This is a genomic window from Halosimplex marinum (genome assembly GCF_051414075.1).
Classification (GTDB): Archaea; Halobacteriota; Halobacteria; order Halobacteriales; family Haloarculaceae; genus Halosimplex; species Halosimplex marinum.
Window position 1 is genome coordinate 280,741 of record NZ_JBLKNY010000004.1, and the last position, 55,759, is coordinate 336,499.

The following is a 55,759-nucleotide window of genomic DNA, read 5'->3' on the forward strand; positions in this document are numbered from 1 at the left end:
CCGCTCGACGATCTCGTAGGTGAGCTCGCGGTTGGTGTCGTCGTGGGTGTGACCGTAGTTGTCGAAGTCGATGTCGAACTTCGGGAACGTCTCCTCGTACTGTTCGTGCCACTCCAGGGCGAACTCCTCGGGGTCGACGCCGTCCTCGATGGCCTGGACGGCGATGGGGGTGCCGTGCATATCGGACCCGGAGACGAACGCGGTCTGCTGGCCGAGCGTCTCCAGCGCCCGCGAGAGCACGTCGCCGCCGACGTACGTCCGCAGGTGGCCGATGTGCAGGTCGCCGTTGGCGTAGGGCAACCCGCAGGTGACGACGGCGGGGTTGTCCGTGGGGAACTCCTCGTGGCTCATACTATGCGATACCTCCAGTCGACTCTTTAACTCGGTGGTTCGCTGTCATCGTCGGTTGCTGTCGTCGGGGTCCGCTCGCTGGTCGGCCTGTGCTCGATCGGATGCCGGCCTTCCCCGCCGTCGACCGGCCAGGCCGGCCGACCTGGCTTGGGGTATGAGCCCGCGGCGGTGCGGTGGGTCCACCCGGCGCTAGAAGGAGCCGCGCATACGCATACGGCGGGTGGACGGGACTGTCATCACGTCGGAGTGAGATCCCCCGGGACAAAAAGGTTGCCACCGTCCGCCGGCGGTCGCCGTCGCGGCGACCCGGCCCGCGGGCGCCGGTCCCGGACCCGTACGCGCTCTCAGTCCTGGACTGCGACTCCGCCGAACAGCGCGAACCCGGTGACGACCAGGTCGACCTCGTCGTGTTCCGCCTCGCGGCGGGGGCGTTCGTCCTCGGCGCCGGCTAGGATGGGGAGTACGTCCACGCGGACGTTCCACTCGCGGGGGACGACGACTTCCACGGCGCCGAACAGGGCGTTGGCGTTGATCGTCGCGGGCGGGTGTTCGACGACGGCGTCCCGGAGGTCGAGTTCGACCCCGCCGAACGCGGCGGTGAGGTCGGCGCCGTGGAACGTCTTCGAGGTCGACCGCTCGGCGCGGCCGCCGAAGACGGCCACCGACGTGAGGAAATCGGACTCGCGGGCGACGGCGCGGGCGCGGTACTGGCCGAGGATGAGCGAGAGGCCGAACAGGACGATCAGGACCGGCCACAGCGAGAACACGGTCTCGGCGGCGAGGTAGTCCAGCGCGACGAGTTGCCACCCGCCGGCGACCAGCACCACCATCAGCGGGCCGACGAGGTTCCTGAACCCGCTCGCGACGATGGCGAACAGGCCGACAAGCACGAACAGCGACGGGACGTAGACGAGCAGTCGGTCGGCGTCGTAGAGGCCGGTCGTCTCGGCGAGCAGGACGACGCCCAGCAGCACCACGACAGCGCCGACGAGGATCTGGGAAGTGACGCGACGGTACTCCATACGACCATTTCGCTCGGTGACACGATAAACACCGCCGATAGCGTGGCTATTACGCAACTACGTCGTCGGTTCGCGGCGAGGACGCGGCAACCGGGGCGGGACCGCGGTCACTCCCAGGTGATCTTCACGAGGAAGGCGAGCGCGAGCAGTTCGAGGACGTTCAGCGCCATCATGCCCCGTTGAGCGACGGGGGCGGCCGAGTAGACCCAGCCGTGGAAGGTGCGGTGGAAGTAGAGGAGATAGACCGCCAGCAGGTTCTCCGCGAGGAGGAAGGCGCCGAAGACGAGCAGGCCCAGGGTGTGTTTCGCGCCGTGGGCCCGGTAGTTGCGCGCCCAGACCGCGGTCAGGCCGACCAGCAGGGCGACGTTGGCGACCACGGCGAGCCGGGCGGCCTCGAACCACAGCGTCATTGCTGACTCCCCCCTTTGCGACGCTCGGGCAAATAGCCTGTCCAAATTGTCTCCCGACTCCGCTGCTCCGCGGGTCGTCGCTTCGCTCGCTGGCTCGCGGCCGGCGGTCGGTCGCTCGGCGGCTCGTCGCTCGACGGGTCGGTCGGTCGGCGGTCTGGTCGGTAGGTCATGAATCGTCCTCCAGGACGGTCGCGAGGACCTCCTCGACGGTGTCCCAGTTGGCGCGACACTGGTCGGTGGGGAGGTAGACGGCGCCGTAGTCGTCGCCGCTGGCCTCGACCACGTTGTTCTCCGCCAGCACGTCGAGGTGGTGGCGGACGGTGGTGTAGTCCAGCTCCAGGTCCTCGGCGAGCTGGTTGGCGTTGCGCGGCCGCTCGTCTATCGCACGGAGGATGCGCGCCCGGTTGTCGCCCCCGCGGGTGCTGGCGAACACGTACCACAGCACCCCTTCCATTACCCCGAACAGTGAGCCGGCCCCCTTGTAAGCGCACCGACGGCGGCGAGGTGCGACGGCGGCCGATTCCGGGGGGACGGCGCCCTCGGTCGTATGCGAACTGCGACGCCGGCCCCGGCCTCACAGGTTCGCGACGGCGCCGCGGAAGAAGAGGATCCAGACGAGGAAGCGACCGACGCTACCGACGAAGGTCGCGGCGGCGAACTTGACGTAGTCGTCTTCGAGCACGGAGAAAGCGTACACGGAGAGGGTGTCGGGGAACGCGGGGACCGACAGCGCCAGCGCGAGGCCGGCGTAGCCGTACTTCTTCGAGAGCTGGACGACCTTCGACTGGGACCACTCGATGACGTCGAACCGCGACCGGCGGAGCCACCGGATGACCGGCCCCGACTCCTTGGCCTCCTGGCCGATGTGGAACGCGAAGACGCTCCCGGCCGCCTTGCCGACGCTGGCGACGAGGACGACGATCGCGAGGTTGGCCCACAGCGGCAGGCCGAGCCGGAGCTGGTCGGCCAGCGGGAGGACGATCTCCGAGGGCAGCGGGAGGATGAACGTGATCAGAAAGGAGTAAACGAGAACGATGAGCAGACCGACGGGGCCCGTCGCGGTACAGACGGCGGTGACGACCGCGCCGCCGGGGTCGCTACAGGAGCTGCCCAGCAGGAGCGCGGGGACCTCGACGGGGAGCACGACCGGCGGTAACGCGCGGGGTGTCGTAAACTTTCATATTTGCCCTACGCAGTTCATACGGATCATTGCAAGACATTCGGGGATCGACCGCACGACTGCGTGCGGTCGACCCGGTAAACGCTTGCAGTAATCCGTATCAGTACCAGTCGAGGTCGGCGACGAACGAGCGGAGCATCGAGCGGGTGACGTGGGGCATACAGACGACGCGCATCTCGTCGGCGCCCGTCTTCGAGACGCGCCAGCCCCGCGAGCGCAGCTCCTCGGTCATCGGCACCGACAGGTCGGCGGCGACCAGCGGCAGGTCCGGCTCGACAACGTCGTGGCCCCGAGCGGCGAGCTGGTCGGCCAGCCACTCGGCGTTGTCCATCGACCGCTCGTACTGCTCGCGGTAGCCCTCGGGCCACAGCGCCTCCATCGCCGCGACGGCGCTGGCGACGCCCGCGCCGCTGCGGGTCCCGGTCAGCGTCACCTGCGACGTGGACTCCAGGTAGGGGGTCCTGATGGCGAGTTCGTCGAGCAGCTCGCGGTCGCGGACCACCAGCCCGCCGGCGGGGATGGCGGCCTGACCCATCTTGTGGGGGTCGATGGTCAGCGTGTCCACCGCGGCGTCGTCGAAGCCCCACGCGTGGTCGGTGAAGGGGAGGACGAACCCGCCCCAGGCGGCGTCGACGTGACAGAGCGCGTCGGCCCCGTGAGCGAGGTCGGCGATCTCGGGAACCGGGTCGACGTAGCCGTACTCGGTCGAGCCGGCGACGGCGACGACGCAGACGGTGTCCCCGTCGACGAGTTCGGCCATCGCCGCGGGGTCGGCGCGGTGGTCGGTCGTCGGCGCGGTGCGGTACTCCACGTCGAGGATGTCGGCGGCCTTGGTAAAGGAGAAGTGGGCGCTCGTCGGGGCGACGACGTTGGGGTCGTCGGTGTCGGCGCGGTTGCGGGCGATCCGGACGGCCTGGATGTTGGCCTCCGTCCCGCCGCTGGCGACGTAGCCCTCGGGGTCGGGGTGGCCGGTCACCTCGCCCAGCAGGTCGACCGCCCGCCCTTCGAGGGCGGCGACGCTCTCGTAGGTGCCGGGGTCGCCGGGGTTGGTCGCGAGGAACCGCTCGGCCGCCTCCCGAGCCGCGGGGTGGGGTTCGGTACACATCGACGACAGGACGCGCTCGAAGTCCTGCGGCTCGGCCAGCTGCATACCCACAGGCAGGGGGGCGACTCGTTTAGCTCCTGTGGTGTCGGATCCCGCGGTTCACGGGGCCGAGGCGGCCACGCCGTCCAGATACGCCGTCACCTCGTCGACCACTGCCGGGTCGTAGGTCACCACGCCGGCGTAGGTCCCCGGGCGCTCCTCCTCGGCGATCAGCGCGGACTTGGCGCCGTCGTCGCCGTCGCCGTCGAAGGCGACGACCCAGAAGTCGCTTACTTCGCCGGTTTCGTCGCGATGGACGGCGACGCCGTCGACGGCGGGCGGCTCCCAGTCGGGCTCGCCGAAGACCGTGACGGCCAGGTCGGTCGTCCCCGCCAGCTGTTCGTACACCGGGACCTGCGCCCGGAAGGCCGATAGCGACTGGAAGGTCACGTAGAGGGCCCCGCGCCCGGTCCGCCAGGCGCGGTCCTCGACCTCGCGGGCGGTCGCCACCAGCCGGCCCCTGTCGTCCATCTCGAAGGACGTTCCCGAGAGTAGCCCGACCAGCTCGCGGTACGCGGCGGCTTCGCCGGTCGCGTCCCAGGGCGCGCCCGCCGACGGGTCGCGCAGTTCGTCGAACGCGGCCGCCGAGACGGCTCCGAGGTACTCCTCGCCGCGCCTGACGACGAGGTAGCCCGACTCCTCGGGGACCGGTAGCGACTCGTGGCGCAGGTCGGCGTCGAACCGGTCGAGGACGGGCCGCAGGTCGTCGTACGGCTCCGGGCCGAAGGTCGTGACCGTCTTCGGCGGTCCCGTCGCCCGCTCGCGGAGCGCGCGGAGCGGCGACTCGTCGTCAGCTACCATCCTCCGCCCCCGCGTCGCCGGCCGCGGCGAGCAGGCCTTCGAGGTCGACCCCCGAGTCGGTCGTGTCCGCGGCCAGCGCCGCGTCGAGGACCCGCTCGCCGGCCGCCGAGACCCCCTCGAACGTGACCGTTCCCGCGTCCGCGTCGTACGCGACCAGCCCGGCGGCGTCGAGCGCCGGCAGGTGGACGTGGTGCAGGCCGACCCGCACGTCCCCGTGGTCGACCGACTCGTTCGGTCCCGGCCCGGCCTCGACCCAGCCGGTCACCAGGTCGGCGAGCGTCCCGACCGACGCCGACCCGTGCTCCCGCAGGTAGTAGCAGACGAGCCGCCTGTCCCGGTCGGACAGCCCCCCGAACAGACGAGATAGCTCTCCCCCCTCGTCGCTGGACATGGTTCGAACGTGTACCGCTGCAGTCAAGAATCTATCGGGAACGGCGTTCTCAGCCCGTATCGGGGCTCCGTCTGGCGGTCTCGGAACGGTAGTTCGGCGCTACCGCACCACCGCGCGCGTGTGGGACCGCCCCACCCGACTACCGACACTTATAGCGACGGCCGCCCTACCCCGTGGTATGTCCACCGAGCAGTCACTGGCGGGCGACGCGGCGATCGTGACCGGCGCGAGCTCCGGCATCGGCGAGGCGACGGCCCACGCGCTGGCCGAGGACGGTGCCGACGTGGCGCTGGCCGCCCGCCGCGAGGAACGGCTCGAATCGATCGCCGGCGACCTGGAGGACGCCTACGGCGTCGAGACGCTGGTCGTGCCGACGAACGTCCGTAGCGAGGACGCCGTCGACGCGCTCGTCGAGAAGACTGTCACCGAGTTCGGCGGACTCGACCTGCTCGTCAACAACGTCGGCGTCGTCGCCGGCGACGGCGTCGACGACCTCTCGACGGAGGACTACCGCACGATGATGGAGGTCAACGTCGACGGCTACTTCTTCGCGACGCGCGCGGCGCTGCCCCACCTCCGGGAGTCGTCGGGCACCGTCGTGTTCATCGGCAGTTTCGCCGGCCAGTACCCCCGGCCGTTCAACCCGGTCTACGCGGCGACGAAGTGGTGGGTCCGCGGGTTCGCCAAGAGCGTCTCCGCCGACGCCGGCGAGGACGACGTGGCCGTCACGACCATCAATCCCGCCGAGGTCCGCAGCGAGTTCGCCAGCGAGAGCGGCGAGTCCTTCGAGGACCGCTTCGACGAGGGGGAGGTCTCCGAGCCCACCGAGATCGCCGACGCCGTCCGCTTCGCCGCGAAGCAGGACCCCTCGATGGTCTCCGAGCTGGACCTGTACCGCCGGGACAAGCTGACGTTCTTCTGAACGGTCGGTGTCTACTACCGAAATTTAAATGCGAACGGGCCACATCTCGGACCGACTCTATGGGTTTGCGCGGGCTACTCGGTTCCGACGAGGCGGAGGAACACTCTGAGTCCAGAAGCGAGTGGAACGAGAACAGTTTCCCGGCGTGGGATTCCGAGGAGGACGCGTTGAACGTTGCACGAACCGATGCACGGCAGTCGCTCGATCAGACGATTCACACGATCCGCGACATCGACGAAACCGCGATGTCGACGCTCAGAATCGATCTCATCATCATCGGATTGGTACTGACTGCGGTTACGTCCGTCCCGGCCACGCTTCGACTGGGTAACGTCGTTTCGATACTCGGGTTCGTGTCGATCCTCGGTTCGGCATTCCTCGCACTTGTCACGAACATCGGTTCGAACTATCCGACCGGGGTCAGCGCGGACTATCTCAGGGAGTTCCGGGCGTCGTCCTGGAGCGAACGCGAGTGGACCGAGTGGATGATCAGAGAGTACGAGTCCTGGCTCGCCGACGCGAGTCAGATGGCCGACGGTGACGCTCGGGCGCTGTTCTACACGCAGCTGACGCTCGCTCTGGGTATCGTGCTTCTGGTTGCCGGCATCCTCCTCGGTGTGACCGGGCGACCACCGATCGATCCGCTCGTCGAGGTCGGAAACCGAAGCGTACGGGCGACTGGATCAACTTTTTATGTTGGACCACAGTACGTACCGGTATGAGCGAGTCTCCGAAGACTGGCCGAGAGGTCGAAGAACAACGCGTCCGTCGGGGACCCAAGTTCATCTCGGATTTCGTCCGGTCGCTAGCGAAATCGGATGATACCGACCAGTCGTAGCTCTTCTTTCTCGCGTCGAGAATCCGCTGCCCGCCGGTTCGACGAGTAGTTCCGGAACGTCGATGCCGGGAGAAACGACCGACGGAGTCGGAGCGGTCTCGGCTCAGCGCACGTCGTCGAGCAGCAGTTTCTGCTCGACGCGCTTGACCTCGTGTTGCACGTCGCGGACGGCGTCGATGTTCGCGGAGATGGAGGTGACCCCCTCGTTGACGAGGTGGTCGACCATCTCGGGTTTCGAGGCGGCCTGGCCGCAGATGCTCGTGGCGACGCCTTCCTCGCGGCAGGTCTCGATGGTCTCGCTGATGAGCTTGAGGACGGAGGGGTGTAGCTCGTCGAAGCGGTCGGCGACCCGTCCGTTGTTGCGGTCGACCGCCAGCGTGTACTGGGTGAGGTCGTTCGTGCCGAACGAGACGAAGTCGATGCCGGCGTCGGCCATCGCCTCGACGCCGAGCGCGGCGGCCGGCGTCTCGATCATCACGCCCCAGTCCTGCTTGTCGGGGTCGATGCCCTCCTGTTCCATGAGCCGGCGGGCGCGCAGCACGTCCTCGGCGTCGTTAACGAGGGGGAACATGATCTCGACGTTGTCGTAGCCCAGTTCGAACAGCCGGCGGAACGCGGCCAGTTCGTGGGCGAACAGATCGGGCCGGTCGAGGCTGCGGCGGATGCCGCGGTAGCCCAGCATCGGGTTGTGCTCGGCGGGCTCGTCGGCGCCCCCCTCCAGCTGGCGGAACTCGTCGGTGGGCGCGTCGAGCGTGCGCACGCGGACGGGCCGGGGGTAGAACTCCTCGGCGACGCCGCGGACGCCGTCGACGATCTCGTCGACGTACTCGTCGGCGCCGTGGTCCTCGATGTAGCGCTCGGGCGTCTTGTTCGTCGAGAGGATCATGTGCTCCATCCGCAGGAGGCCGACGCCGTCGGCGCCGGTCGCCGCGGCGCGCTCGGCCGCGTCGGGGATGGAGACGTTGACCTTGACCTCCGTGGCCGTCATCGGCTTGACGGGCGCCTGCGGGCGGACCTCCTCGACGGGTTCCCGCTCCTCGCCGCCGGTGGCGTCGCCCTGTTCGACGGTGCCCTTCTCGCCGTCGATGGTGACGACCTGACCGTCGTGCAGCGTCTCCGAGCCCTGCTCGGTACCGACGATGGCCGGGACGCCGAGTTCGCGGGAGACGATGGCGGCGTGGCTGGTCATGCCGCCCTCGTCGGTGATGATGCCGGCCGCGCGTTTCATCGCCGGTACCATGTCGGGGGTGGTCATCTCGGCGACGATCACGTCGCCTTCCTCGACCTTGTCGAGGTGGTCGAGCTTGCGGACGATCCGCGCCGGGCCCGACACGCGGCCGGGGCTGGCGCCGATGCCCGAGAAGACGACGTTGCCCTCACTCCCGCCGGTCGACCCGCCGGAGTCGGCGGCCGCTGCGCCGCCGTCGGCGACGCCGGCCACGTCGTCGACGCTGTTGGAGGCCCCCTCGACCTCGCTCGCGTCCTCGTCGATGGTGGTGATCGGTCGCGACTGGAGGACGTACAGCTCGCCGTCGGCGATGGCCCACTCCACGTCCTGGGGGTCGCCGTAGTAGGATTCGATCTCGTCGCCCAGGCCCACGAGCCGGTCCAGTTCCGCCTCGGAGAGGACCTGCTCGTCCCGCTGATCCTCGGGGACCGGACGCTCGATGGTCTCGCCGGTCTCCTCGTCGCGGACGTGCATGACCTTCTTGGTGGCGACGGTGGCGTCCCGGAGCTCGCCCGTCTCGCGGTCGAGGACGTACTTGTCGGGGGAGACGGCGCCGGAGACGACCGCCTCGCCCAGCCCCCAGGCGGACTCGATGATCGCCTGCGGGGCGCCCGTGGTGGGGTGGCTCGTGAACATGACGCCGCTCTTCTCGGCGTCGACCATCAGCTGGACGACGACGGCGATGTTGACCACGTCGTGGGAGAAGCCCTGCTCCTGGCGGTAGTAGATCGCCCGCTGGGTGAACAGGGAGGCCCAGCAGTCCCGGACCTTGTCGAGCAGGCCCGAGCGGGTGACGTTGAGGAACGTCTCCTGCTGGCCGGCGAAGGAAGCGTCGGGCAGGTCCTCCGCCGTGGCCGACGAGCGGACCGCCACGGAGGCGTCGCCGCCCTCGATGTCGTCGTAGGCCGCGAGGATCTCCTCGCGGATGGAGTCGGGCAGTTCGGTCTCCGTGATGAGCTCCTGGGCGCGCTCGGCGGCCTCCGCCAGCGCCTGTGAGTCGTCGACGGAGACGTCGACGGCCTCGAACAGCTCCTCGTCGATGCCGGTCTCCTCGATGAACGACCGGTACGTCTCGGCCGTCACGACGAACCCGGGCGGAACCGGTAGCCCCGCCGATGTCAGCTCCCCCAGGGATGCGCCTTTACCTCCGACCGAGTCGAAATCCTCGGCCGTGATGTCGTCCAGCCAGAGTAATGCCATGACCGTACCCACAGTGTCGCCGAGGACGCCCAAGAACTTTCCGGCCCGGATACCGGTAAAAACTTTGCGCTAGAGGCGGTAACGGCGACGTTCTGTCGAAGATTGTTTCGATTCCGAGTACTTGTGGCGCACTCGCACGGTCACCGCTCACAGGCTGTCGGAGGTCGGACGGGCCGCCGCACCGACGGCGGATCAGGCCTCGATGATGTCGTCCTCGTCGCTCTCGGGGACCGCGAGGTCGCCGTCGAGGGTCGTGACCGCCCGCCCGCCGACCCGCGGCGCGGTCACGCCCTCCTCGCCCTCGCGGGTGTCGACAAGCACCCGGCCCGGGCGGTCGAGGAAGTGCCCCTGCTCGAACACGAGCGGGTCGTCGGCGTCGAGCGCGCCCTGGTAGCGCAGGTACGCGCCCACCGCGCCGCTGGCGGTTCCGGTGACGGGGTCCTCCGGGATGCCCGCCAGCGGGACGAACGCCCGCCCGTGCAGGGTCGCCTCGCCTTCGAGGGTGTCGAAGGTGAAGGCGTACAACCCCTCGGTGTCCGTCTCTTCGCAGAGTTTCTCGATCGCGTCCAGGTCGGGGTCGACCGCCGAGAGTTGCTCGAAGTAGCCTACCGGGACGACGAGGAAGGGCAGGCCGGTCGAGGCGCGGGCGACGGGGAGGTCCTCGCCGACCTCCGACAGCGCCGGAGTGTCGAGGCCGAGCGCGTCGGCCACCCCCTCCAGCGACACGTCGACCTCCCGGATCTCGGGCGGCGACTGCGTGAACCAGACGGTGCCGTCGGGCTCGACTTCCACGTCGAGCGTCCCCACCTCGGTCTCGACGGTGTGCTGGCCCTCGGTGATCGCCTCGCGGTCGTACAGCGACGCGAACGCCGCGACGGTGGCGTGGCCACAGAGGTCGACCTCCCGTTCGGGCGTGAAGTAGCGCAGGCGCCGATCCGCTTCGTCGCTCGGCAGGACGAACGCCGTCTCGCTCGCGCCGAGTTCGGAGGCGATGGCTTCCATCTGGTCGTCGGCGAGGTCGTCCGCCTCGGGGACGACCCCCGCCGGGTTGCCGGCCATCGGTTCCGTCGTGAACGCGTCGACGAGCTGGACGCGACGGTTCTCGGTCATGTGCTCTGTCTGTCGGTCACGTCTGCAATAAAGAGGCGGGTGTGCGTGGTGGAGGCCCTCGTGCCGACGACGCTGCAACCGCGACTGCAACCGACCGCGACCGCAGTGTCGCTGGTGCCGCAGACAGCGTGAAAGCCCCCGCTCGTTCCGGTCCCGGGGCTCGCTGCGCGCTTCACTCACTGCGTTCGTTCCAGTGCTTGCGTCGCCCGGGTTCCCGGAACGAGCGGCCCCTTTCATTCCCACCCGCACAGACAGATCGACAGGAGAAACGGGTGGGAATGAAAGGGGCGACGCGTTCGACGAACCCCGGTGAAGCAACACCGCAGGGAGTGGAACGACCGAGGAGCGTGGTTCGAGAGAGCTTCGCTCTCTCGTCATCCCGGAAATCTCCGATTTCCGGAGACAGCGAACCGCGGGAGTCGAACGCGTCGGGGCTTTCACGCTGTTCGCGGTCGACGGATCACCCCTGCGGCCCGCGGTCGCGGTGCTGGCGGTCACGCTCCCGTCGAATCTCGATCCGGAAGCGAATCGACAGACTTCTTCAGATCGGGTCGAGTTCGCCGTCGTCGTCGGTGACGAGGTCGTCGATCTCGTCCTCGCGGGTGTCGGCCTGCCGCTGGATGTTGGACTTGGCGTCGACGGCCTGCTCCTGGAGGGCGTCGATGCGGTCGACCCGCGTGACGTTCGAGAGCAGGACCGCGACCGAGAGCGTATCGGCGTCCTCGCGGGGGTCGTCGCCGGCGAGGACCTCGACGCTGTCGGTCTCGCGCTCGAGCCACTCGCGGGCGCGGCGCAGGCCCTTCTGGGAGAACTCCGAGGGCGGGCCGGAGACGACGATCAGCGAGCGCTCGGCGGAGTCGATGTCAGCGGGGATCGTCAGCCGGGACTTGACGGCCTTGCGGACGAGCCCGTGGACCTTCATGGTGAGGTCGCTGTCGTCGTCGGGTTCCTCGTGGCCGTTGGTGAACCGGCTGATGAGCCCCCGGTCCTCGCGGGTGGTCGACTCGACGGCCGAGGAGGCGAAGGCGATGGAGCTGACGCCGCCGGTCGCGAGGGTGCGTTTCACGTCCGAGGAGTCCATGGCGGCCTCGGAGATGCGCGAGCCGTCGAGCTCCCCCGCGGCGAGCAGAGTGACGACGCGGCGGGCGATCTCCTCGTTGGTGCGGTCGTACCCCATCTCCACGGAGTCGCCGTGCTGGCGCCAGGTGTCGTTGTCGAACAGGACGAGGTTCTCGGTGGCCTCGGTGAACGACGTGAGCGAGCGGGCGGCGTTGAACGCGGGGCGGCCGCCCTCGTCGGCGCTGGGGAGCACGCCCAGGCCGTAGACCGGCTCGGCGTAGCGGTCGCTCAGGGTCTCGGCGAGGACGGGCGCGCCGCCGGAGCCGGTGCCGCCGCCGAGCCCCGCGACGACGAGGAAGCCGTCGATGTCGTGGATCGGGACGCCGTCCATGGCCCGCTCGATCTCGTGGTGGTCCTGGCGCGCGATGGTCGCGCCGACCTCCGGGTCGGCGCCCGCGCCGCGGCCCTTGACGCGCTGGTCGGTCTGTCCGATGAGGATGCGGTTGTCCCGGGGCACGTAGTCGAGCTTGGCGAGGTCGATCTCCGCGGAGTTGACCGCGAGCGCGAACCGGCACAGCGACCGGCCCGTGTCCGACTCGAAGGCGAGCAGTTTGTCCACGACCTTCCCCCCGGCGTTGCCGAAGCCGATGACGGCGAGGTTCATGCGTGCCCGTCGGGCGTGTGCTTCGTTAACTATGAGGCGCCTTCCGGAACCCGAGGGGACACAACCGTGGCTTACTCGACGCCGCCGCGCCGCCGGACTGCGGCCGGACCCGCAGGGTACACGCAGCGAACGCGCGACCGCCCGGCAACCAGTCGGTGAGGGCGGACGACCACTCGCGACGCGTTCCGCCGTGGCCATACGCCCCGGAGCGCCCGACCGGATTCGGAAAGGTTGAGACGCGGGCGGTCGACCCCACGGGCGTGTCGCTGCTCTCGATCTTCGGGTCGGCGATCCTCCCGGTCGTCGGGATGGCCGGGCTGGGGTACGTCCTCGGCCGGGCGAAAGACGTCGACGTCGACCCGCTGAACACGACGGTCGTCTACGTCCTCGCGCCGGCGCTGGTCTTCCACAGCGTCGCGACGACCGACCTGAGCGGCGCGACGCTGGCCGGGATCGCCGCCGGCGTGACCGCCTTTACCCTGGTCATGACCGTCATCGCCGAGGCGGTCGGGCGCCTCGCCGGCGTGCGCGAGCCGATCCTCTCGGCGCTGGTGCTGGTGAGCGTCTTCTCGAACTCCGGCAACTACGGCATCCCCCTCTCGGAGTTCGCGTTCGGGGCGACCGGCCGGTCGACGGCGGTGATCTTCCTGACGACCCAGAGCGTGCTCGTCTACACCGTCGGCGTCTACATCGCCGCGCGCTCGGGCAGCGATGACTGGACCGAGGGGCTGCGGCGGGTGTTCACGGTGCCGCTGGTCTACGCCGTCGCTGCGGCGCTGGCCGGGCGCGAGCTCGACGTCCTCCCCTCCGAGGGGTCGACGCTCATGGAGACGGTCGGGATGCTCGGTAACGCCTCGATCCCGCTGATGCTCATCATCCTCGGGATCGAACTCGCCCGGACGGACTACGGGGCGACCCTGCGGACGGTCGGGACGGCGACGGTCCTGAAGATGGCCGTGGCCCCGGTCGTCGCGGTGGGGATCCTCGCGGCAGGCGCCGCCGGCGCCGGACTGGAGAACCGGACCGTCGCGCGAGTGTTCGTCCTCGAGGCGTCGACGCCGTCGGCGGTGACGCCGCTCATCCTGCTCATCGAGTTCGGCGACTCCACCCCCGTCGACGGCGTCACCGTCTCCGAGTTCGCCAGCACCGTCGTCCTCGTCACGACGCTCGTCAGCCTCCCCGCACTGACGCTGCTCATCTCGCTGCTGCAGTCCGGCGTGCTGTGACCTGACCCGCCGTCACCGTCCGGTAGACGCCCCGCAGAAACAGCGACCGACCGCTCCGTCGCCTCAGCGACTGCGCTCGCGCCGCCGACGGCCGTCGTCGCGGACGTACCGGAGCGCCCCGTAGAAGGCCTCGGTGTCGACTCGCCCGTCGGCCTCCTTCAGCCGCTCGCGAAGTTTGGTCGGTGTCATGATCAACGTTAACATACAACAACTGATCGAATAAGCGTTTCGCCGGCGTGGTCGGTGCGCTCGCTGGTGGGTATCGAAATCTCGGGCGGCTCGACGGCGAAATCAGTCCGCGACGGCTTCCTCGGTCCCCGTGGCGGCGCTGGGGTCCTGCACCCACAGATCGCCGAACATCTCGTCCTGTGTGAGCCGGACGTGGCCGCGGTGGGCCAGGAAGAGCAGTCCGAGGAACGTGAGCACGCGCGAGCCGCCGGTCTCGGCGATCTCCCGGTAGAGCACCTCGTCGCGGCCCTTGTCGTACTGCTCGCGCAGCGCGTCGTGGACGTCCTCGATGATCTCGTCGACGTCCTCCTCGTGGGCCGCGCCGGTCAGGTTCGCGGCGCTGGCCTCTTCCTCCTCGGTCCGGAAGTCGTCGCCGCTGCGGTAGTCCAGCTCCTGCGGGCCGCGGTCGAAGCCGTCCGGCGAGCCGCTGGTGTCGTACTCGCGGGACTCCTTCCACCAGTTGTCCCGCTCGGCCTCCCGCAGGTCCCGGACGAGCTCGTCCAGCGTCTGGGGCATCCCGCGGGCGCGACGGCGCTCCAGCCGGCGGTCCATCTCCGACTCCAGCGCGGCGAAGGGATCCGGCCCCTCGAAGCCGTCGTCGGCCATCTCGCCGCCCTGTTCCCAGGGCTCCTCCCACGGCTCCGCCTCCGCGTCCTCGTCGTCGCCGTCGTCGAGCATCGCGTCGCTCTTCATCCGGAGGAGGACGCTCGCGTAGAACAGCGCCCGCCCCGAGGTCCGCAGGTCGCCCTCGTCGAGGCGGTCGAGGAACTTGTCCGTCACCGCGACGATGTCGATGTCCCACGGGTCGATCTCGCCGTCCTCCGCGAGGTTGACGAGCACCTCGACCGGCTCGACCTCCTCGTCCTCACCGTCGCCCGCGGCAGTCGAGGCGGCCGCGTCCGCCCCCTCGTCGATAGTGGGGTCGGGCTGGCCGTCCACCGACGGGTCGCCGGTGACGGGTTCGTCCGCGGACCCGTCGTCCGAGTCGCCCGAATCGTCGCCGTCGCCGCTCCCGCCGAACGGGTTCTCTCCGCTCTCACTCGGCCGTTCACGTTCCTCATGGCCGGCGATGTCCAGGGGGATGTCGTCTTCGTCCCCGTCGCCGTCGTCCCGCTCGTCAGTCATCCGCGGGCACCCCCTCGGAACTGAGGTCGATGCCCGTCACCGCGGAGACGTTGTCGCCCTCCATCGTCACGCCGATGGCCCGCTCGGAGCGTTCGAGCATCGCCGAGCGGTGCGAGACGACGACGAACTGCGCCTCGCCCGCGAGTTCGTCGACCATCTCGCCGACGAGGTCGGCGTTCTTCGCGTCGAGGAAGGCGTCGACCTCGTCGAGCGCGTAGAAGGGCGCGGGGTTGTGCCGCTGGATGGCGAAGATGAAGGCCAGCGCGGTCAGCGACTTCTCCCCGCCGGACATCGCCGCCAGCCGCTGGATCGGCTTGTCGGCCGGCTGGGCCTTCATCGTCAGCCCGCCGTCGAAGGGGTCCTCGTCGTTCTCCAGGTGGAGGTGCCCGCTCCCGTTCGAGAGCCGCTCGAAGATGTCCCGGAAGTGCTCGTCGATGGCGTCGAACGCCTCCATGAACGTCTCCCGCTTGTTCTGCTCGTAGCGGTCGATCCGGTCGCGGATGCCCTCGGCCTCCTCGACGAGGGTGGCCTTCTTGTCCTCCAGGTCGTCGAGTTCTTCCTCGACGCGGTCGTACTCCTCGATGGCGAGCATGTTCACCGGCTCTAGCTTCTCCATCTCGGACTCCAGCCGGGCGATCTCCGACTCGACCTCGTCGTGGTCGGGGATCTCCTCGGGGTCGTAGTCGCCGACCGCGTCTTCGAGTTCGTCGACTTCCCACTCCAGGCGCTCGGCCTCGTCCCGGCGCTCGTCGAGGTCGCTCTCGACCGCGCCGACCTCCTCTTTCTTCTCGTCGCGCTCGGCGCGCGCCTCCTTCAGGTCGTCTTTCAGCTCCTCGCGCTCCTCCTTGAGGTCGGCCAGCTCGGACTCCAGTTCGGCGACGGCCTCCTCTTTCTCCGCGAGGACCTCCTCCTTCTCTTCGATCTCGGCCTCGAAGCCCTCGATGCGCTCCTGATGTTCGGCCTTGCGATTTTGAGCGGTCTCGATCTTCTCCTGGAGGTCGTCGATGGCGTCCTCGGCGTACTCCTTCTCCAGCTGGAGCTCGTTCAGTTCGCCGTCCAGGTCGTCGATCTGGGACTCCAGCTCGTCGATCTCGGCGCGGATCTCGTCGGCGCGGCTGGTCAGGTCGGGCAGTTCCGAGTCCTCGACCTCGGCCTCCAGTTCCTCGATCTCGCCCTCCAGCGCCTCGATCTCGGCGGTCTTGTCTTCGATGTCGGCCTCGATGGCGTCCATGTCCGCCGATACCTCGTCGCGCTCGCCCTCGATCTCTTCGAGGCGCTCTTCGAGGTCCGATATCTTCTCCTCGACCTCCTCGCGCTCGTCCCGGCGGCGCTCGATCTCGGCCTCGATGTCCCGCACCTGCTCGGCCGCCTCGCTTTCCTTGTCGCGGGCGTCGTCGAGGCGGTCCTCCACGTCGCGCAGCTCCTCGCGGACGGACTGCCGTTCGTCCTCCAGGTCGTTGATCGTCGCGGCGATCCGCTCCAGCTGGCCCTGGCCGCCCGAGAACGAGTAGCGGGTGCCCTTCGAGGAGCCGCCGGTCATGGCGCCGGACTTCTCGACGAGGTCGCCCTCCAGCGTGACCATCCGGAAGTCGCCCATCAGGTCCCGGGCGGTGTCCATGTCGTCGACGACGAGGGTGTCGCCGAGGACGTACGAGAACACGCCGGCGTACTCGCGGTCGAAGTCGACGAGGTTGGCCGCGAAGTCGACGACGCCCTCGTGGCTCGGCAGGCTCGGGAGCGAGCGGTTCTGCATCTGCGTGATCGGCAGGAAGGTCGCCCGCCCCGCGCCCCGCGATTTCAGGTAGTCGATACACTGCTGGCCGATGCCGTCGTCGTCGACGACGACGTGGGCCAGCCGTCCCCCTGCGGCCGTCTCGCAGGCCACCGCGTACTCGGGGTCGACGCCGCCGAGTTGCCCGACCGTGCCGTGGACGCCGTCGATGTCGGCGTTGAGGATCGTCGTCACCGCGCGCCCGTACGAGGAGTCGCCGTCCTGGCCGGCCTTGGCCTCCAGTTCGGCGTACTCCTGCTGTTTGGCCGTGAGTTCGTCCTCGACCTCGTCGAGTTCGTCCTGCAGTTCGCGGCGCTCCTCTTTGAGGTCTGCGACCACCTCGGCGATGGTCTCCTGGTTCTTCCGCGCTTTCTCCAGTTCGCCCTCCAGGTCGTCGATCTCCGCCTCGGTCTCGGGGATCCGCTCCTCCAGCTCCTCGATCTCCGACTCGGTCTCCCGCTGCTCGTTCGACCGCCGGCGCGCCTCGTCGAGCAGGCGGTCCTGCTCGCGCTGGAGGTCGTTGCGCTCTGATTTGAGCGACTCCAGCGTCTCCCGTTTCTCCTCCAGTTCGTCTTTGACCTCCTCGAACTCCTCGCCGACCTCGTCGATGCGGGCCTGCACCTCTTCGAGTTCGCTCTCCTTCTCCTGCACGTCGGCCTTCAGCGAGGACTTCGATACTTTGGTCTCGCGGATGTCGGATTCGAGGTCGTCGATGGTCTCCTGCTTGCGGTCGATCTCGACGAACGCCTGGCGGCGCTCGTTCTCGGCGTCCTCGATGGTCTCCTCGGCCGACTCGATCTTGTCCTCCAGCCGGGAGATGTCGCCCTTGACTTCCTCCATCTCCCGTTTGATGGCGAGCTGTTCGTCCTCGCCCTTGCGCTCGATCTCGGCGTTCAGCTCGTCGAGCTCGTCTTCCAGCCTGAGCACGCGACCCTGCCGCTCGTCGAGTTCCATCTGGAGGTCTTCGAGTTCCGCCTCCAGCTGTTCGACGGCGTCGGTGGCCGCCGCGAGTTCCTCGCGCTTGTCCTCCAGCTCGGCGGCCTTCCGGTAGCTCTCGTACTCCCCCTTCTCGTCGCGCAACTCCTGGTACTCCAGGGCGGTCTCCCGCTCGTCGGAGAGCTGGTCGAGGCGCGTCTCCTTCTCCTCGATGCGGAGTTCGGCTTCCTCGATGCGCTCCTCGACCACTTCGAGTTCCTCGAAGGCGGACTCTTTCTTCTGGTCGAACTCGGCGACGCCGGCGATCTCGTCGATGATCTCCCGACGGGATGCCGGAGTCATGTTGATGATCTCGGTCACGTCGCCCTGCATGACGACGTTGTACCCCTCGGGGGTGACGCCGGCCTGCGCGAGCAGGTCGCGGATGTCCGAGAGGTTGACCGAGCGGCCGTTGATGTAGTAGTAGGAGTAGTAGTTGTCGTCGGTCTCCTTGACGCGGCGGCGGATGGAAATCTCGTCCACGTCGCCGACGTTCTCGGTGCCGGCAGCGGTGACGACCTGCGAGCGGGAGAGGGTGCCGTCGGCGTTGTCGAGGATGACCTCGACGCTTGCCTCCCGTTCGCCGCCGATGTCGGCGTCGTCGTCGGCGTGGCCGGGGTTGTAGATCAGGTCGGTCAGCTTCTCGGCGCGGATGCCGGAGGTCCGCGCCAGGCCCAGCGCGAAGAGGACGGCGTCGATTATGTTGGACTTACCGGAGCCGTTGGGGCCGCTGACGGTAGTGAAGTCCTCGTAGAAGGGAATGCGAGTCTTCCGGCCGAAACTCTTGAAGTTGTCGAGTACGAGCTCTTTGATGTGCATTGGTGCTCGCGGTGGAGCGCCGGCCTAGGCGATGATGATGTCGCCGGGGCCGCTCTCCGTGCTATCCTCTTCGTCGGTAGCCTCGGTTTTAGTCCTGTCGGCCTCGGCTTCGTCTGGAGATTCCGACGGTTCGCCGGACTCCTCGGGGGTGAACCCGAGGTCCTCGTCGACCGCGTTCTCCAGCTCCCGGAGCCGGACCTTGCACTCGACGAGTTCGTCCGTCAGCCCCTCGACGGACGCCTCGAGTTCCTTGACGCGTGATTCGAGCTCCTCGACTCGGTTACCGCACATACCACTACGAGCGGCTTCCCCCGTCATAAACCTACGTCAGACATTCGCACCGATCCTGATAGGAACCGGCTACCCCGGCGCCCGGACGACACACGTCGCGCCGTTCAGGGACGACGTTGCCCGCGCGGCCGGGGCGGTTCGAGGCGAGCGGTGGCCCGCCGCGGATCGGCGGTCGCGGCTGGACCCCGATCTCGACACGAAACCTCGCTGTCAGTTCCGCTATCCTTATTTTGTGTCGGTCTGAGCAACGGGTATGAGACGCGAACTACTGACGATGGCGGTCGTCGCGCTCGTCGTCCTCTCGGGGTGTTCGATCATCGGGGGCGGCGGGTCGACGGCGACGCCGGGGGATCCGACGAGGGAGCCGACCACGACCGAGACTGCGGCGGAGACGCCGACGGCAACACCGACTCCGGCGGCGACGCCGTGGTCGACCGCTACCGCAACGGCGACTGCGCCGACGACGGCGACGCCCACGCCGACCGCGACGCCCACGTCGACGCCCACGCCGACCGCGACACCCACGTCGACGCCGGAACCGACGCCGGCCGGCGACCTGGACCCGGTGTCGGCGATGTCGTCGCTGCCGCCGGGCGTCGAGGGCGAACAGGTCACCAACGTCACCGCGCTCGCGGCCGCGAACCAGCGGGCGCTCACGGCCGGCGGGTTCGACCTCCGGATGGACATCGACAACTCCACGCGGGAGGGGTCGGGCGCCATCCGCATCGCCAACGACACCGAGTCATCGCGGGTCCGGCTCGCCGAGGCGGCCGGGGCGGTCGGCGCGACCGACATCTCGACGTACTACGGGCCCGAGGAGTCGGGCCTCTACAACCGCTCGTCCGGCGAGATCATCTACGGACACGGCCCGACCAACGCCCGGTTCGCCGCCCAGCTGATCACCGGCGTCGCCTACGTCGTTCCGCAGGCGTACGTGAGCGCGCCCGACTGGACGGCCGCCGGGTCGACGACCGTCGACGGCGAGCGGCGGCTCGTCCTGACGGCCGACTCGCTCCGGGACGAGAGCGAGCGCGCCCAGCCCGGCGGCGGCGTCGCCGGCGCCGACGAGGAGGTCACCGCGGTCGACGCCCGCGCCGAGGTCACGGCCGACGGCCTCGTGCGCGCGCTCAACGTCACGCTCACGATCGAGCCGCTCACGATCGAGCGCGCCGACGGCGCAACCTACACCCAGGCCGTCTCCTACACGGTCGCGGACCTGGTGGCGGGCTCGCTCGACCGGCCCGACTGGCTCTCGGAACCGCCGCAGGTGACCGCCTCGACCGCCGCCGACAATCGGCTGCTCGTCGTCGAGCACACCGGCGGCCCGACCATCGAGCCGGGGACGAACCTCTCGGTGGGCGGCCAGTTCTCCTCGCTGGGGAACGTCTCGGCCGACCGGCCGGTCTCGGCGGGCGACACGCTCTACGTCTACGCGACGGGGGAGGGCCTCGACCGGACCCCCCGCCTGTCCGTGAACGAGCGGCCGGAGCTCCCGGAGAACGCGACGGCCTTCTCCGGTCAGGTCGGGATCACCGGCTGGCAAGGCGACCTGCAGTTCGGGGCCGCGGTGGAGATCGGCGGCGAGTCGACTGCGGGGGCGGCCTGACCGCGGGGTCGGCGGGCGGGGACCCGCCCGTGGTCGTTAGCCTTTAGCCGGGCGGCGCCGAACCGCGGGTAATGACCGCACAAGCCGTCGAGTCCGAGGATCTGGCGACCGTCATCGGGCTGGAGGTCCACGTCCAGCTGGAGACGGACACGAAGATCTTCTGTGGCTGCTCGACCGACGTGGGCGACGACGAGCCCAACACCCACACCTGCCCGGTCTGTCTGGGCCTGCCCGGCGCGCTCCCCGTCGTCAACGAGGGCGCCGTCGAGGCCGCCGTCAAGGTCGGCAAGGCCATCGACGCCACCATCCCCGAGGAGACGACCTTCCACCGGAAGAACTACTACTACCCCGACCTCCCCAAGAACTTCCAGATCACCCAGTACGACGCTCCGATCTGCGCCGACGGCGAGCTGGAGTTCTCCGTCGAGGGCGAACGCCGCTCGGTGACCATCGCCCGCGCCCACCTCGAAGAGGACCCCGGCAGCCTCCAGCACAAGGGCGGCTCGATCGACACCGCCGACTACACACTCGTCGACTACAACCGCGCGGGCACGCCGCTGATGGAGATCGTCACCGAGCCGGACTTCCGCTCGCCCGACGAGGTGCGGGCGTTCCTCGCCAAGCTCACGGAGGTCCTCGAATACCTGGGCATCTTCGACGCCACTCGCGACGGGTCGCTGCGCGTCGACGCCAACCTCTCCATCGTCGAGGGCGCGGAGGTCGGCGACGACGGCGCCATCGACGAGGAGACCCTGGAGTCGGCCAACCGCACGGAGGTCAAGAACATCTCCAGCCACAAGGGCGCCGAGAAGGCGCTGGCCTACGAGGAGACGCGACAGAAGAACGCCATCCAGCGCGGCCGCGCGGTCGAACAGGAGACGCGCCACTGGGACGAGTCCAAGGGCGTCACCCTCTCGATGCGCTCGAAGGAGGAGGAGAAAGATTATCGGTACTTCCGCGAGGCCGACCTGCCGCCGCTGAAAGTGAGCGACTGGAAGGAGACGCTGGAGATTCCGGAACTGCCGGACGCCCGCCGCGAGCGCTTCCGCGCGGAGTACGGCCTCAACGAGGAGGCCGCCGACAAGCTGACGAGCACGAAGGAGGTCGCGGACTTCTTCGAGGACGTGGCCGAGCAGTTCGACCCCGACCTGGCCGCGACGTGGGTGGCCGACGAACTGCTGGGGGAGCTGAACTACCGCGACATGGCGATCACGGACGTGGCCGACCGCTTCGACGAGATCGAGCGGCTGGTCGAACTCGTCGCCGAAGACGAGATCACGACGAAGAACGCCCGCGAGACCGTGCTGCGGGGGATGCTCGACGAGGGCGACTCCCCCGACGAGATCGTCGAGCGCGAGGACCTCGGCAAGACCAGCGGCGACGAGGTCCAGCAGGCGGTCGAGGCGGCCATCGAGGAGAACCCCGAGGCGGTCGAGGACTACCGCAACGGCGACGACGGGGCGATCAACTTCCTCGTCGGCCAGGTGATGGGGAAGACCGGCGGGAGCGCGGACCCGGGTGACGTGAACCGGGCGCTGCGCGAGCAACTGGACGAATAGACGGGGCGACCGGCCGGTCGGCGTTCCGCACCCGGTAGTCGCAACCGGTCAGACGGTGCCATCGTGTTTTCGACGCGCGTATCAGAACGTCCTTTGTCGTCCGGACCCGACGTTCGACAATGACACTCGGCCTCGGCCAGGCGTTCGCTGCGGCCGCGGGGGGCATCGGGGGCCTCGACGCGGTCGTCGCTCACGCGGGAACGACGCACGCGGGGACGCCCCACTGGATCCTCGGCGCGGTCACGATCCTGGGGATCGCCGCGGGGATCGGGGGCTATCGGGTACTGCGCGACGAGGCGCGGAGCGACCGGGTCGGCGCCGGGTTGCTCTCGCTGGGCGCGGTGGCGGTCATCGCCGGGACCATCGGCCTCGTCGAGGTGCAGATCGCGCCGGCGGCGACGCCCGACTGGACTGAGTGGTTCCCGGTGATCAACGCCGTCTCGGCCATCTTCGTGGCGCTCGGGAGCCTCGTCGTCGTCCGCTGGAAGTGGCCCGAGCGCCCGCGTTACGTCGGGCTCGGACTCCTGCTGGCGGCGTGGATCGCCTACCCGACGCTGCTGCCGGAGGAGGGGCTAACGAACCCGCTGGGCTACCTGCTGGCCGCCGCCGTGCCCGGTGCCATCCTCTACGTCTTCTACCGAGACGCCGGCCCGTCGTTCCCGGGAGTATTGACGGCGCGGGTCCCCGCGCTCGTCGCCGTCGTCACCTTCGCCCTGTTCGGCGTCTTCTACCTGTTCTCGGCGGGGACGCTCTCGGTGAACCCCGACCTGACCGCCGACGTCGCCGGCCAGGGGTTCGTCACCCCCTACCAGGTCGCCTCGCCGCTGGTCTACTGGCCGGCCCTGGAGTTTTACTTCCCCGCCGTCCCCCTGTCGGGGTACGTCTCGCTGGGGTCGTTGCTGCTCGTGGCTATCCTCGGCGGGCTGGTCGCGAGCAACGCGGCGCTGGCGGCGCGTCAGCTCACGGCCGGCGGGTCCGTCGACTCCCCGCGGGCGATCGTCGGGACGGTCACGACCGCCGGCGCGACCGCCTGCGGCTGCTGCGCGCCCGCGGTCTACGGCGCGGCCGGCGCCGTCTTCGGTGCGGCGGCCACGCCGGTCTACTGGGCGTTCATGGACCCGTCGTCGCCGGTCGGCGGCCTCTTCTTCGCCGCGAGCGTCCTCCTCCTGACCGGGAGCGCGGTCCGGGCGAGCCACGACCCCGCCTGCGCGGTCCCCCGCGAACCGGAGACGAGCGGGGCGGCCGAGCAGGCGGCGTAGGTCGGGACCGTCCGCACGCCACCCCAGCCGTTATCGGGGTCGGCTCCGAGCCGCGTGGCATGGACGAGTTTCACCTCCGGGGATCGCCCGCGGAACTCGGGAGAGGGTTCGCGGCGGAAGTGGCCGAGTCCGACCGGTCGCTCGCGGACGTGGCGCCCGAGCCGCTCGACCCGTCGCGGACGGTCCGCGAGTTCGCTCGCGAGTGCGAACCGCACGTCCGCGAGCACGCGCCCGGCCTGCTCGCCGAACTCGACGCGATCGCCAGGGAGGCGGGCGTCGAACGCGATGGAGTCAGGGCGGTGGCGCTCGCCGCCGACGCCGATCCGGGGTGTTCCCTCGTCGGCGTCCCCGGCGAACACACCGCGGGCCGGAGCGCGCTGTTCGCCCGCAACCACGACTTCTATCCCTCGTTCCGCCGGTACTCGAAGCTGTATCGGACGGAGCCGGCCGACGGGCTGGCGAGCGTCGGCTGCGCCCACGGGTTCGCCGGCCGCCTCGACGGGGTCAACGAGGCGGGCCTGGCGGTCGGGTTCGCCGGGGTCCCGACCGGTGAGTACGAACCGGGCGTGATGTGGCCGCTGGCCGTCCGGACGGTGCTGGACGCCTGCGAGTCCGTCGCCGAGGCGGTCGACTACCTCGAATCCGTCCCGCACGCGCGGAACGTGAACGTCCTCGTCGCGGACGCGGACGGAGAGGTGGCGGTCGTCGCGGCGAGCCCCGGGGCGGTCGAGACCCGGCGACCGGCCGACGGCGACAACCTCCTGGTCGCGACCAACCAGTTCGACTCGGCGGGGATGCGCGCCCACCAGTCGGTCGACCGAACACCCGCGGACTGCCCCCGCCATTGCGCCGTCGAGGCGTGGGCCGACGACCGCGAGGGGGTGGTCGGCCCGGCCGACCTGCGACGGCTGGTCGGCGACCCCGCGGCCGGCGTCGCGTGGGGCCTCGACGGGGCCGAGGACGACCCGCGGTCGACGATCTGGTCGTGGGTGGTCGACACCGGCGCCGGCAGCGCGTCGCTCGCGCGCGGTTCGCCCGCCGAGGCCCCCTACGAGTCGGTCGCCGTGCCCGGTCCGAGGTCGGGCGCTGACGGGGCCGGTGGGTGAGTCCTCCGCACGTGCCCGCGCGGGCACCCGCTCGGACACACCTGCGCGCCGCCGCGTTCGCGGGCGCTCGATCGCACGCACACGCCCGCTGTCGGTCGATTTCGCCCGAAACCTTTAGGGCGGGGACCACCCTATCGACGCCCATGACTGCAACCCGCGGAGCCGGAGGTGGCGCCCGGTGGAGCTGATAATCACGGAGAAGAACAACGCCGCGCGCCGCATCGCGGAGATCCTGAGCGACGGGGCCGCGACGACGACCCAGCGCAACGGCGTCAACGTCTACGAGTGGGGAGTGACGACCTGCGTCGGCCTCTCGGGCCACGTCGTCGGCGTCGACTTCCCCGAGGAGTACGGCGACTGGCGCGACGTGGAACCGGTCGAGCTGATCGACGCCGACATCGTCAAGTCCCCGACCCAGGAGAACATCGTCCGCACCCTCCGGCAACTCGCCCGCGAGGCCGACGAGGCCGTCATCGCGACCGACTACGACCGCGAGGGCGAACTCATCGGCAAGGAGGCCTACGAGCTCATCCGCGAGGAGACCGACGCCCCGGTCAAGCGGGTGCGGTTCTCCTCGATCACCGAGCGCGAGGTCAAGGAGGCCTTCGCCGAACCGGACGACATCGACTTCGACCTGGCGGCCGCCGGCGAGGCCCGACAGATCATCGACCTCGTGTGGGGCGCGGCGCTGACGCGGTTCCTCTCGCTGTCGGCCCGGCAACTCGGCGAGGACTTCATCTCGGTCGGGCGGGTGCAGTCGCCCACGCTCAAGCTCATCGTCGACCGCGAGCGGGAGATCCAGGCGTTCGACCCCGAGGACTACTGGGAGATATTCGCCGACCTCGCCAAGGACGGCGAGACCTTCGAGGCGCAGTACTTCTACGACGACGACGGCAGCGAAGCCGAGCGCGTCTGGGACGAGAGCGACGCGAACGACGCCTACGAGCGGCTGCGCGAGGCGACCAGCGCGGCGGTCACGACGGTCCGCCGGCGCACCCGGACGGACAACCCGCCCGCGCCGTTCAACACGACCGCCTTTATCTCCGCGGCGGGGTCGCTGGGCTACTCCGCCCAGCGCGCCATGTCCATCGCCGAGGAACTCTACACCACGGGGTACATCACCTACCCCCGGACGGACAACACGGTCTACCCCGAGGACCTGGACCCGGAGGAACTCCTCGACGAGTTCACGATGACCCACGAGTTCGGTGACGACGCCGAGTCGCTGCTGGACCTCGACGAGATCGAGCCCACGGAGGGCGACGACGAGACGACCGACCACCCGCCGATCCACCCGACCGGCGCGGTGCCCGACCGCGACGAACTCGACGAGGACGAGTGGGAGGTCTACGAGCTCGTGGTCCGCCGCTTCTTCGCGACGGTCGCCGAGCCGGCCACCTGGGAGCACCTGCGCGTCGTCGCCGGGGCGAACGACTGCCAGCTGAAGGCCACCGGCAAGCGCCTGCTCGAAGCCGGTTACCACGACGTGTATCCGTACTCGTCGGCCAGCGAGTCGTTCCTCCCGCCCGTCGAGGAGGGCGACGCGCTCGACGTGACCGACGTGGAACTGGAGGCGAAACAGACCCAGCCGCCCCGCCGGTACGGCCAGTCGCGGCTCATCCAGCGGATGGAGGACCTGGGGCTGGGGACGAAGGCCACGCGGCACAACACCATCGAGAAGCTCTACGACCGCGGGTACATCGAGGACGACCCGCCCCGGCCCACCGCGCTCGCGGAGGCGGTCGTCGAGGCCGCCGAGGAGTACGCCGACCGCGTCGTCAGCGACGACATGACCGCCCAGCTGGAGGCGGACATGTCCGCCATCGCCAACGGCGAGGCGACGCTCGACGACGTGACCGAGGAGTCGCGGGAGATGCTCGAACGCGTCTTCGAGGAACTGCGCGAGTCGCGCGAGGACATCGGCGACCACCTCCAGGAGTCGCTGAAGGCCGACCGCCGGCTGGGGCCCTGCCCGGAGAGCGACCACGACCTGCTGGTCCGTCAGAGCCGGCAGGGCTCCTACTTCGTCGGCTGCGACGGCTATCCCGACTGCCAGTACACGCTCCCGCTGCCGAGCACGGGCGAGCCGCTCGTGCTGGAGGAGTCCTGCGAGGAGCACGGCCTCGACCACGTGAAGATGCTCGCCGGCCGCGACACGTTCGTCCACGGCTGTCCGCAGTGCAAGGCCGACGAGGCCGACGACACCGAGGACGAGGTCATCGGCCGCTGTCCCGACTGCGGCGACGAGGAGGGCGGCGAACTCGCCATCAAACAGCTCCGGTCGGGCTCGCGGCTCGTCGGCTGTACCCGCTATCCCGACTGCGACTACTCGCTGCCGCTCCCGCGGCGGGGCGACATCGAGATCACCGACGAGTACTGCGACGAGCATCACCTGCCGGAGCTGGTCGTCCACAGCGGCGAGGACGACGACGACCCCTGGGAACTGGGCTGTCCCATCTGCAACTACCGGGAGTACCGGGCCCGCCAGGCCGTCGACGACCTGGAGGACCTCGACGGCGTCGGCCCCGCCACCGCGGAACGGCTGGAGACCGCAGGCGTCGAGGAGCCGGCGGACCTCCGGGAGGTCGACCCGGACGTGCTGGCCACGGAGATCCAGGGTGTCAGCGCCAGCCAGATCCGCGACTGGATCTCCCAGCTTCCGGAGGTCGACGCCGGCGACGACGACGAGGGCCCCGACGGCGACTCGGAGGAGGGTGACCGGGAACTGGTCGACAGCGCCGGTCGCGCCGACGAACCCGCCGAGAGCGACTAACCGGCCGTCCTGCCGGCTTTCTCAACCAGATTCGTCCCCTTGCGGACGGTCGCCGCTCCCGGCCGCGGCGGCATCGTTCCCGACTGAATCGCCCGCCCGCTCGGTCGCGTAGCCGGTCGTGTCCTTCACCGCCTGCCAGGTCGCGGCCAGCGTCCCGACGGTGTGGAAACCGACGATGAGACAGCCGACGAAGAGGACGGTCGTGGCGTCGATGCCGTTCCGAACCGCCCACAGCGGGACGACGACCTCCTGGCCGGCGACGGTGACCGACCGGTAGCGCCGGAGGACCCCGGCGAGGACCGGGAACCCGTAGCCCAGCGCGTCGAGCACCGTCGTCGTCGACACGCCGATCCCGATGCCGGCCGAGCGCACGGCCTTCTCGTGGGCGGTCAGCACGCTCCAGGCGATCACCAGGGTGCCGCCGAACGCCGAGAGCGCGTCCCACACGCTGTCGGCCCCCTCGTCGACGACCAGCGCGAGCGCGCGCCGCCCGACGACGCCCAGCGCGACCCGCAGGCAGAATATCGCGAGGCTCAGCAGGCCGAACCCCCACAGCGCGAACAGGGGCGTCCGGTTCCAGACGAACGGGAACCGCGCGAGCGCGAGAACCGCGGCCCCGACGCCCAGCAGGTACAGCGCGCCAACGAGCCCGTAGCGGTGGGTCGCCGCCCGGAGCGTCACCGCCATCGCGACGACCGCCCCGACCAGCAGCGTCGCCGCGACCGGGACCACGGGCGCTAACGCGACGACGACGGCCACGCCCGCCGCGGGCGCCGTGACCGCGTTCGCCAGTCGCATCGCTGACTGATGTTTGACCTGTCTTCGGGTTAAAACGTTGGGGCGAACATCCGGGTCGAGGGGCCGCTCAGAAACCGACGTGTGACGTGGAACTCGGTCCGTCGTCGCCATCGTCGACGCCGCCCTCGTGTTCGAACGTGTACTCGTCGTCGGTCAGGAACACGTCGCCGTCATCGACGGTCACGTCCACGTCGGGTAGGGTTGTTCCCGCCGCCTCGCCGTTGTCGCACTCCCCCGAGCAGGCGTCGAACATCGAACCGTGCTTGGGGCAGATGATCTCGCCGCCGCGCATGGGGACCCCGCGGCCGGTGTCGAACCGCTGGGCCTCGTGGGTGCAACGGTTGATCCACGCCGCGACGCCGCCCTCGCCGTCGACCGGCGCCCCGCCGTCGGCCGCCACCTCCTCGTCGCAGGGCACGACGATGACCTCCTCCTCCATGTCGAAGGAGTTGGTCGCCGTGAACAGGAACGATCCGTCCTCGCGAACGTCCTCGACCGTCGTCAGTCGCGCGCCGTCTGCCATCGTCCGTGGATCGGACAGCGACGAGTTAGGTCTGACGGCGAAGACCGGCGGACCCGTCCACGTCGGCGCGCGTTGTCGTCTCGGGATCGCCTGCGATCCCGAGGGCCGTCAGAGCAGGGGGCTGACGTCGGCGACGCTCTCCGCGTCCTGTGGTCGCTCTCACTCGACTTCCGTCCACGCCGATTCGACCAGAACCACCCGCTCAACTCACGCGGCCGAGCGGACCCGGCTTACGACCCGAGGATGTCGAGGGTGTCGAGCGAGACCGACTCCGTGAGCCGGACGCGCCGCTGTTCGGGGGAGAACCGGACGACGCCGGCGTCGGAGAGCTTCGGGACGTGGACGTGATACAGCGACGTGCGGAGCCGCGCGATATCGGCCTCGTTCCCGGGGTCGCCGGAGCCGCCGCCCTCGCGCTCGACCATCCGCTCGGCGAGTTCCTCGACCGTCAGCGCCGCGTCGGCGTCGTCCAGCAGGCGGACGACCAGTCGCCGTCGCTCGTCGGCCAGCGCGTCGTACACGAGCGATCTGTTGCCGTATCGCGCCTTCCCGTCCATGGGACTCATACTACCCCCTCGGCCACGTCGGCGTATATCGGCTACGCCTAAACAGATAGCGTCGCACGTACGTGGTACGCATCGGGCGGGTTCCGGCGGGGACAGCGAAACGACCGCGGCCGTCGGCTCACCGCTCCCGTCCGACCGGCGGCACCTCCGAGCGGTCGTCGGCCCCGAGTTTCGCGCTCGATACGGCCGCCGCGTCCACCTCGCTCCCTCGCATCGCCCGGTAGACTCCGTAGCCGAGGGCCGCTGCGGCACCGAGGGCGACGAGGGCCTTCCCCTTCCGGCCGCTCGTCGCGGCGCGGGTGTAGAGGCTGCGCTCGGCGACGTGGCCCTCGTGGTCGCCGCGCTCGCGGAGTTCGCCGCTGGGCCGGTCGAAGGCGTTGCCGGACTGGCGCCGCGGCGGCCGGTCCCGCTTCTGGAGGCCGACGAACAGTTTCTCCATGACCGTGTCGAACAGCCCCGGGACGTACTGCTCCATCTGGGCCATGTTCTTCGCGGCGCCGCCGACGTAGACGTCCCGCTCGGGGTGTTCTGCGGCGTGACATATAGAGCGGGCGACGGTCTCGGGCGCGTAGACGGGCGGCGGCAGGGTCACCTCGCTGTCGGTGTAGTTCTTCGCGTGCTCGGGGTAGGGCGTGTCGATGGCGGCGGGCTTGACGAGCGTCACCGAGACCGGCGCGCCCTCCTCCGCCAGTTCCATCCGCAGCGCCTCGGTGAACCCCTTGACGGCGTGTTTCGAGGCGGAGTAGGCGCCCTGGAGGATGAGCGCGCGCTCGGAGGTGACGCTGCCGACGTTGACGATGGCGCCGCCGCGGTCCCGGAGGTGTTCGGCGGCGACGAGCGACCCGTAGAGCAGGCCCCAGACGTTCACCTCGAACAGTTCGCGCATGTCCTCGACCGGCGTCTCGTCGAGGCGGCCGTAGATGAACTTCCCGGCGTTGTTGACCCAGGTGTCGAACCCGCCGTAGGTGTCCTCGGCGACGGCCGCGATCCGCTCGACGTCGCCGCGGTCGCTCACGTCCGCGACGACGGCGACGGCGTCGCCGCCGTCCGCCGTGATCTCGTCGACGAGTTCGTCGAGGGCGTCCTCGCTGCGGGCGGCCACCACCAGCGAGGCGCCCCGGTCGGCGGCCATCCGCGCCGTCGCGAGGCCGTTCCCCGAGGTCGCACCGGTTATCACCATCACCTGCTCGTCGAGGGGTTTCAACTGCGGGGTCACGGCGACCCTCCGTCGGCGTCGAGACGTTCGGCGACCGCTCGGCCGACTGCCGGGACGCGGGTGTCGGCACTGGGCGTGGGAACCATCGTGTCCGAGGAGGGCGGGAACGCGCTTGACCGCGGGGCCTGAATACGCGGGCCGTGGGAGAGTCGGCTCGTCGCCCGCTACACGGACGAGCGGTCGTAGCCGCCGTCGACGGTGATGATCTCGCCGGTCGTGAACGAGGCGGCGTCGCTGGCGAGGTACAGCGCGGCGCCGCTGATCTCGTCGGGGGTCGCCACGCGGTCCATCGGCGTCCGCTCGTCGACGCCCTCGCGGAACTCCGAGCCGTCCTCCAGTTTCGGCCCGGCCAGTTCCGTCTTGACGAAGCCGGGCGCGATGGCGTTGACCCGCACCTCGGGACCCAGGTCCGCCGCGGTCGCGCGGGTGAGGCCGTTCAGGCCGGCCTTCGCGGAGACGTAGCTCGGGCGGGCCTCGCGGGACTGCTCGGCGGACATCGAGGAGATGTTGATGATGCTGCCCTCGTCCATGGCGGCGCCGAACTCGCGGATCGCGCGGAAGGCGCCGGTCAGGAGCACGTCGATGTCCTGTCCCCACTCCTCGTCGCTCATCTCCGTGACCGGCGTCGTCGCGACCGAGCCCTGGGAGGTGACGAGCGTGTCGACGGTGCCGAGCGCCTCCTCGGTGGCCTCCCGGAGGTTCGCGATCGAGTCGGGGTCGCGGACGTTGCAGGTGACCTCGACCGTCTCGGCGCCCAGGTCGCGCAGTTCCGCGGCGGCCTCGGCCACCGAGTCCTCCGAGCGGCTGGTCGCGACCACGTCGGCGCCGTTGCGGGCGAACGCGCGGGCGATCTCAAGCCCGATGCCGCTCGTGCCGCCGATGACCACCGCGTTCTGTCCCTCGACGCTGACGCCGCCTGCGTTCTCCGTCATGGTTCCAAGAGCCCCGCGCTCGACGGGAGTCGGTTTCGGTTCGCGGTCGCCGCTCACTCGACGGAGTAGGCGTCGACCTTCGCGACGGCGTGGCGGTAGCCCCACCACGAGACGACGGCCGCGAGGACGGCGGTGGCGCAGACGCCGGCGGCGACGACCGCCGGATCGGCCGGGTTCGGCCGGGCGTAGGAGCCGAGCGCGCCGAACCCGGGCGCGGCGACGGCGACCATTCCGAGGGTGTAGGCCGCGGAGGCGGACTTGTTGGGGATCTGCACGTCCTCGCCGAGCAGGCCCTCGTCGCCGGGCGGGTAGTGGACGCCGACGGCCAGCGAGCACAGCGGCGCGGCGACCGCCAGCGCGACGGCGAAGACGCCCACGGCGGCGACGACCAGCGGCGAGGGGACGCCGACGCCGATAGCGGTGCCCAGCGCGGCACCGACGACAAGCGGCAACGCCGGGAGGACGACGGCGTAGGCCTTCGCGCGGACGAACGTCTCGCCGGCGACGCCGGCGGCCAGCAGGCCGGGCAGGGCGTCGCCCTCGGTGCCCAGCGGGTTGAGCGTGAAGCCGCTGCCGGCGGCCAGCGCGCCGGTAACGGCGACGACCGGCGCGTACATCGCGGTGGAGAAGGGGCCGCTGTAGACCAGTTGCTCGGCCGTGACGAGCCCGACGAAGAGGGCGGGGTAGACGTACCACAGGGCCTTCGGCGTGCGCTTGGTCCGGCGCCAGGTGGTCTCGACGAGCGCCGCGGTCGGGCGCGGGACGACCGACGCGAGCACGTCCCTGACGGGGGTCGCGCTCGCCGGCGGGTCGTCGGCCTCCTCGTCGTCGCCACCGAGCGCGCGGTCGCCGTACCAGACCGCCTCGGCGAGGCGGACGGTGGCGGCCAGCGACGCGAACACGACCCCGACCGAGGCGAGGAGGAACCCGCCGGCCAGGTAAGGTGAGGCGCCGGCGCCGGGGACGGTCAACAGTAGCAGGTCGCCGGCCCACGACAGCGGGGTCGCTTCCAGCGCGGCGCCGACGGCCTCGCGGGTGAACAGGACGAGGTAGAACAGGCCCAACATGCCGACGCCGAGGCCGAACCGGGCGCCGTTCGAGAGCCCGTAGCCGTCGAGCACCCACCGGGCGGCGAAGCCGACCGGGGCCGTCGCGACGCCGGCGACCACGAACAGACAGAGGCTGCCGGCGACCAGCGAGACGGCCGCGACCGGCTCGCCGGCGCCGACGGCGAACGCGACCGCGCCGGCGAGCGCAACCGGCCAGAACAGCGCCGTCCAGACCGCGGTCTGTCGGACGACGCTCCCGACGGCGACCGCGCGGGTGCTCGTCGCCGTCAGGAAGGTCACGTAGCGGTCCTTGCACTCGCTGTTGCCGCCGGCGGCGCCGAGCGTCCCCATCAGCGCGAGCAGGACGAGCCCCGCCAGCGACGCCCCGCGGAGGCGGGCGACGACGGGCGCGACCTCGCCGGCGGCGAACCGCCGACCCAGGTCGTAGGCGCCCGGGCCGACGAGGCCGGACACCTGCAGCCCGAAGAAGACCGGGATCACGAGGAAGAAGCCGGTCATCCGCCGCGACTCGCGGACCCGCCGGTAGGTCTGACGCAGGGCGGTCCGCGCGACGACGACGGCCGGGTCGGTCATGGCGACTCGCGCAGGCCGACCGCCACGTCGTCGCTCGTCAGCTCGACGAAGGCGTCCTCCAGCGTGTCGCCGCCGCGGTCGGCGACCAGCCGCTCGGGGTCGTCCTCGGCGAGCAGCCGCCCCTCGGAGAGCAGGCCGACGGTGTCGGCCAGTTCGTCGACCACCGAGAGCACGTGCGTCGAGAGGAAGACGGCGGTCCCGTCGTCGCGCAGTTCGACGAGCAGTTCCTTGAGCGTCCGCGCGGCGTTGGGGTCGAGCCCGCTCGTCGGCTCGTCCAGGAAGAGCACGTCGGGTTCGTGGACGACGGCCTGTATCACGCTGGTCTTCTGTTTCATCCCCGTCGAGTAGCTCTCGATGCGGTCGTCGGCGGCGGTCAGGCCGAACCGGTCGAACAGGGCGCCGACCCGCTCGCGGGCGCGCTCGGGGTCGAGCCCGCGCACGTCGGCCACCGCCGAGAGCTGCTCGCGGGCGGTGAGCTTCTCGTACAGCGGCGGCGTGTCGGGGACGTAGCCGATCCGCTCGCCGAGTCGGTCGCGGTCGCGCACGTCGACGCCGGCGACGGTCGCGGTCCCGCCGCTGGGGCGGGTCAGCCCGGTCAGTAGCCGCATCGTGGTCGTCTTGCCGGCGCCGTTGGGACCGAGGAAGCCGTAGATAGTCCCCCGATCGACGGTCAGGTCCAGCCCCTCGACGGCGGCGACCGACCCGTAGCGCTTCGCGAGCCCGTCGGTCTCGATGGCTGCCACTACCGGGCGTAGGGGACAGCGCCGCGGTAAGTGTTCCGGTGGGGCGGGCGCTGTGGAGGGGCGGGGCAGTGCGATCTCGACCGACCGGCGCGAGCGGAACAGGGCGGAGCAGTGCGACCGCGGGGGAGCGGTGCGAGCGGGCCGGAGCGATGCGAGCGGGACGGTTTCAGTGCATGGGGACGGCCGAGTCGGGGAGGGTGGGGTGCCAGCGAACGCCCTCCGGCGTCCGGTCGTCGCCGGCGTCGGCCCGCAGTTCGCCGCGGCCCTCGGCCGCGTCGACGGCCGAGACGCGGTCGGTCGAGCCCGACTCGTCCGCCTCGGCGACGAAGACGGCGACCAGCCGGTAGACCGGCGGGCGGTCGGGGTGGTCCTCGTCGCGGACGCCGAGGATCGTCACGCGCGTGAGGTCGGTCAGCGAGCAACCGACGCCGGTGGCCTCCCGGACCGCGGCCTCGGTCCCCGGGACCACCCGCTCGCTCGTGGCCGGTTCGCCGTGGGGGACGACCCACTCGCCGTCGCGCTCGACCAGCAGCACGTCGTCGCTGTCGTTGTACAGCTGGACGTACGCGTCGACGATGCCGCGCTCGCAGCGCTCGCCCGCCCGCTCGTAGGCGTCGCTTGGCACGGCGAGCGTCGTCTGGTTGATCGGGAACCCGCCGTACTCGTCCTCCAGCGCGACCAGCCGCTCCTCCACCCTGTCCCGGGAGACCTCGGCGACGGACATCGTCCGCATCTGCGGCGGGACCCAGATAAACCCGTCCCTTCGTTCAGGGCCCGTGGGCGGGTCGGCTGACCGCCTGCGGTCACTCCCCGGCCGCCTGCGGTCACTCGTCAGACGCCCGCGGTCACTCGCTCGCGGGATACGGCCGGTCGGCGACCTCGGGGTACAGCACCGTCTCCGGCGGCTCCGCGGCCCACTCGACGGCGGCGATCTCACCCTCCCGCGGGCGCGGCTCGCTGCCCGCGTACTCCCCGTCGAAGACAACGATGAGGCTGGCCAGCGCCGGTCGCTCGTGGTCCGTCCGGTCGACGAGTTCGAGGACGTGCGCCTCGCGGACGCCCGTGATCGTCGCCTCGACGGCGGTCTCCTCGCGCAGTTCCCGCCGCGCGGCTGCCTCGAAGGACTCCCCGGCCTCCCGCTTCCCGCCGGGGTCGGCCCACCCGTCGTCGCCCTCGTCGCGGACGAGCAGTACCTCGCCGGCGTCGTTCGTGACCCAGACCCCGGCGCCGCCGTTCGCGCCAGCGGCGATCCGCTCGCGGTCGCGCTCGTAGGCCTCGGGGGCGAGCTCCCACTGCTTCTCGACGCGCTCGAAGCCGTCGTAGCGGTCGCGCAGGTCGGCCAGCCAGCCGGCGACGCGCTCGCGGGAGCGCTCGGGGAGGTCGCCGGTCGGCACCCGCTGGTCCTCACCCATCGCTCAGACGTGTTCGTCGAGGAAGTCGACGACGGCGGTGTAGGCCTCGATCCGGTTCTCGCGCTTGGTGATGCCGTGGCCCTCGTCGTCGAAGACGAGCTTCTCGACTGGGACGCCCTGTTCGGCGGCCTTCTCCGCGATCTGTTCGGCCTCGCCGAGGGGGACGCGGGGGTCGTTGGCGCCGTGGAGGACGAACAGCGGCGCCGCGATGGCCTCGACGTTGTTGATCGGGGAGACCGATTCGAGGAACTCGCGGTCCTCGTCGAGCGATCCGTACTCGGCCTCCCGCAGCTCGCGGCGCCACGGGCCGGTGTTCTCCAGGAACGTGACGAAGTTGGCGATCCCCACGACGTCGACGCCGGCGGCCCACAGGTCGGGGTACTCCGTCAGCGCCGCCAGCACCATGAACCCGCCGTAGGAGCCGCCCATCGCGACCACGCGGTCGGGATCGATCGCTTCGTGATCCGTCAGCCACTCGACGGCCGCCTCGACGTCGGCGACGGAGTCCATCCGCTTCTCCACGTCGTCGAGGTGGGTGTACTCGCGGCCGTACCCCGTCGACCCGCGGACGTTCGGCTCGAAGACGGCGTACCCCCGGGAGAGGAAGTACTGCGTGAGCCCGGTAAAGGAGGGGCGGCGCTGGCTCTCCGGCCCGCCGTGGATGTCGACGATCACGGGAGTCTGACCGGGCTCCCAGTCGTCCGGAAGCGAGAAGAACCCGGGGATCTCCCGGGTGTCGAACGTGGGGTAGCGGACGAGTTCGGGTTCGACGAACGAGGACTTCGGGATGCCCGCGGTCGAGGCGTCGGTCCAGCGCTCGACCTCGCCCGATTCCACGTCGACGACGTAGACGTTCGTGTTCTCGGTCCGGCCCGTCGCCGAGAGCGCGAACCGCTCGGCGTCGTCGTCGAAGGCGACGCCGCCGGCGACCCCGCCCGGCAGGTCCGGCGCGGGGAACTCGTCGATATCGGTGTGGCCGACGAGTTCGCCCACCGTGAGGTCGGTGTAGCCGTCGACGTTGCGCGAGTAGACGAGCCGGCCGGTCTCGTCGTCCAGCGCCACGCCGCCGACGTTCCAGTCGCCGCCGTCGGCGACGACATCGAGCGCCGCCGCGAGGTCGGACCCGTCGGGGTCGTCGCCGACCGCTGTCAGGTCGAGCCGGGCGAGGTACTTCGTGTCCGACTCGTAGTCGGTGGTCAGGTAGATGGCGTCGCCGTCGGGGCCCCACTGGGCGCTCGTGAACCGCACGTCGCCGTCGTGGGGCGTGAGGTGTCGGCGCTCGCCGGAGTCGACGTCGAGGACGTACAGATCCTGGTCGAAGTTCCAGTGGGCCTTCGAGACGAGCAGGCGGTCGTCGGCGGGCGCCCAGCCGCCGACCGACAGCCAGCCGTCGCCCTCGTGGACGAGGTCGGCGTCGTCGCCCGTTTCGGTCCGGCCCTGGACGTACACGTCGAAGACCGACTCGTCGCGGCGGTTGGCGGCGAACGCGACGCGGTCGCCGTCGTGGGACCACCCGCCCCAGCGGTGTTTGGCGTCGGGGCGGTCGGTGAGGTTCGTGATCGTCCCGTCGTCGGCGTCGAGGCGGTAGAGCTGGGCGCGCTCGTTGCCGCCCTCGTCCATGCCGAACGCGAGTTCCCGGCGCTCGGGCGACCACGAGGCGAAGGTGACCCGCTCCTCGAAGAAGGTCCGCTGGACGGGCCACTCGCGGGGGCCGTCGAGCGTCCAGACCTGCGGGGTGCCCGTGGCGTCGAGCAGGAAGGACAGCGTCCCGTCCGGTGCGAACGAGGCGCCGTGGGCGCTCCGCACGTTGAGATACCGGTCGAGGTCGTACATACCCCGGGCAAGCGGTGGCACGGAGAAAGTCCTTCCGGGCGCGCCGAGCGCGGCCGCTCGGCGCGCCCGGGCGCTCCGGGACAGCGTCCCCGGACCGCTGGCGCCGGTAAGCGTGAGAGACCGAGTCGGTAAGTGGGCGTTTGACCTCCGTGGGACGGACACAACGGAGGAAACGTTGCGTCCCTTCCTCGAATGTCCGCCAATAACCAAACAGCGCACTCCCTTTGGGCAACACGCAATGTACCGCACACTCGCGACAGTCTGTATCGTCGCCCTGGTCGCCCTCGCCGGCTGCGGGGGCCCCGGCCCGGGCGCCGGAACCGACACGGCCGACATCGGCGAAGACGACGGCGACGCGATCGGCGACGAAACCGAGACCGAAGGCGACGGCCTGATGGACACCGAGACCGAGGGCGACGACGGTCTCGGCGACGAGACCGAAACTGAGGAAGACGGCCTCGGTGACGAGACCGAAACTGAGGAAGACGGCCTCGGCGACGAGACCGAAACTGAGGAAGACGGCCTCGGCGACGAAACCGAGACCGAGGAAGACGGCCTCGGCGACGAAACTGAGACCGAGAACGGAACGCCCACCGACGAGGGCGGCGTCATCGGCGACGAGACCGAGACCGACGACGGCGTCGTCGGGGACGACACCGAGACCGAGACTGACGCCGCGAGTTGAAGTTTTGACCGACCGCTCGCCGCTTTTTTCGTCACCGTAGCGCACGCGTAGCGCAGTCGGCGTAGCGCAGACCGAGTCGCCGCTCGGACGCCCCGTCGTCGCTCGGGTACGCGCCGCCGCAGGCGCTCCCGTCGGCGAGCTGTGCCTCGCGGACCCGCTCGGACGCCCAGAGGTAGCTACCGACCATGGGGCTCGCGACGAGCGCGTCGCCCTCGCGGCGGGCCGTCCCGTGGGCGTGCGTGGCGCCGAGGGCGTGGCCGACCTCGTGGAGGAGCAGTTGCGTCGCCGCGGCCGGGACCGAGTAGGGGACGACCGCCGGAGCCTCCTCGGCGGGCGGCATTCGAGCGATGTACGCCCCGCCGGTCGCGGCGGCGACGTGCGGGCGCGCGTACCCCGCCGGTTGCTTCCGCGGGTCGCCGTCGGTGACGAGCAGGTTCACGCCGCCGACGGGGTCGACGTCGGCCATCCCGACCGTCCCCTCCGCGACCGTCATCGGCCAGTCCGTCGCGAGCGACGCCTTCCCGCCCTCGTGGGGCAGCGCGACCGTCGACCCCGCGAACTCGATTTCGACGGCGCCGAGCGCGTCCGCCAGCGCGCCGCCGAGATACCCCTCGACCCTGTCCTCGAGCGCGTCGTGCGTTACCGCGGACTCGCTGAACCAGACGCGGACGACGACCGGATCCGGTTCGTTCGCGACACGGCGCCCGGCGGCGCTGAGCGACAGCGCCACCCCGGCGCTCGCGAGGAACGCCCGTCGGTTCACACCCGCTCCGATCCCCGATCGCGGCGATAAACGTTGTTGCACGGTAGGTGCGACTTACTTCGGCGGCGGGCCGTCGTGACCGCGACGGTACGGCCGCCTTACCCGTCTCCTCCCGAGGGATCGCGGGGATTTTTGATACCCGCCACCCACCTCGGTCGTATGCGCGTCGCGTTCGTCTCGATGGAGACGACTCACTATCGCGACACCGAAGGCGCCCGCCGGTTCGAACGCGTCGCACGCCACCTCGCCGCCCGCGGCCACGACGTGACCGTCTTCTGCGCCCAGTTCTGGGAGGGCGACGAGGAGACGGTCGAGCGCGACGGCGTCACCTACCGCGGCGTCACCATCTCGCCCGCGCTCACTTCCTTCGCCCTCCGACTACCCGCGCTGCTCGCGCTCTACGACCCCGACGTGGTCCACGTCCGGCCCGACCCGCCCGTGGGCGTCCTCGCCGCGAGCCTCGGGGGGACGCTGGCCCGCGCGCCGCTCGTCGCCGAGTGGTTCGGCGACGAGTCCGTCGACGGCTCGCGGTTCGCCGACCGCGCCGCCACCCTCCCGGACGCGGTGGTCAGCCCCTCGGAGATGGTCCGCACGCGCGTCCGCGAACGCGGCGCGACCGCCGAGGCCGCGCAGGTCGTCCCCGAGAGCATCGACATGGGGACCGTCAGGGACACCGACCCCGCCGAGGAGGTCGACGTGGTCTACGCCCACCCGCTCGACGGGAGCGCCAACCTGGAGAGCCTCCTGCTCGGGCTCGCCGAGCTGCGCGACCGCGACTGGTCGGCGACGGTCGTCGGCGACGGGCCGGAACGGGAGGGCTACGAGCGGCAGGTCCGTGACCTGCGCATCGACGACCGGGTGACCTTCGCCGGCGCCTGCGACCGCGCGGAGCGGGTCGCCTACTACAGGGGCGCTCACGCGTTCGTCCAGACGGCCTACCGGGAGTACTTCGCGACGGAACTGCTGTGGGCGCTGGCCTGCGGCTGCGTCGGCATCGTCGAGTACCAGGCCGAGTCCAGCGCCCACGAGCTCATCGAGGAGGTCGAGCGCAGCTTCCGCGCGACCGACCCCCAGCAGATCGCCGACGCCATCGTCGACGCCGGCGGGTTCGAGCGGCTGACCGTCGACGAGGAGTACGCCGAGTTCGACCACGACGCCGTCCTCGAACGCTACCTGCAGACCTACCGGGACCTCCAGGCCGACTACGGTCTGCTGTAGACTGCCACCCGGTCCCCCACCGCGGTCCGGCGACGGAGCCTTGGGGCTCGACGACCTATCCCGACGGGACTGCCGATGATACCGCCCTTCCTCCGCCGGTGTCCCGACTGCGGGAAGACCGGCCTCGCTCGCTCGTTCGAGGCGGTCGCTGCCGACGGGGAGCGACTCGTCGAATGTCCGCGCTGTGGGCACCGATTCCCGGTCGTCGACCGGCCGACGCTGAACTGAGCGGCCGCCGTCAGGGCCGGAACCGGGCGCGGACGAACAGCCACTCGCCGCCGCCGAGTTCGTCGTCGCGGACGACCTCCTCCGTCACGTCGAACCCGGCCGAGTCGAGCAGTTCGAGGCTCCGCTCGCGGCCGTGGAAGCTCCACTGCATGGCGGCGCCGCTGTCGAGCCAGTCGTCGTTGCGCCCCTCCCACTCGCCGACGCCGGTCGTCAGCAGGAGGTGACCGCCGGGCCGGAGGACGCGGGCGAACTCCGCGAACGCCCGCTCGTGGTGCTCGCGCGGCACGTGGATCACCGAGTGTAGCGCCGTCACCGCGTCGACCGCGCCGTCGGTGATCGGCAACCGAGTGAGGTCGCCGCGGGCGAGCGCCGCCGCGGGGGCGCGCTCGCGGGCCAGCGCCAGCTGTTCCGGCGAGAGGTCGACGCCCACGGCGTCGTACTCGCTGGCGAGCGCCTCCAGCACGGCTCGACCGCCGCCGCAGCCGGCGTCGAGGACGCGGGCGTCTCCGGGGAGGTCGGCGGCCAGCGACTCGACGAGAGCGGCCTCGTGGGCCGGATCGCGGTCGTCGTCGTACGCCGCGGCGACGCCGTCGTAGCCCGACATCACGGCGCTCGCCCACTCGTCGAGGTCGCGTTCGTCGCTCATTCCTCGTCGAACCGCTCGGGGTCGGCGGCGGCCCGCGCGACGCGGACGGCGGCGACGTTCTCGTGGGCGTCGTGGACGCGGATCACGTCGGCGCCGCGCTCGGCGGCCAGCGCCGTCCCGGCGACCGTCTCGTCGAGCGCGCCCTCGCGGCCGCCCTCGGTGAGTTCGAACATCGACTTCCGGGAGTGGCCGACCAGCACCGGACAGCCCAGCGCCGCGAGTTCGTCCAGCCGACCCAGGAGTTCGAAGCTCTCGGCGGCGGACTTGCCGAAGCCCAGCCCGGGGTCGACGAGGATCTGCGAGCGGTCGAGCCCGGCCTTCTCCGCCAGCAGGACGCGCTCGGCGAGGTAGTCGATAACGTCGTCGACCACGTCGTCGTACTCGACGCTCGTTGTCGGGTCGACCGGCGCCTCGATGCTGTGCATGACGACCACGGGCACGTCGCGCTCGGCGGCGACCAGCCGCATCTCCGGGTCTTCGAGCCCGGACACGTCGTTCAGCAGGTCCGCGCCGGCGTCGAGCGCGGCGCGGGCCACCTCGGCCTTGCGCGTGTCGATAGATATCATCGCGTCGAGGTCGGCTATCTCCTCGATGACGGGGACGACGCGTTCGATCTCCTCGTCGGCGGGGACGACCTCGCCGCCCGGCCGCGTCGACTCGCCGCCGATGTCGAGGATCTCGACGCCGGCCTCGACCATCCGCTCGGCGCGCTCGCGGGCGTCGGCGACGGTGTTGTACTCGCCGCCGTCGTGGAAGCTGTCGGGCGTGATGTTGAGGATGCCCATGACCGCGGTGCCGTCGGCCCACGGGTAGCCGCGCTCGGCGGCCGTCCGCTCGGCGTCGGGCGTCGGCGTCGCCCCGTTCGGCGTCGGGGCGGCGTCGATCGCGGTCCGGATCTCGCCGGCCAGCGGCGTCAGGTCGTCCGAGCGGTCGGCGAGCGCGTCGGCGAGGCGCTCGAACTGGTCGCGGGTCGCCATCGCCACCGTTTCGACGCGCTCCTCGTCCTGGTCGGCCAGCGCCGACAGCGCCACCTCGCCACCCAGCGCCCGCAGTTCGGACTGCAGACGGCGGGCGCGGCGCGGGCGGAGCCTCGTCCGCAGGACGCGGTGGACGGCGTCGCCCGCTGCGTCGCTCGCGTCGTCCGCCGGGACGTGCGCCCGCTCCAGCGCGGCCTCGGCGTCGGCTACCGAGTCCACGTCGAGCGGGACGGTGGGCCGCGACCAGCGGGTGCGCGCCTCGGCGACGGCGTACAGCGACCCGGAGACGACGACTGCGTCGTCCGGGCCGGCGGCGTCGAGCGCGCGGTCGAGCGCGTCCGCGACCGGCTCGTGGGTGGTCACGTCCGCGTCGGTCTCCGCCTCGAACGCGCGGGCGACCACCTCGGCGGACTCGGCGCGGTCGTGGTCGGGCCGGCAGGCGACGACCCGGCCGAGGTCGGCGTCGGAAAACGCCGCGGCGATCCCGCGGTGGTCCTTGTCGGTCATCGCGCCGACGACGAGGTGGGCCTCGTCGTAGTCGAACGTCCCTAGCACCTCCGCGGTCGTCTCGCAGCCGCCGGGGTTGTGCGCGCCGTCGAGGACGACAAGCGGCTCCCGGTCCATCACCTCGAACCGCCCCGGCCAGTGGGCGTTGCGGAACCCCCGCTCGACCGCCTCGGTCGCCACGTCGGTCCCAAGATGGTCGGCCACCCGCCGGACGAGCGCCGCCGCGACCCCAGCGTTGCGCGCCTGGTGAGCGCCCAGCAGTGGAAGGTGCGTGTCGACGGTCCACGCGTCGCCGTCGGCGTCGGTCCCACTGTCCGCTCCGTCGCTGTCGTCCCCACCGGCGACGGTGCCGATCCCCTCGACCGTCACCGCCCCCTCCAGCCCGTCGCGACCGCCGTACTCGACCACGATGTCGGGGTCGTCGGGCCCGGTCCAGTCGGCGTCCGCGACCGTGATCACGTCGTCGACCTCCTCGCGGATCGCGGCGAGCGCGTCGCCGGTCGTCGCGGTCACGAGCGGCGCGTCGGCGGGGGCGACCCCCGACTTGTCGCGGGCGATCTCCGCGACCGTGTCGCCGAGCAGGTCAGTGTGTTCCAGCGTGACCGCGGTGACGGCGCTGGCGATCGGGTCGACGACGCTCGTGGCGTCGAGCGTCCCGCCGATGCCGACTTCGAGGACGGCCACGTCCACGTCCTGGCGGTCGAACTCCCACAGCGCCATCGCGGTGAGCGTCTCGAAGAAGGTCGGCGAGTCGCCGTCGGTCGCCCGGTCGGTCGCGTACTCGCGGAACGACTCGACGAACTCGGTCACCGCCGACTCGGTCATCGGCCGGCCGTCGACGCGGACCCGCTCGCGCACGTCGTCGAGGTGCGGCGAGGTGTACAGCCCGACCGAGAGGCCGGCCTCCCGCAGTGCCCGCTCGACCATCCGGGCGGTGCTGCCCTTGCCGTTCGACCCCGCGACCTGGACACAGGCGAGTCGCTCGTGGGGGTCGCCGAGGTGGCCGAGCAGGTCCCGGGTCGGGTCCAGGCCCGGCCGCGGCGCGAACCGTCGCAGATCGAAGAGAAAGTCCGCCGCCTCGTGAAACTCCATGCCTCCCGGTTCCGGACGGGCGCGCTTTAGCCTAACGAACTGCGAAGTCTCCGGGACGTGACCGTCGACACGGTCGACACGGAACCGAGCGCCTGTAGCGCGGGCGCCACACTACAGCGACCGCCGCTCGATCTCGGGGTCGATACCGGCGGCGTCGAGGTCCATCCGGATGCGCTCGCGCAGCGGCGGCGGGACGTTCTCGCGGCTCACCGGGACCGCCGTCTCGCCGCCCTCGGCCGGCGGGACCTTCCAGTAGAGCACGCAGTCGCTCGGGGCGTAGAACTCGATCCCGTAGCGGTCGCCCTCGCCCTCGTAGTGGACGCGGGCGGCCGCGCCCTCGACGTGCCACCCCTCGCGCTCGGCGAGGCCGGCGAGCGGGTCGCCGTCGGGGTTGTCGCGGTCGCCGCTGGCATCGGTCCCGCCGTCGTTCCGGTCGCCCTCAGTCATCGTCGCCGTCGTCGGCCGGCCCGTCGACGAGCGGGTCGTACTCGCGGTCCTCGCCGAACTTCCGGACGACGGCGGCGACCAGCGCGAGCGCGGCCAGCCCGACCAGCGCGCCCACGTCCGAGTCGGCGGCCGGCCGCCCGACGGTGTCCGGTTCCTCGTCCTCGCTGCCCTCCTCGGCGGCTTCGCTCTCGTCGGCCGACGCCGCGCGCTCGGCGTGGCCGACCGTCTCGTCGACGGGGCGGTCGGCGAACTCCTCGCGCTCGTCGCGGTCGGGTGCCTTCGCCCGGCGGCGGGCCTCGGGGGCGTCGTCCGCAGCCGCGCCGGTGGTCGGCGGCGAGTCGGCCCCGTCGTCGCTCCCGAGCTTGTCGCTCGCGACGGACTTGGCCTTCCCGAGGTAGCGATAGGCGAGGAACGCGACGACGGCGAGGACGGCCAGCGCCGCGGTCGCCTTCAGCAGGATCGGCCGGAGCTTCGACTTCCAGCCGCCGTCCTCGTCGTCGACGTCCTCGGCGCCGGGCGAAGGCACCGGTTCGGGTCCGTCGGGGCTCGGCGAGTCCCACGCCTCGCTGTCCCCGCTGGTCCCCACCGGGATCGACCCGGACTCCGACCGGGTTCCCCCGTCCCCGTCGTCGCCCTCGTGTTCGACCGCGTCGTCGACCAGGTCCGTTCCGACCTCGGTCTCGACGTCGTCGTCTCCGTCGGCCGCCGCCTCTGTGTCGGCCGCGGTCGCGTCGCGTTCGTCCACGTCGCGGCCGCCGTCGGTGAGTTTCTCCAGGTCCTCGTCGGAGAGCAGTCCCTCGATGAGCCCACCGACGGGCGACTCGTCGAGGTCGATCCCCAGCAGCGTTCGTCCCATGTCTCCCCGTTGGGCCAGCGGCCGGAAATAACTGCGTGGTGTAGCCGGTCGTCCCTCGCAGCCGGGCGCTCAGCCGCCGTCGCGAGCCCGGAGCGCGACGCCGCTCTCCTCCCGGCGTCTGCTCAGTTGTGCTCGTCGGCGCGGAGTTCGTCGTCGACGGCTGAGACGCGGTCGCGGTGGACGCCCTCCTCGTCGAGGACCATCCGCGTCCGCTCTTCGAGTTCCCACTCCGAGAGGCCGCCGTCGACGTATCGATCCTTCAGGCGCTCGATCCGGTCGTCGGCCCGGCGCTCGGGCGAGCGGGTGTCGAGGTCCTCGACGAGGGCGGCGACGCCCAGGAGGCGCGCAAGCGGGTTCCGCTCGATCCGGGAGGCGACCAGTCCGAGGCGCGTGCTCGCAGCGCGGCGCTTCGCCGACGCGGCGGTCGAGACCCGCGCGACCGCCCCGACGACTGCGAGGGCCGCGGCGGCGACGGTCAGCGGGAGGCCGAGGACGGTCCCGAGGGCGAACAGGGGCAGGAAGGTCCCGAGCGTCGACGCCGCGCCGGCCTCCAGCGCGGCGAGGAGGAGCCACCCCGTCGCGCCGGCGAGCGAGACGGCCGACAGCGCGGCGAACGCGACCGTCAGCACAGCCGCGGCCGGGACGTGGTCGCGAGCCCAGTGCGTCAGTTCCATATCCCGTCCACGACGCGGGCGCACCTAAGGCTCACGGCCGGGATGCAGTCCGGCGGTCGCCGTCCGAAAGTCGGTGTCGCGCTCAGAGTTCGACGGACTCGCGGGCCTCGGCGAGCAGCGCCTGCGGGTCGACGGCCTCGTCGCGCTCGCTGCTCTCGATGGCCGCCTCGACCAGCGCGACCGACTGGAGGTTCGACCCCACGTCGGTCGCCATCGGTTCGCCCCCGTCGAGCCACTCGACGAACTGCTCGACCAGCCAGGTGTTGCCCCACGCCTCCTGTTCGTCCAGCGGGACCGGCTCGCCCTCGGCGTCGGTCGCGCCGACGACCGACTCCCGTTCCTGCTCGTAGGGGTAGCGCTCGATCTCGCGGTCGTCGAGGACGAGCGTCTCGTCGCGACACTCCGCGCGGAGGTAGTCGCTGCCCCAGCCGTTCAAGGTGGTCGCGTTGGCCTTCGCGCCCTCCCAGGTGGCGCGGACGCCGTTCTCGAAGCGCATCTGGACGGTGGCCTGCACGTCGTCCTCGTACTCGGCCCACTCGGGGAGCCACGTGTCGGCGTAGAGCCGCTCGCACTTCGCGCCGGCCATGTCCGCGAGGTAGTCCAGTTGATGGACTGCGCCCTCGACGAGCAGGGGGTTGTCCATCTCGTGGCGGAACTCGCCCCACCGGCCGTAGGTGCGGGCGTTGCAGGTAAAGCGGCCGACGAGGTAGTCCAGCGGGCCGGGCTCGCCCGAGCGCAGACGGCGGCGCATCGTGGTCTTGTCGCGGTCGAAGCGGTGGCTCATCGTCACGCCCATCTTCAGGCCCGCGCGGTCGACCTTCTCGGCGATGCGAACGGACGCCTCCAGGGTGTCAGCGATGGGTTTCTCCGAGAGGACGTCCAGGTCGTGGTCGACCGCGGCGTCGACGACCTCCTCGTGGGCCCACGGCGGCGTGACGACGGTACAGAAATCCGCGTCGTGCTCGGCGAAGGCGGTCTGGGCGTCGGTGTAGCAGTCGTCGGGATCGAGCCCGAGGTGTTCGACGGCGTTGTCGTGTGCGTCAGGGTCCACGTCGACGGCGGCGACGACATCTATCAGTCCCTTCTCGATATTCGGTGGCAGGAATGTGTCGCACCAGCGGCCGCCCTGCCCGCCGGTCCCGACCTGGATCGCTCGGTAGGTCATGGCGGATCGGCCGCCCCAGCGGACCGTAAATCGACCGATCGGGGAGAGACCGACCGGGTCGGCCCCGCCGCGACGCCGACGACCGCCGACCGCGGCCGGCGCGACCGCTCAGTAGTCGTCGGGGTCCTTCGGGGTGTAGCTCGAACAGGACTGACCGTTGATTGTCGGGCCGTCAGTACAGCTGAGTGTCCCTCCCGCGTAGACGTGTCCCCGAACGGTCGTCCCGTCGAGGTTGACCGGCCCCGTGCTCCTGACCGAACCGTGAACGACCGTGTTGTCCAGATCCACGTCGGTCCCGCGCACGTCGCCCCAGATCCGCGCGGCGTCGGCGGTGATATCGTCCCCGGCCGTGACCGACCCGGTGACGTTCGACGAGTCGACGTCGACCGATTGATCCGCTTCGACAGGGCCGTAGACCGCGGTCACGCCGTTGTCGATGGAGACGTAGCTGTTCCTGCTGTGGACTTTCCCGATCACGACACCGCCCGGGTCGAAGTCGACGCTGTCCGGGAGCACGACATCGCACTCGACGACGCTCCCGACCGTACTCGACGAACTGCCGTCCGTTCGCTTGTCTTCGACCCAGGGACACCCTTCGTCGGGTTCCGGGAGTTCCGGGTCGACCTCGAACTCCCGGAGGACGTAGCTGCTCCCGTGCTCGCCGAACCAGACTAGCTGGAGTTGCTCGTCGGTCGGAAAGACGGTCAGGCTGTCGCCCGCGAGGAGGTCCCGACTCCGCAGCGCGGTCTCGTCGGCCGCCCCGCGGAGTTCGACCCGCTCGCCGTCCAGCCGCTCGCCGTTCGTGAGTTCGAGTTCGTAGGCGGCCGGCCGGTCGGACGGTTCGAGCTCCATCGTCACCTCCGGAGCGGGCTCGTTGCGGTCGGTCGCGCCGAACGCGACGTAGGCCGCGACCGACGCCAGCAGGACGGCTATCGCGACCAGCAACACCGTCCCGATCACCGGCGACAGCCCGCGGCGTGCTCGTCGACTGCGCACGGCGGACGTACTCGACCCCGACAGTTCAAGGCAACGAGTCGATTCACGCTCGCTAGACGCCGTCGAACCGATTCGGGACGGAGTCCCGAGCGGAGGAGGCGACCGCGAGGCGGTCGGTCAGTCGTGGCGGAAGGCGCGCTGGCCGGTCATGACCATCGCGATGTCGTGGTCGTCGGCGGCTTCGATCACCATGTCGTCGTTCTTCGACCCGCCGGGCTGGATGACCGCCTCGATCCCGGCTTCGGCGGCCTTCTCGATGCCGTCCGGGAACGGGAAGAACGCGTCCGAGGCCATGACGGCGCCATCGGCCGTCTTGCCCTCCGCGTCCTTCTCCGCTTTCATCCCGGCGATCTCGACCGCGTCGACGCGGGAGACCTGCCCGGCGCCGACGCCCACGGTCTCAGTGCCTTTCGCGAAGACGATGGCGTTGGACTTGACGTGCTTGATGGTCTGCCAGGCGAACAGCATCGCCTCGACCTGCTCGTCGGTGGGCTCGCGCTCGGTGACGACCTCCAGGTCGTCGGCCGTGAGCGCCTGGGTGTCCCGCTCCTGGACGAGTCGGCCGCCGACGAGCTTCTTCTCGGTCGTCGTCTCCGTCACGTCGAAGCTGTCGGACACGTCGAGCACGCGGAGGTTGTCCTTCTCGAACAGCGTCTCCAGCGCGGCGTCGGTGTAGCCCGGCGCGACGACGACCTCCTTGAACGAGTCGACGATCTGTGCGGCGGTCGCCTCGTCGCACTCGCGATTCAGGGCGACGATGCCGCCGAAGGCGCTCTTGGGGTCGGTCGCCAGCGCGTCCGCGTAGGCGTCAGCCAGGGTGTCGGCCGTGGCACAGCCCGCGGGGTTGGTGTGTTTGATGACCGCCGCGGCCGGCTCGTCGAACTCCTTGATGAGGTTCAGCGCGCCGTCGGCGTCGTTGTAGTTGTTGTACGACAGCGCCTTGGCGCCCTCGTTCAGCTGGTCGGCGCCGACGACGCTGGCCTCGTCGACCGTCGCGTCCGCGTAGACGGCGGCGTCCTGGTGGGGGTTCTCCCCGTAGCGCAGGTCGGCAGCGCGGTCCTCGGAACTGAACAGCCGTGCAGGGAGGTCCCCGCCGGTGTTGCCCTCGACGGAGACGCGGTTCGACTCGTAGTCGACGGTCACGCGGTCCTCAGCGAACCACTTGACTGCGCGCGGGTACGCCTTGAACTCGCCCTCGTAGAGCACCCGGTCTTTGAGGTCCTCGGCGTCGTCGCCCTCGTAGACGGGGATCGGCTCCTGGGTGACGACGGGGCCGCCGTCGACCTCTTCCTCGATGATCTCGCCGTCGTCGTCGATGGCGTTGGTGACGACGTGGACGGTGCAGCCGACCACGTCCGCGCCGTAGTCGAGCGCGTCGCCCCACGCGTCCATGCCGGGGAAGGCGGGCAGCAGGGACGGGTGGACGTTCAGCGTCGTCGGCGCCGCGTCGAGGAACGTGTCCGACAGCAGGCGCATGTAGCCGTCCAGGGTCACCAGGTCGAAGTCGTAGCCGCCCAGCGCGTCGAGGACCCGCCGCTCGTGGTCGCGGCGGTCCTCGCCGTCGTCGCGCTCGACGACCTCGGTCGGAATCTCTCGCTCGGCCGCCGCGTCGAGGACGGGCGCGTCGGCGTCGTTCGTCAGGATAACCGAAAACTCGGCGCCCCCGGGGGCGCGGTCGGCGATATTCAACAGGTTCCGCCCGCGGTTGCTCGCCATCCCTGCGAGTTTCATGTTCGAAGGGCCGCCGCGGCCGCGCAAAGTAGTTGCGAATCGGCCGGGACACAGTCGACACTGTCGACATAACCGCGCGACCGCCACGGCGGCCGCGCGATCGGCTGTGGGTGGGGAGCGGTCGAGCGACCCGTCGTGGGCGGCGGCCGCGTCGGCTGTGGGCGGCGACGCCGAAGCGAGCCGTGCGAGAGCGCCGCGACGGCCGCGACCGCCGACCGACACGCTCTTTGGCCGACTCGCCGGAGGAGCGACCATGACCGACCGATCGCCGCTGCGGGCCGTCTCGTCGCTGGACGGCCGCTACGCGCGGTACACCGAACCGCTGGTCGACTACGCCAGCGAGGCGGCGCTCATGCGGGCGCGTACCCGCGTCGAGATCGAGTACCTGATCGCGCTCGCCGACCTGTCCGAGACGCCGCTGGAGATCGACTCCGCCCAGCGCGACCACCTGCGGGCCGTCTACGAGGCGTTCGACGACGAGGACGCGGCGCTCGTCAAGCGCATCGAGACGGAGGGGTACGGCGACTATTCCGCCACCAACCACGACGTGAAGGCCGTCGAGTACTTCGTCCGCGAGCACCTGCCCGAGGACCTCGACGCGGCCCACTGGATCCACTTCGGGCTCACCAGCGAGGACGTGAACAACCTCGCCCACCGGCTGCTCGTCAAGCCGGCCGTCGAGGAGGTGCTCGTCCCGCAACTGCGCGACGTGCGCGACGCCCTCGTCGAGCAGGCCCGCGAGCACCGCGACCTGCCGATGCTCGCCCGGACCCACGGCCAGCCCGCCACCCCGACGACCTACGGGAAGGAACTGGCCGTCTACGCCTCGCGACTCGGCCGGGCGCTCGGCCGCATCGAGCGGGCGACCGCGGAGATCTCGGGCAAACTCGCCGGCGCGTCGGGCACCTACGCTGCCCACGACGCGGCCTACCCCGACGTGGACTGGCAGTCGTTCTCCCGCACCTTCGTCCGCGACCTGGGGCTGGAGCACGAGCCGCTGACGACGCAGGTCAACCCCTGCGACGACCTGGCCGCGCTCTTCGACGCGCTCCGCGGGGCCAACAACGTCCTGCTGGACCTGGATCTCGACGTGTGGCTCTACGTCTCCGACCGCTACCTCGGCCAGGAGGCCACCGAGGGCGAGACCGGCTCGTCGACGATGCCCCACAAGGTCAACCCGATCGACTTCGAGAACAGCGAGGGCAACCTCTCGAAGGCCAACTCCGACCTGGTCTTCCTCGGCGACTACGTCACGACCTCGCGGCTCCAGCGGGACCTCTCGGACTCGACGGTCAAGCGCAATATCGGTGCCGCGCTGGCCCACTGTCTCATCGGCTACGCGAAGCTGGAGAACGGGCTGGAGAAGGTCGTCCCGAACGAGCAGGTCATGGCGGACGACCTCGAAGGGACACCCGAGATCATCGGCGAGGCCGTCCAGACGATCCTCCGTCGGGAGGGCTTCGACGACGCCTACGAGCACGTGAAGGAGGCCACCCGCGGCCGAGACGTGTCGATGGCCGACTTCGAGGCGATGATCGACGACCTCGACGTGACCGAGGACGTGCGCGCGGAACTGCACGCGCTGACGCCGGCGGGCTACACCGGCGTCGCGAGCGAACTCGTCGACGACGCGCGGGAGTAGCGGGCTCGACACCGACCGCGCCGGACACCGGCGACGGACGGCCACAGACCTTTGTCCGCGTGAGCCGTACCCACGGGTATGTTCCGCGACCGGACTGCCGCGGGCGAGCGGCTCGCGGACGCGCTCGAAGAGCGCGGCGTCGCCGCCGACATCGTCCTCGCGATCCCCCGCGGGGGACTCCCGCTGGGGCGGGCCGTGGCCGACCGGCTGGGCGCGCCGCTGGACGTGGTCGTCGCCTCGAAGATCGGCGCGCCGCACAACGAGGAGTACGCTATCGGCGCGGTCGCCGAGGACGGCGCGGCGTGGCTCAATGATGGCGCGCTCGACCAGTTGAACGTGAGCGACGCCTACCTCGCCCGCGAGCGGGAGCGCGAGCGCGAAGTCGCCGCCGGGAAGGCCGCGACTTACCGCGACGGCGACCGCCCGGCCCTGACCGGCAGGCGGGTCGTGGTCGTCGACGACGGCGTCGCCACCGGCGCGACGATGCGCGCCTGTCTCCGGTTCGTCCGCGACGAGGAGCCCGAATCGCTGGTCGTCGCCGTTCCCGTCGGCCCGCCGGACACGCTCGACGAACTCGCGGAACTGGCGGACGAGGTGGTCGCCGTCGAGCGCCCGCGGAACTTCCGGGCGGTCGGCGCTCACTACCGGAACTTCGCCCAGGTCAGCGACGAGAAAGCGATGTCGTACCTGGCGTGAACGCCGCGTCGGTACTCGGGCCGGCTCCCGCCGGCTCAGGCCGTCGGTTCGGCGCCGCGCAGGCGCGGCAGGACGATGTGGTAGGCGACGTTCAGCGCGCCGTAGATGAGCAGGGCGCCGACGGCGACCTCCCAGAGGCCGAACGTCGTCTGCCCGGCGCCGAGGTCGTGCAGTCCGGCCCGTTCCGTGAGCACGCCGGCGACCGCCATCGCGCCGGCGATCGCGACGTACAGGACCACGCCGAGCGCCTCGGCGACCGGTCCCAGCAGGAGTTCTCGCATTGCCGTCCCGTATGCCGCACCCGACCAAAGAAGTTCCGTGAGACGGAGTGACACTCCCTCACAGTGGATTTTTGCCCCGGGGCGAGGAACCGGGGCCCATGGCACACCACGCGAGTATGGATTACGCCACCTACGCGAAGACGGGCTTTCTCATCGGTGTCGCGCTGTTCGTCCTCGGCGGGCTGGGCGAGATCGTCGGCTCGACAGTCCTCGGCGGGCTCCCGGGCTGGGAGCGGACGCTGTTGTTCGACATGGAGGTCATCGGCATCGCGCTCGGGCTGTTCTCGCCGCTCGTGTTCGGCGTCGTCGCGCCGCTGGTCGAGTGACGGGCTTATAACAGCGCGTCGACGGCGTCGCGGACGGCCCGCGCGGCCGCCCGGACCTCGTCGCGGCGGACGTACTCGCGTTCGCTGTGGGCCACCGCGCCCTCGTCGTCCGCGAGGTCGCCGGGGCCGAACACGACCGTCGGGGCGTGCTCGGCGAAGTACGAGGCCTCCGTCGCGGCGCCGAACGGCCGCACCTCGCGGCCGCTGGCGGCCGCCAGCGCCTCGACGAGCGGGTCGTCCCGGTCGGTCGCGAAGGCGGTCAGGAACGGCGTCTCACGCGGCGAGAGGGCCACGTCCATGTCCATCCCCGAGGGGACCCACTCCGAGAGGTGCTCGGCCAGCCCCGACTCGAACGCCTCGGGCGTCTCCGGCGGGACCGGCCGCCGGTCGAAGGTGAGCACGCACCGCTCGGGCACCTGGTTCGTCACCTCGCCGCCCTCGACGACAGTCGGCGTGAGCGTCGGCCGACCGAGCGACTCGTGGGCACCGGGACCGCGCTCGTCGTCGTAGCTCTCCATCGCCTGGAGTATCGGGGCGATCGCGCGGATCGCGTTCGCGCCGCTCTCGGGGGTGGCCGCGTGGGCCGCCGCGCCAGTGATCGTGACCGTCCCCTCGTACTGTCCGCGGGCGGCGTTGCACACGTCCAGTCCCGTGGGTTCGCCGACGACGAACCCGTCCGCGTCGAGCGTCCCCGCGAGGTGGGCGGCGCCGGACTGGACGGTCTCCTCGTCGGGCGTGATCGCCAGCGTCAGCCGGTTGTCCTCGCCGACACCGACGCTGAGGAACGCGTCGACGAGCGCCGCGAGCGGCCCCTTCGCGTCGCAGGCGCCCCGCCCCTCGACGACGGTCCCGTCCTCGCGCTCGGCGAACGGGACGTGGGGCGGCACCGTGTCGATGTGGGTGTTCAGGACGAGGTGGGTACCCTCGTCAGAACTGCTCTTCGCCGCATCGCCGGGCTCGTACCCCTCGCCGGTCCGCGTGGCGAGCGTGTTGCCCGCCTCGTCGACGACCGGCTCCGCGCCGGCGGCGTCGAGCGTCTCGACCAGCAGGTCGCGCATCGCCTCGACGGACTCGTGGGACTCGGTGCGGACCGCCCGCTCGTGGAACTCCAGCGCGTCGAAGGTCATCGTTCACCGCTCCCGATATCGTCGTTCACGGTCCGCTCGCCCGCCTCGCGCTCGACGCGCGTCACGTCGTCCATCGACTCCCGGCGGCGGACGACCCGCGCGTCGCCGTCCTCGATGGCCACTTCGGCCGGTCGGGGCTGGGAGTGGAACTGGTTGGCGAGTTCGTAGCCGTACGCGCCCGCGTTGCCGATGGCCAGCAGGTCCCCGCGCTCGGGGCGGGCGACCGGCCGGTCCGTGCAGAACACGTCCGCGCTCGTACAGCACGGGCCGCCGACCGAGACGGGCTCGGCCGGTCGGTCGGGCGCCGAGACGTTGCCGATGGGGTGGTAGGAGTCGAACATCGCCGGCCGGATCAGCGTCGCCAGCGACGCGTCCACCCCCACGACGGTCGTCTCCGGGGTCTCCTTGACCGTGTTCACCTCGGTCAGGATGACCTCGCTGTCGGCGACGACGTACCGACCCGGTTCGAGCTTGATCCGCGCGTCGAGGTCGCCGACGGCCTCCCGCACTCGATCGCCGACGACATCCATGTCCAGCGGCTCCTCCTCCTCGCGGTAGGGGACGCCGAAGCCGCCGCCGAAGTCGACGAACTCCAGGTCCGCGTCGCCGACCTCGCGGGACAGATCGGCCACTTTCGCGATGGCCCGGCAGTGGTCGTCCAGGTCGTCGTGGAGGACGCCCGACCCCATGTGGGCGTGCAACCCCACCAGGTCGAACCGCTCGCGCAGGTCCGCCGCGAGGTCGACCACCTCATCGTAGGGGATCCCGAACTTGGCGTCCTTCCCCGTGGCGACCTTCTCGTGGTGGCCGGTGCCGATGCCGGGGTTGACCCGGATGGCGACGCGGCCGTCGTAGCCCCGTTCTTCCAGCCGGTCGAACGTGTCACGGGCGCCGCCGGTGACGGTCAGCCCGGGATGGTCGGCGCCCAGTTCGGCGGCGTAATCGAGGTCGGCGTCCGGCGGGTTGACCGCCGTGTACTGGAGCGTGTCGGGGTCGGCGCCCGCCTGGATGGCGCGCTGGAGTTCCCCGCGGGCCGCGCACTCGATGTCCGCACCCGCGTCCAGCAGCGTCGCGAGCACCGCGCGGCCGGTGTGGGCCTTCGCAGCGTACATGACGTGGGCATCGGGGAACGCCGACGCGAACCGCTCGTAGTTCTCCGCGACCCTGTCGAGGCCGACGACGTACAGCGGCGTGCCGTGGTCGGCCGCCAGCGACGACAACTGCTCGGAGTCCCAGTCTGCGACGCGACGGACCGGCGGCGAGGGGTGGCTCATTGGCGGTACACGGGCACGGCGCGATACAAGCGTTGCGAACCATCTTTTCCGCGAGGGGCGGGCAAACCGCGCCCACCCCTCCGCCAAAAACATGGGTGAAAAAGCGCGAGCGGTAAAGCCGCTCGCGTGAACCGCGCGCCGCAGGCGCGCGGATGCTCGGTGCGGAGGACACACCGCTCCGAGAGCTACGCCACTCGGAAGAGTTCTTATGGCGTCCGAGACGATACCCGGGGTATGGACGGAGACAGCGGGGGCGGGACGGGACACACTTCGACGGGGGGAACGACGGACGGGGAAGTGAGAAGTAGCGCGACCAGTGAGGGGTCGAGTTCCAACGACATCGGAGCCAAGGACCTCAAAGCGCTGGGATACGACGTCGAAGTGGACGACCCGGATGCGGACCCGACGGACTCCGGACCTCCGCTCGCGAAGTACGCGCTGTACCTCTCCGTCCTCGTCGCCGTGCTTTTGATCGTACTGTTCGGTCTGTGACGTCACGGACAGGAGCCGCCGCGACCAGTGGGCAGAACTGCTGGATCAGGCGAGCGCTCTCGGCCGTTCACGTCCGGCCTCGCACGAATTCGACGAACTCCTCGGCACTCACGTCGAAGCGAACGGCCGGCTTGAACCCGCCGAGGTGGGTCCCGCGCTCGGTCGCCGACGCCGGCGCCAGCGCGTCCGCGACCCCCTCGTCCATGTAGTAGTTCGGCCCCTGTCGCCGGTCGCTGAGCCGCACCGCCCGGTCGAGAAGGCCCCCTGGCTCCTCGCCGGGGACGATCACCACCGGCCGCGGCCGGTCGGTGAATTCCGGGTCGTGGTAGTACAGGTCGCCGTGCCCGGCGAAGCGTTTGGCGTGTGCGTTGTCGGGGTGCTCGGTGAGGATCGACTCCACGTCGGCCCGATCCATCGCCGGGTCAAGCACGACCGGCGGCTCCGCGACCGTGAAGTAGCCGAACAGGTACCGATGTTTGTAGTCGCTGTCGGACCCCGGGAAGCCGCCGTAGAACGCGACGATGTCGCCGGGGTCCAGCTCGCGGAGTTTCGCCACGTAGCCCGGCCGGTGCTCGCCGTATGTGAGCGCCGCCAGGTTCGGGTCGCGGTGGACCGAACAGTCCCGGACCGCCGCCGGGTCGGTCACCCACTCGCCGTCGCTCCCCGGGCGGACCCCGTCGAGCAGGTCCGCGAGCGTCCCCTCCCCGTGGCGCCGGTCGAGGGTGCCGTACGTGGCCGTCTCGGCGGGCGCGCCCTTCTCCGGGATCGGGACGTACTCGAAGCGACCTTCGGCGTCGACACCCGGGACAGGGCGGACGTTGCCGGTGTCGGCGCCGACGCCGCAGCAGACGACTGTCACGGCCGAGGATCGGCGCGGAGCGCGAAAAAGGGACCGAAAGGCGACGGCGGGTAGCGCCGCTTCGTCCGGACGTGTCCGCTCGGCGGTCGGACGGCGACCGCCGGCGGTTCCGCCCGGGTCCACGCCTGACAGCGGACCCGGAGCGGACGGGTGAGAGGGTGTGGCGGACGGCAGTGACACCGACCGACGGGATGGCGTGTGACAGGTGCCGTCGGGGTGTCGGGAGCCGACAGACAGCTGTCGACCGACGGCCCGGGGCGGGCCGTCCCAGCGGCGGACTGGAGGGCGCGTCGACAGGGCGGCTGTCGGCACCCGAGGATAGCGGGGCTCCGGAAAAATCGCTACCGGATGGT

Annotated in this window: 52 protein-coding genes (1 of these 52 cut by a window edge); 14 read left to right on the forward strand and 38 right to left on the reverse strand. The window is 70.8% G+C overall.

The window, feature by feature from the left end; all coding sequences use genetic code 11:
* The 8 genes from metG to ACMGFI_RS09640 form a co-directional block, all read right to left on the reverse strand.
* Window positions 1-351, reverse strand: partial view of a methionine--tRNA ligase gene (metG, locus tag ACMGFI_RS09605; RefSeq protein ID WP_436909226.1) — the 5' portion only. Its footprint begins 1,767 nt before the window's first position; the window shows 351 of its 2,118 coding nt (coding positions 1-351); the start codon lies at window positions 349-351; its stop codon lies off the left edge, out of view.
* Window positions 352-695: 344 nt separating this feature from the next.
* Complete coding sequence (locus tag ACMGFI_RS09610) at window positions 696-1,373, reverse strand: LiaF transmembrane domain-containing protein (RefSeq protein ID WP_436909227.1); 678 nt, start codon at window positions 1,371-1,373, stop codon at window positions 696-698.
* Between the two features lie 107 nt (window positions 1,374-1,480).
* Window positions 1,481-1,783 (reverse strand): DUF8036 family membrane protein, encoded by a 303-nt coding sequence (locus ACMGFI_RS09615; protein ID WP_436909228.1) that lies wholly within the window; start codon window positions 1,781-1,783, stop codon window positions 1,481-1,483.
* A 166-nt stretch (window positions 1,784-1,949) separates the two neighbouring features.
* A complete protein-coding gene (locus ACMGFI_RS09620) occupies window positions 1,950-2,237 on the reverse strand; it encodes a winged helix-turn-helix domain-containing protein (protein WP_436909229.1) in 288 nt (95 codons plus the stop codon).
* Window positions 2,238-2,357: 120 nt separating this feature from the next.
* Complete coding sequence (locus ACMGFI_RS09625; RefSeq protein WP_436909231.1) at window positions 2,358-2,927, reverse strand: YqaA family protein; 570 nt, start codon at window positions 2,925-2,927, stop codon at window positions 2,358-2,360.
* A gap of 136 nt (window positions 2,928-3,063) precedes the next feature.
* Complete coding sequence (gene mfnA, locus ACMGFI_RS09630) at window positions 3,064-4,113, reverse strand: tyrosine decarboxylase MfnA (protein WP_436909232.1); 1,050 nt, start codon at window positions 4,111-4,113, stop codon at window positions 3,064-3,066.
* A gap of 54 nt (window positions 4,114-4,167) precedes the next feature.
* Window positions 4,168-4,908 carry a DICT sensory domain-containing protein gene (locus tag ACMGFI_RS09635; protein WP_436909233.1) on the reverse strand — a complete coding sequence of 247 codons (741 nt, stop codon included), beginning with the start codon at window positions 4,906-4,908 and terminating at the stop codon, window positions 4,168-4,170.
* Window positions 4,898-5,299, reverse strand: a complete 402-nt coding sequence (locus ACMGFI_RS09640; RefSeq protein ID WP_436909235.1) for a DUF7344 domain-containing protein — start codon at window positions 5,297-5,299, stop codon at window positions 4,898-4,900. The genes ACMGFI_RS09635 and ACMGFI_RS09640 overlap by 11 nt, the downstream gene beginning before the upstream one ends.
* Before the next feature lie 178 nt (window positions 5,300-5,477).
* On the opposite strand from ACMGFI_RS09640, the gene ACMGFI_RS09645 reads away from it, so the two are divergent.
* Window positions 5,478-6,221 carry an SDR family oxidoreductase gene (locus tag ACMGFI_RS09645; RefSeq protein WP_436909236.1) on the forward strand — a complete coding sequence of 248 codons (744 nt, stop codon included), beginning with the start codon at window positions 5,478-5,480 and terminating at the stop codon, window positions 6,219-6,221.
* 59 nt (window positions 6,222-6,280) lie between these two features.
* The gene (locus tag ACMGFI_RS09650) at window positions 6,281-6,943 is read left to right on the forward strand and encodes a hypothetical protein (protein WP_436909238.1); all 663 of its coding nucleotides are present in this window, start codon (window positions 6,281-6,283) and stop codon (window positions 6,941-6,943) included.
* Between the two features lie 219 nt (window positions 6,944-7,162).
* Here the strand turns inward: ACMGFI_RS09650 and ppsA are convergent, their stop codons facing one another.
* From ppsA to ACMGFI_RS09665, 3 genes are all read right to left on the reverse strand, one after another.
* Window positions 7,163-9,487, reverse strand: a complete 2,325-nt coding sequence (gene ppsA, locus ACMGFI_RS09655; protein WP_436909239.1) for a phosphoenolpyruvate synthase — start codon at window positions 9,485-9,487, stop codon at window positions 7,163-7,165.
* A 192-nt stretch (window positions 9,488-9,679) separates the two neighbouring features.
* The gene (locus tag ACMGFI_RS09660) at window positions 9,680-10,597 is read right to left on the reverse strand and encodes a PhzF family phenazine biosynthesis protein (protein WP_436909240.1); all 918 of its coding nucleotides are present in this window, start codon (window positions 10,595-10,597) and stop codon (window positions 9,680-9,682) included.
* Between the two features lie 541 nt (window positions 10,598-11,138).
* The gene (locus ACMGFI_RS09665) at window positions 11,139-12,320 is read right to left on the reverse strand and encodes a tubulin/FtsZ family protein (RefSeq protein WP_436909242.1); all 1,182 of its coding nucleotides are present in this window, start codon (window positions 12,318-12,320) and stop codon (window positions 11,139-11,141) included.
* 260 nt (window positions 12,321-12,580) lie between these two features.
* On the opposite strand from ACMGFI_RS09665, the gene ACMGFI_RS09670 reads away from it, so the two are divergent.
* Entirely contained in the window at window positions 12,581-13,546 is a 966-nt protein-coding gene (locus ACMGFI_RS09670; protein ID WP_436909243.1) for an AEC family transporter, read from the forward strand.
* 63 nt (window positions 13,547-13,609) lie between these two features.
* On the opposite strand, the gene ACMGFI_RS09675 is transcribed toward ACMGFI_RS09670, so the two are convergent.
* The 4 genes from ACMGFI_RS09675 to ACMGFI_RS09690 all read right to left on the reverse strand — a co-directional run bounded on the left by ACMGFI_RS09675 (window position 13,610) and on the right by ACMGFI_RS09690 (window position 18,755).
* Window positions 13,610-13,735, reverse strand: a complete 126-nt coding sequence (locus ACMGFI_RS09675) for a hypothetical protein (protein WP_436909244.1) — start codon at window positions 13,733-13,735, stop codon at window positions 13,610-13,612.
* Between the two features lie 102 nt (window positions 13,736-13,837).
* Complete coding sequence (locus ACMGFI_RS09680) at window positions 13,838-14,899, reverse strand: segregation/condensation protein A (protein WP_436909245.1); 1,062 nt, start codon at window positions 14,897-14,899, stop codon at window positions 13,838-13,840.
* Window positions 14,892-18,464 carry a chromosome segregation protein SMC gene (smc, locus tag ACMGFI_RS09685; RefSeq protein WP_436909247.1) on the reverse strand — a complete coding sequence of 1,191 codons (3,573 nt, stop codon included), beginning with the start codon at window positions 18,462-18,464 and terminating at the stop codon, window positions 14,892-14,894. Before smc ends, ACMGFI_RS09680 begins: the two co-directional genes overlap by 8 nt.
* 24 nt (window positions 18,465-18,488) lie before the next feature.
* Window positions 18,489-18,755 carry a DUF7518 family protein gene (locus ACMGFI_RS09690; RefSeq protein WP_436909249.1) on the reverse strand — a complete coding sequence of 89 codons (267 nt, stop codon included), beginning with the start codon at window positions 18,753-18,755 and terminating at the stop codon, window positions 18,489-18,491.
* A 253-nt stretch (window positions 18,756-19,008) separates the two neighbouring features.
* Between ACMGFI_RS09690 and ACMGFI_RS09695 the strand changes: the two genes are divergently transcribed.
* The 5 genes from ACMGFI_RS09695 (at window position 19,009) to ACMGFI_RS09715 (ending at window position 27,058) form a co-directional block, all read left to right on the forward strand.
* Window positions 19,009-20,361: a DUF7537 family lipoprotein gene (locus ACMGFI_RS09695; protein ID WP_436909251.1), complete on the forward strand. Its 1,353-nt coding sequence runs from the start codon at window positions 19,009-19,011 to the stop codon at window positions 20,359-20,361.
* A 71-nt stretch (window positions 20,362-20,432) separates the two neighbouring features.
* Window positions 20,433-21,920 carry an Asp-tRNA(Asn)/Glu-tRNA(Gln) amidotransferase subunit GatB gene (gene gatB, locus ACMGFI_RS09700; protein WP_436909252.1) on the forward strand — a complete coding sequence of 496 codons (1,488 nt, stop codon included), beginning with the start codon at window positions 20,433-20,435 and terminating at the stop codon, window positions 21,918-21,920.
* Window positions 21,921-22,039: 119 nt separating this feature from the next.
* Window positions 22,040-23,179, forward strand: coding sequence for a hypothetical protein (locus tag ACMGFI_RS09705; RefSeq protein ID WP_436909255.1), 1,140 nt, complete (start codon window positions 22,040-22,042; stop codon window positions 23,177-23,179).
* A gap of 59 nt (window positions 23,180-23,238) precedes the next feature.
* Window positions 23,239-24,285 carry a C45 family autoproteolytic acyltransferase/hydrolase gene (locus tag ACMGFI_RS09710; protein WP_436909258.1) on the forward strand — a complete coding sequence of 349 codons (1,047 nt, stop codon included), beginning with the start codon at window positions 23,239-23,241 and terminating at the stop codon, window positions 24,283-24,285.
* A gap of 178 nt (window positions 24,286-24,463) precedes the next feature.
* Entirely contained in the window at window positions 24,464-27,058 is a 2,595-nt protein-coding gene (locus ACMGFI_RS09715; RefSeq protein WP_436909260.1) for a DNA topoisomerase I, read from the forward strand.
* Between the two features lie 21 nt (window positions 27,059-27,079).
* On the opposite strand, the gene ACMGFI_RS09720 is transcribed toward ACMGFI_RS09715, so the two are convergent.
* The 10 genes from ACMGFI_RS09720 to ACMGFI_RS09765 all read right to left on the reverse strand — a co-directional run bounded on the left by ACMGFI_RS09720 (window position 27,080) and on the right by ACMGFI_RS09765 (window position 36,724).
* Window positions 27,080-27,856, reverse strand: a complete 777-nt coding sequence (locus tag ACMGFI_RS09720; protein ID WP_436909261.1) for a hypothetical protein — start codon at window positions 27,854-27,856, stop codon at window positions 27,080-27,082.
* Window positions 27,857-27,923: 67 nt separating this feature from the next.
* Window positions 27,924-28,379 carry a Rieske (2Fe-2S) protein gene (locus ACMGFI_RS09725; protein ID WP_436909263.1) on the reverse strand — a complete coding sequence of 152 codons (456 nt, stop codon included), beginning with the start codon at window positions 28,377-28,379 and terminating at the stop codon, window positions 27,924-27,926.
* A gap of 230 nt (window positions 28,380-28,609) precedes the next feature.
* Complete coding sequence (locus tag ACMGFI_RS09730; RefSeq protein WP_436909265.1) at window positions 28,610-28,945, reverse strand: DUF7344 domain-containing protein; 336 nt, start codon at window positions 28,943-28,945, stop codon at window positions 28,610-28,612.
* 118 nt (window positions 28,946-29,063) lie between these two features.
* Window positions 29,064-30,161: an SDR family oxidoreductase gene (locus tag ACMGFI_RS09735; protein WP_436909267.1), complete on the reverse strand. Its 1,098-nt coding sequence runs from the start codon at window positions 30,159-30,161 to the stop codon at window positions 29,064-29,066.
* A gap of 164 nt (window positions 30,162-30,325) precedes the next feature.
* Window positions 30,326-31,093: an SDR family NAD(P)-dependent oxidoreductase gene (locus tag ACMGFI_RS09740; protein ID WP_436909269.1), complete on the reverse strand. Its 768-nt coding sequence runs from the start codon at window positions 31,091-31,093 to the stop codon at window positions 30,326-30,328.
* A 53-nt stretch (window positions 31,094-31,146) separates the two neighbouring features.
* The gene (locus ACMGFI_RS09745) at window positions 31,147-32,736 is read right to left on the reverse strand and encodes a hypothetical protein (protein ID WP_436909270.1); all 1,590 of its coding nucleotides are present in this window, start codon (window positions 32,734-32,736) and stop codon (window positions 31,147-31,149) included.
* Window positions 32,733-33,479, reverse strand: coding sequence for an ABC transporter ATP-binding protein (locus ACMGFI_RS09750; RefSeq protein ID WP_436909272.1), 747 nt, complete (start codon window positions 33,477-33,479; stop codon window positions 32,733-32,735). Before ACMGFI_RS09750 ends, ACMGFI_RS09745 begins: the two co-directional genes overlap by 4 nt.
* A gap of 166 nt (window positions 33,480-33,645) precedes the next feature.
* Window positions 33,646-34,203 (reverse strand): hypothetical protein, encoded by a 558-nt coding sequence (locus ACMGFI_RS09755; RefSeq protein WP_436909274.1) that lies wholly within the window; start codon window positions 34,201-34,203, stop codon window positions 33,646-33,648.
* Window positions 34,204-34,324: 121 nt separating this feature from the next.
* A complete protein-coding gene (locus ACMGFI_RS09760) occupies window positions 34,325-34,891 on the reverse strand; it encodes an NUDIX hydrolase (RefSeq protein WP_436909275.1) in 567 nt (188 codons plus the stop codon).
* A gap of 3 nt (window positions 34,892-34,894) precedes the next feature.
* Window positions 34,895-36,724, reverse strand: a complete 1,830-nt coding sequence (locus ACMGFI_RS09765; protein ID WP_436909277.1) for a S9 family peptidase — start codon at window positions 36,722-36,724, stop codon at window positions 34,895-34,897.
* A gap of 238 nt (window positions 36,725-36,962) precedes the next feature.
* Between ACMGFI_RS09765 and ACMGFI_RS09770 the strand changes: the two genes are divergently transcribed.
* Complete coding sequence (locus tag ACMGFI_RS09770; protein WP_436909279.1) at window positions 36,963-37,409, forward strand: hypothetical protein; 447 nt, start codon at window positions 36,963-36,965, stop codon at window positions 37,407-37,409.
* Window positions 37,410-37,440: 31 nt separating this feature from the next.
* Here the strand turns inward: ACMGFI_RS09770 and ACMGFI_RS09775 are convergent, their stop codons facing one another.
* Entirely contained in the window at window positions 37,441-38,172 is a 732-nt protein-coding gene (locus ACMGFI_RS09775; RefSeq protein WP_436909281.1) for a hypothetical protein, read from the reverse strand.
* 159 nt (window positions 38,173-38,331) lie between these two features.
* On the opposite strand from ACMGFI_RS09775, the gene ACMGFI_RS09780 reads away from it, so the two are divergent.
* Window positions 38,332-39,390, forward strand: a complete 1,059-nt coding sequence (locus ACMGFI_RS09780) for a glycosyltransferase (protein WP_436909283.1) — start codon at window positions 38,332-38,334, stop codon at window positions 39,388-39,390.
* 238 nt (window positions 39,391-39,628) lie between these two features.
* Here the strand turns inward: ACMGFI_RS09780 and ACMGFI_RS09785 are convergent, their stop codons facing one another.
* From ACMGFI_RS09785 to purH, 8 genes are all read right to left on the reverse strand, one after another.
* Entirely contained in the window at window positions 39,629-40,264 is a 636-nt protein-coding gene (locus ACMGFI_RS09785; RefSeq protein WP_436909285.1) for a class I SAM-dependent methyltransferase, read from the reverse strand.
* Window positions 40,261-42,840, reverse strand: coding sequence for a dihydropteroate synthase (folP, locus tag ACMGFI_RS09790; RefSeq protein ID WP_436909287.1), 2,580 nt, complete (start codon window positions 42,838-42,840; stop codon window positions 40,261-40,263). The genes ACMGFI_RS09785 and folP overlap by 4 nt, the downstream gene beginning before the upstream one ends.
* 111 nt (window positions 42,841-42,951) lie before the next feature.
* The gene (locus tag ACMGFI_RS09795) at window positions 42,952-43,287 is read right to left on the reverse strand and encodes a DUF7538 family protein (RefSeq protein WP_436909288.1); all 336 of its coding nucleotides are present in this window, start codon (window positions 43,285-43,287) and stop codon (window positions 42,952-42,954) included.
* Window positions 43,280-44,143, reverse strand: coding sequence for a hypothetical protein (locus tag ACMGFI_RS09800; RefSeq protein WP_436909289.1), 864 nt, complete (start codon window positions 44,141-44,143; stop codon window positions 43,280-43,282). Before ACMGFI_RS09800 ends, ACMGFI_RS09795 begins: the two co-directional genes overlap by 8 nt.
* A 122-nt stretch (window positions 44,144-44,265) precedes the next feature.
* Window positions 44,266-44,817 (reverse strand): SHOCT domain-containing protein, encoded by a 552-nt coding sequence (locus ACMGFI_RS09805; protein ID WP_436909290.1) that lies wholly within the window; start codon window positions 44,815-44,817, stop codon window positions 44,266-44,268.
* A gap of 82 nt (window positions 44,818-44,899) precedes the next feature.
* Entirely contained in the window at window positions 44,900-45,982 is a 1,083-nt protein-coding gene (locus tag ACMGFI_RS09810) for a Gfo/Idh/MocA family protein (RefSeq protein ID WP_436909292.1), read from the reverse strand.
* Window positions 45,983-46,090: 108 nt separating this feature from the next.
* Entirely contained in the window at window positions 46,091-46,978 is an 888-nt protein-coding gene (locus ACMGFI_RS09815) for a type IV pilin domain-containing protein (protein WP_436909293.1), read from the reverse strand.
* A 117-nt stretch (window positions 46,979-47,095) separates the two neighbouring features.
* A complete protein-coding gene (purH, locus tag ACMGFI_RS09820) occupies window positions 47,096-48,709 on the reverse strand; it encodes a bifunctional phosphoribosylaminoimidazolecarboxamide formyltransferase/IMP cyclohydrolase (protein ID WP_436909294.1) in 1,614 nt (537 codons plus the stop codon).
* A gap of 253 nt (window positions 48,710-48,962) precedes the next feature.
* On the opposite strand from purH, the gene purB reads away from it, so the two are divergent.
* A complete protein-coding gene (gene purB / locus ACMGFI_RS09825; RefSeq protein ID WP_436909296.1) occupies window positions 48,963-50,351 on the forward strand; it encodes an adenylosuccinate lyase in 1,389 nt (462 codons plus the stop codon).
* A gap of 78 nt (window positions 50,352-50,429) precedes the next feature.
* Window positions 50,430-51,047 carry a phosphoribosyltransferase gene (locus tag ACMGFI_RS09830; protein ID WP_436909298.1) on the forward strand — a complete coding sequence of 206 codons (618 nt, stop codon included), beginning with the start codon at window positions 50,430-50,432 and terminating at the stop codon, window positions 51,045-51,047.
* Window positions 51,048-51,082: 35 nt separating this feature from the next.
* Here the strand turns inward: ACMGFI_RS09830 and ACMGFI_RS09835 are convergent, their stop codons facing one another.
* On the reverse strand, window positions 51,083-51,328 hold the full coding sequence (locus tag ACMGFI_RS09835; RefSeq protein WP_436909299.1) for a DUF8151 family protein: 246 nt from the start codon (window positions 51,326-51,328) through the stop codon (window positions 51,083-51,085).
* A gap of 98 nt (window positions 51,329-51,426) precedes the next feature.
* On the opposite strand from ACMGFI_RS09835, the gene ACMGFI_RS09840 reads away from it, so the two are divergent.
* Window positions 51,427-51,654 carry a DUF7860 family protein gene (locus tag ACMGFI_RS09840; protein ID WP_436909300.1) on the forward strand — a complete coding sequence of 76 codons (228 nt, stop codon included), beginning with the start codon at window positions 51,427-51,429 and terminating at the stop codon, window positions 51,652-51,654.
* Between the two features lie 5 nt (window positions 51,655-51,659).
* Here ACMGFI_RS09840 and ACMGFI_RS09845 read toward each other — a convergent pair whose 3' ends face one another.
* Both ACMGFI_RS09845 and lysA read right to left on the reverse strand, forming a co-directional pair.
* On the reverse strand, window positions 51,660-52,781 hold the full coding sequence (locus tag ACMGFI_RS09845) for a M20 family metallopeptidase (RefSeq protein WP_436909301.1): 1,122 nt from the start codon (window positions 52,779-52,781) through the stop codon (window positions 51,660-51,662).
* Entirely contained in the window at window positions 52,778-54,055 is a 1,278-nt protein-coding gene (gene lysA, locus ACMGFI_RS09850) for a diaminopimelate decarboxylase (protein WP_436909302.1), read from the reverse strand. Before lysA ends, ACMGFI_RS09845 begins: the two co-directional genes overlap by 4 nt.
* Before the next feature lie 234 nt (window positions 54,056-54,289).
* Here lysA and ACMGFI_RS09855 point away from each other — a divergent pair, with 234 nt between their 5' ends.
* Entirely contained in the window at window positions 54,290-54,547 is a 258-nt protein-coding gene (locus tag ACMGFI_RS09855; protein ID WP_436909304.1) for a hypothetical protein, read from the forward strand.
* A 67-nt stretch (window positions 54,548-54,614) separates the two neighbouring features.
* Here ACMGFI_RS09855 and ACMGFI_RS09860 read toward each other — a convergent pair whose 3' ends face one another.
* Window positions 54,615-55,406: an Nmad3 family putative nucleotide modification protein gene (locus ACMGFI_RS09860; RefSeq protein WP_436909305.1), complete on the reverse strand. Its 792-nt coding sequence runs from the start codon at window positions 55,404-55,406 to the stop codon at window positions 54,615-54,617.
* Window positions 55,407-55,759 lie beyond the last annotated feature (353 nt).

Coding starts and splice junctions, on each gene's coding strand:
- ACMGFI_RS09610 (WP_436909227.1), bottom strand. CDS start 1,373: ATGGAGTACCGTCGCGTCACTTCCCAGATCCTCGTCGGCGCTGTCGTG.
- ACMGFI_RS09615 (WP_436909228.1), bottom strand. CDS start 1,783: ATGACGCTGTGGTTCGAGGCCGCCCGGCTCGCCGTGGTCGCCAACGTC.
- ACMGFI_RS09620 (WP_436909229.1), bottom strand. CDS start 2,237: ATGGAAGGGGTGCTGTGGTACGTGTTCGCCAGCACCCGCGGGGGCGAC.
- mfnA (WP_436909232.1), bottom strand. CDS start 4,113: ATGCAGCTGGCCGAGCCGCAGGACTTCGAGCGCGTCCTGTCGTCGATG.
- ACMGFI_RS09635 (WP_436909233.1), bottom strand. CDS start 4,908: ATGGTAGCTGACGACGAGTCGCCGCTCCGCGCGCTCCGCGAGCGGGCG.
- ACMGFI_RS09640 (WP_436909235.1), bottom strand. CDS start 5,299: ATGTCCAGCGACGAGGGGGGAGAGCTATCTCGTCTGTTCGGGGGGCTG.
- ACMGFI_RS09645 (WP_436909236.1), top strand. CDS start 5,478: ATGTCCACCGAGCAGTCACTGGCGGGCGACGCGGCGATCGTGACCGGC.
- ACMGFI_RS09650 (WP_436909238.1), top strand. CDS start 6,281: ATGGGTTTGCGCGGGCTACTCGGTTCCGACGAGGCGGAGGAACACTCT.
- ppsA (WP_436909239.1), bottom strand. CDS start 9,487: ATGGCATTACTCTGGCTGGACGACATCACGGCCGAGGATTTCGACTCG.
- ACMGFI_RS09660 (WP_436909240.1), bottom strand. CDS start 10,597: ATGACCGAGAACCGTCGCGTCCAGCTCGTCGACGCGTTCACGACGGAA.
- ACMGFI_RS09665 (WP_436909242.1), bottom strand. CDS start 12,320: ATGAACCTCGCCGTCATCGGCTTCGGCAACGCCGGGGGGAAGGTCGTG.
- ACMGFI_RS09675 (WP_436909244.1), bottom strand. CDS start 13,735: ATGACACCGACCAAACTTCGCGAGCGGCTGAAGGAGGCCGACGGGCGA.
- ACMGFI_RS09680 (WP_436909245.1), bottom strand. CDS start 14,899: ATGACTGACGAGCGGGACGACGGCGACGGGGACGAAGACGACATCCCC.
- smc (WP_436909247.1), bottom strand. CDS start 18,464: ATGCACATCAAAGAGCTCGTACTCGACAACTTCAAGAGTTTCGGCCGG.
- ACMGFI_RS09690 (WP_436909249.1), bottom strand. CDS start 18,755: ATGTGCGGTAACCGAGTCGAGGAGCTCGAATCACGCGTCAAGGAACTC.
- ACMGFI_RS09695 (WP_436909251.1), top strand. CDS start 19,009: ATGAGACGCGAACTACTGACGATGGCGGTCGTCGCGCTCGTCGTCCTC.
- gatB (WP_436909252.1), top strand. CDS start 20,433: ATGACCGCACAAGCCGTCGAGTCCGAGGATCTGGCGACCGTCATCGGG.
- ACMGFI_RS09705 (WP_436909255.1), top strand. CDS start 22,040: ATGACACTCGGCCTCGGCCAGGCGTTCGCTGCGGCCGCGGGGGGCATC.
- ACMGFI_RS09710 (WP_436909258.1), top strand. CDS start 23,239: ATGGACGAGTTTCACCTCCGGGGATCGCCCGCGGAACTCGGGAGAGGG.
- ACMGFI_RS09720 (WP_436909261.1), bottom strand. CDS start 27,856: ATGCGACTGGCGAACGCGGTCACGGCGCCCGCGGCGGGCGTGGCCGTC.
- ACMGFI_RS09725 (WP_436909263.1), bottom strand. CDS start 28,379: ATGGCAGACGGCGCGCGACTGACGACGGTCGAGGACGTTCGCGAGGAC.
- ACMGFI_RS09730 (WP_436909265.1), bottom strand. CDS start 28,945: ATGAGTCCCATGGACGGGAAGGCGCGATACGGCAACAGATCGCTCGTG.
- ACMGFI_RS09740 (WP_436909269.1), bottom strand. CDS start 31,093: ATGACGGAGAACGCAGGCGGCGTCAGCGTCGAGGGACAGAACGCGGTG.
- ACMGFI_RS09745 (WP_436909270.1), bottom strand. CDS start 32,736: ATGACCGACCCGGCCGTCGTCGTCGCGCGGACCGCCCTGCGTCAGACC.
- ACMGFI_RS09755 (WP_436909274.1), bottom strand. CDS start 34,203: ATGTCCGTCGCCGAGGTCTCCCGGGACAGGGTGGAGGAGCGGCTGGTC.
- ACMGFI_RS09760 (WP_436909275.1), bottom strand. CDS start 34,891: ATGGGTGAGGACCAGCGGGTGCCGACCGGCGACCTCCCCGAGCGCTCC.
- ACMGFI_RS09765 (WP_436909277.1), bottom strand. CDS start 36,724: ATGTACGACCTCGACCGGTATCTCAACGTGCGGAGCGCCCACGGCGCC.
- ACMGFI_RS09770 (WP_436909279.1), top strand. CDS start 36,963: ATGTACCGCACACTCGCGACAGTCTGTATCGTCGCCCTGGTCGCCCTC.
- ACMGFI_RS09780 (WP_436909283.1), top strand. CDS start 38,332: ATGCGCGTCGCGTTCGTCTCGATGGAGACGACTCACTATCGCGACACC.
- ACMGFI_RS09785 (WP_436909285.1), bottom strand. CDS start 40,264: ATGAGCGACGAACGCGACCTCGACGAGTGGGCGAGCGCCGTGATGTCG.
- folP (WP_436909287.1), bottom strand. CDS start 42,840: ATGGAGTTTCACGAGGCGGCGGACTTTCTCTTCGATCTGCGACGGTTC.
- ACMGFI_RS09795 (WP_436909288.1), bottom strand. CDS start 43,287: ATGACTGAGGGCGACCGGAACGACGGCGGGACCGATGCCAGCGGCGAC.
- ACMGFI_RS09800 (WP_436909289.1), bottom strand. CDS start 44,143: ATGGGACGAACGCTGCTGGGGATCGACCTCGACGAGTCGCCCGTCGGT.
- ACMGFI_RS09805 (WP_436909290.1), bottom strand. CDS start 44,817: ATGGAACTGACGCACTGGGCTCGCGACCACGTCCCGGCCGCGGCTGTG.
- ACMGFI_RS09810 (WP_436909292.1), bottom strand. CDS start 45,982: ATGACCTACCGAGCGATCCAGGTCGGGACCGGCGGGCAGGGCGGCCGC.
- purH (WP_436909294.1), bottom strand. CDS start 48,709: ATGAAACTCGCAGGGATGGCGAGCAACCGCGGGCGGAACCTGTTGAAT.
- purB (WP_436909296.1), top strand. CDS start 48,963: ATGACCGACCGATCGCCGCTGCGGGCCGTCTCGTCGCTGGACGGCCGC.
- ACMGFI_RS09830 (WP_436909298.1), top strand. CDS start 50,430: ATGTTCCGCGACCGGACTGCCGCGGGCGAGCGGCTCGCGGACGCGCTC.
- ACMGFI_RS09835 (WP_436909299.1), bottom strand. CDS start 51,328: ATGCGAGAACTCCTGCTGGGACCGGTCGCCGAGGCGCTCGGCGTGGTC.
- ACMGFI_RS09840 (WP_436909300.1), top strand. CDS start 51,427: ATGGCACACCACGCGAGTATGGATTACGCCACCTACGCGAAGACGGGC.
- ACMGFI_RS09845 (WP_436909301.1), bottom strand. CDS start 52,781: ATGACCTTCGACGCGCTGGAGTTCCACGAGCGGGCGGTCCGCACCGAG.
- lysA (WP_436909302.1), bottom strand. CDS start 54,055: ATGAGCCACCCCTCGCCGCCGGTCCGTCGCGTCGCAGACTGGGACTCC.
- ACMGFI_RS09855 (WP_436909304.1), top strand. CDS start 54,290: ATGGACGGAGACAGCGGGGGCGGGACGGGACACACTTCGACGGGGGGA.